We start from the raw sequence: 57671 nt of genomic DNA on the forward strand, positions 1-57671 counted from the left end.
CTGATTTTTCCATCATCTCCAAAATCTTTGAGAATTTTTGCAAGCACCTGCATTCGGGAAAGATGTTCGCTGAGAACTGTCGCGTCGCCCAGAAAAATTTCTCCGCGCTTTACCACTGATTGCAACGATGAGCGGAGTTCCTCCAGTTTTCCGATGCGGTCCGAGTGATAAGCAGCAATGTCATCAACCTGTTTGACAGCCTGTTCCATTTCCTCAGTACGGACAGCAGCTTCCTGGCGGAGTATCTCAGTTGTCTCAGGCGGTGAAATTGCTTCAATCTCCTCCTCTGCTCCAATCGCATTCTCCTGAGCCCTGATGAATCGGCTGTAAGACAGATTAAATGCCCCGCTGAACCATACCCGCTCTTCCTGTAATTCAGAAAGCCCGATGATGAGTCTTCTTGGTGACTGGCCTGAATATTCCTTTTCCAGGGTCTGACGGTTCAGTTCCCGGGCATATTTTTCTTCAGCAGAGGCATGACGCGCCTTGGCTTCGATCTGTTTTTTTTTTGCTTCCTCCAGATGTGAATTAATCGTTTTAAGGGAGTGTCCGATGAATACATTATCCATACTGACGCTCCTTGTTTTTTCAGAGGCAGAGGAATCTTTCCTGAGTTCTCCCTGAGCTGCTTCTGCTTTTCTTTTCAGTTTTCGTTGCCAGAGGATAAGTTCCTGCTTCTGCTTTTTCAGGTTCTGTTTGCTGAACGAATCCGGAACCTTGTCCGGCGATAAAGTTCCGTCTTCAACACGCAGTCTGATCTCAAACAAAAACAAATCCAGTCCGTTAATAACATTCATAAACGCGTCTGTGGCTGATTTCGCAGCTTCCAACTGGCTGATTCGTCTGTCTGCAAACGTTTTTTCCGCCTGAATCAGTTCAAGTTGATGATTGAACGCATCAAGCCGGACTTTGGCATGCTCCAAAGCCTTTTTGGCAGCTTCGAGAGTATCTGTATCGTCAACTGATGTCGGGGGAGTTTCTTCTGGTATGATGAGTGATGCTCTTTCCTGGCTGGCCTGCTGAAAAAGTTTTTCACTTTTCCTCAGACCGCGTAACTGGGCAAGAAAGGTGTCAGAAGCCTGATTAAAAATGCTCTGAGCCTGTCCGAGCAATTCCTCATTGCCCAGATTATGCAGTTCAGGCTTTTCTCCGGCTTTGTCTTTTTTTTTCGTTTCTGCCGCAGCCATTGACAAAGAACAGCAAAAAATAAGGACAATTGACAAAATTGATAATTGATAATTGATACGTTTCATTACTTACCTCATAACCTGTATCCGAGTCATGTCTGATATAGAACGGCCATGATCGGTCCGCTCACAACAAGACATGAAAGTCGCAACATTTTTCTTAACACCCGGCACTCAATGATCAGATTTTTTGACCCGGTTCGGACAAAAAGCTTGTCATTCCTGCGAAAGCAGGAATGACAGAAAAAAAATTTGATCATCGAGTGACATCTGACACTTTTTCATATATAAAGATACCCGATTAGTAACCAGGCTGTTAAGGTGAAAGAGATATGAATAATTCTCCCCGCGTGTCTGACGAGGAAACTGCTCTTTCCTGGAAAACTCCGTTTGTGCGCTATATGGGTTAATATGGATATAAAAGCTGACATTCCTGCCAGAAAATATCCTGAGAAAAGAGCGTGTTCAATTACTTTGTATGCCGGTGTCAGCTTCAGGTGCAAATAGTGAACCATGCCTGTTGCTGCCAGTGACGGTATGAATATCAGCGCACGAGTGGAAAGCTGATCATGCGGTATGAGATACACAACATACAAAAGGACTGTGATTACGATAATGAAGAAGAAGCTTTTTAAAAAGAGAAATATCCGCCCTTTTCTCTGTACGGAAATTTCAGCGTTTATCTGAGAATAGGAAAGCGTGCGCTGCTTATCCGGAACAGCAATATGTGCGGCATCCCGGAATAGCGACATATCCATGATATCCCATCCCGGAATCGGTTTGACGAGCCTTTTTCCAACATCTTCTTTTCGCGAGGATGTAAGTGACACCTCAGGTAATGCCGGAATATCAGGCACATAAATAAGCTTTGTTTCCGGCTGATCTTCGTGACGAAAACTTATCTGTATGGCCTGCTCATCAAAAGGGTATGCGTATGTATCAAAAAAGTTTTTGAAGTCAGCAATGACACGGTATGAACGGATGGTGATATTCCCCTCTGCGGTATCTTCCATAACCGGCTCCCCCAGTCTGACCGGGTTCACAGCATTTGTAAATGAGATACGGGTGTCGTCAAAATCCCCCTGGAAGCGGAACCAGAGATAAAAATCTGCGGTGCAGGTTCCTCTGTCTGTGTCGAGATTATAAATTCTGTTGATATCAATGCCCGCATAGACCAGCCGGATTTTGGTCAGAATTTGTTCATCAATGATGATGTCATCGTCTGATAATTTCTGATATGTTCTCTGTTGTTCGTCCCCCGCCTGAGTCGGATGAAAAGATACATCAGATGACGAGTTGTTGTTTCGCATATCCTGATATTGCCAAAATGCCGGAAAAAGCTTGTGCTTCTGCCAGATTCCCACAGCCAGAGAGCCAGAGGCATTACCGTGTTTATCAAAATAAATATTTCCGGTTACACCTTTTATTGCAATTTCGCTGCTGTCAAATCTGGTCAGAGCGTCTCTGATCTTTCTCCTGTCCTTTCTTATATCCTGCCCCTGAATTTCAGCGTTTTCAACAGCCCTGAGGGCAATGTTCATGGCATCATAATAGGAGGCCGCAATCCATGAAGGCTCGCTGTCATATTTCTCAATAAATTCCTGCCTGAAAGCAAGTCCTTCTTTATCGGCTATGTCAGAAAGAAAGGGTGATACCGTGTAAATTCCGTCTGAATAGTATCCGGGTGATTTCTGTTCCAGGGGATAATCATTGAACCTGCTGATAAACGAAGGCGTTGAAAACGAATTCGGTCCGATAAGCGGATAATCAGTGCCAGGATATCTTGATGAAGCAGAAAGTTCGGCACCCTCGGAAGCATGGACTGCACAGAAGAGCTTTCCGAGATTTTGAGAGGCTCTCAGCTGACCAATGATATTTTTCAATTCCTGGATCGAGGTTTCGCTTTTGCTATCAATTTTCCATTTGTTTTGAATACTGATTCCCAGTTCCCTGGCTTTTGTTTCAAAGTTCCGGACAAGAGAAGAGCCGTATGTGTCAGCCTCATGTATAATGCTTGCCGATGTCCTGTTCAGGGCTTTTTTCATATACTCTGCGATAAAGCCTGCAATAAAACGGTTATCCGGTATAATTCTGAAATACCAGTCATTTTTAAAAGTAACGGCTCCTTCCGTGGCCGAGGCTGTGATGGCGGGGATGCCGTTTTTTCTGTAAATTGCTCCTGCCGCAGCCGAATTGGTGCTGCCATAGTGTCCGAGTACAAGAAATACCTTATTTTCGTTCACAATCTCAGTGGCAATCTTTATGGCAGCACGTTTGTCTGTGTCATCAAAAACAAGCACTTCCACCTGTTTGTCTTTAAAGCCGGGGTGACTGCTTATTTTATCAAGATACAATCTGACTCCCCTGAGCATTTCCTCGCCGTTTTCCTTATTCTCACCGCTCATGGGGCCTGCCAGCGCAATATAAATAACCTCTTTTTTCAAAGGGGATGCCGGCATAAATAACAGAATAGCGACAACATTAACAAAAATGATGAGTGAGACTGTCAGAATCGCTTTTTTCATAAAATATTTCTTACAATCCTTTCAGAGCAGCGAGTAATACCAAATTTCAAATTTCAATGTCCAAATTTCAAATAAATTTCAATATCTGAATCTCAGTCACTGTGATTTGTGATTTATTTGTGATTTGTGGTTTATTTGTGATTTGTGATTTATCTGTTATCCGGCTTTTGTTTTCTGACAGAAAAAACACCTCGGCCGGACAGGGTTGCAAACCCCTTCCGGCACTTTCAGCCTGATGCGTATGGGTTTACGATCCCGTCCGAAATATTTACCGATCACCGGTGGCAGACCCCGTCCGGCAAACTCCCTCCGAGACTGTGAAGACATTATTTTGTGTAAAAGGTGGGATAATACATCCGTTTATTCTTCTCCGAAATACCAGTTACGAATATGCTGTCCGCCCGTGGCCATGTGATACCACCCCTTTACTCTGGGTTTTACCAGACAATGGTAGATCTCAAAATAAAGCGGAATCGCCACAGCTTCTTCTTCGCACAGAATCTGTTCTGCACGTTTGTAAAACATTTTTCTTTGTTCTCGGTCAAATTTTTCTCCGGCTTTGTCTATGAGGGTGGCAAACTCCTGATTTTTCCAGCCAACGTTGAAGAAAGGATTGGACGGATGAAAACGGTCCAGCCAGCCATTTGCATCAGGATACTCACTGCACATTTTTGCCCGGAACATATGCGGCGGATTTCCCTGAGTCACCAGGTTCGTATAGTTGTCATCATCCTCTCCCTGAAGTTTTATATTTATATTCAGATGATGTTTTAAAATCGCCTGAATTGCAGATGCAATTTTTTTATGAAATTCAGAATCATTATACAGAAGTGTAATATCGGGAAAGCCTTTCCCCCCGGGATATCCGGCCAGGGCCAGCCATTTCTGCGCCTGTGAAGGATCAAAACCGATTCCCACCCCCTCTTCAGGGGAAACAGCCCCGAAACCCGGAGGGCGTGCGCAGGTTGTCGCAGGTTCCCCGTTGCCTTCGTTCTCCGCGTCAATCAGAAGCTGACGATCAATTGCAGCGGAAATGGCTTTCCGAACAAGAGGATTGTCAACTGGCGGGCGTCTGGTATTAAATGCGTAAGTATAAGTACAGAAATGCGGAGACTCAGAATACTGATCTCTTAATACCGGATTTTTTTTGATGCGGTGAACCTCCGCGGGCGGAAGCCGCAAATAACTGCTCCCCATAATATCAAGTTCGTTATTCTCATACATTGCCAGCCCCAGAGAGCTTTGCGCTATCACATAATAACGAACCTCCGGAACAGAGACTTTTTCTGCGTCATAGTATTTTGGATTCTTTTTCAGGAACATGCCTCTGCTTTTTTCCCATAAAGCCAGCATGTAAGAACCATTTGTGCGGATATTTTCGGGTTCTGTCCATCCATGTCCGTATTTTTCAATAGCAGCTTTCGGCAAAGGGCGATAAACCTCTGAACTGACAAGAGCGGGAAAATAGGAAGCAGGATGTTCAAGCTTGAATACCACCGTAAAATCATCCGGAGAATATACCCCGAGTTCTGAAACGTCTTTGATTTCACCTTTGTTTATGGGCTTGGCATTTTTCAGGATATACAACATATGGGCATAAGACGATTTTGTGTCCGGGTGTATGTTACGCCGGACAGCCCATGCCACATCATGTGCTGTGACAGGGTCGCCGTTTGTCCAGGTGGCATCATAGCGCATATCAAAAATATAAGTATTGCCGCTTGCACTGACTCTCCATTTTTTAGCCAGTTCAGGAACCGCTTCATATGTTTCCGGATCAAAATCGGTCAGTCCCAGGAACAACTGTTCGGTAATCTCAGCAGAAACACTGTCTCCGCCAAGCCCAGGATCAATTGTCCGAACAGGTCTTTTCAGCGGAAGACGCAGCGTGTATTCTTCCATATAGTTGAACAGGTCTGACTCATACATCTGCTCCTGATCAGTAAATACAAATTCCCCGTCTTTCATCACCTTGAAGAAAATTTTCTTGCCCGTGATATCTCCCTCCGGTGTAAAATCATATGAGCCGGTAACTCCTTTCCAGTTCTCAAGGAACCTGAGGGTCGTGCTTATAACAATCGGTACGGCCGAACCGCCTTTTTCAATGGCAGAAGCCAGCACCGACATGGCATCATAGCCCTGGGCTGCCCATGTATCAGGAACAAATCCGTATCTGGATTCAAATCGTTTGACAAAATCCCGGGTCAGTTTGTCCGGAGCCAGAGCATTGAAGACCGTGGGAACAGCAATATTTTCGGCTGCCTTGCCTGCAATGACCCATAGGTCAGAAGTGTCCAGACCGTCTCCTCCCATAATCGGAACATTTGCCCCCATTTCGCGCAGTTGGCTGACAAGTACCGCAGCCGTGGGGGTGTCTCCGGCAATGAGTACTGAATCAAATTCATACTCCTTTTTCAGCAATGCAATGACACTTCTGAAATCGTTTTCCTCGGTAAAATAGGACCGGGTGGCAACAATTTCAATTCCCAGTTCCATGGCCCTTGCCTTGAAAATTTCTGCAAGACTCTTATGAACAGCCTTTCTTTCATAAAAAGTGATTACTTTTTTAAACTCGCTGCGGTGGGCGTATTCAGCCACCTGATATCCGAATTCTTTCTGAGTCGGGATGTTTCTGAACGTAAAATTTCCTCTGTACCGCGTCAGATCCGGATCTGTTGCCCCGTAGGAAAGATAGCATATTCCCGCCTCCTCATAGATAACAGATGCCGGAATTGCAACATTCGAACTCCTATGTCCCACGACAGCGACGACATCTTCGTTCTTTGCCAGTTCTGCCGCGATTCTCTCTCCCTTGTCAGCATCCTCCATGTCATCATACACGACGGGCTTTATCTTTCTTCCTGAAAGCCCTCCTCTCTGATTGATCTCTTCCACTGCCATAGTGACGCCTTCAAGAAAAAAATTGGAGTATGTCGAGGTTCTGACGACACCGATAAGAATATCTCCCCGGGCCCGGGCTGCCTTGTCAGATCTTTTTTCTGATGGCGTGCCTGTGTCGCAGGAAAAAACAACGAGAAGGGCAAAGAGAAAAAAGCAGCGAAGAACAATAGCTGACAACTGAGAAAGATTACAGTCCTCTTTGGATTTTATCGGATTTCTCCTTTTCAGCATTTGCTTCCTTTGTTCCGCCTGAGTCTTCAGATATCTGATTTGCAGATGATACATCAGAGGTTTCGGGTTCGGAAGTTTCTTCTTTACCGGAACTGTCTGTATCTCCGGATGGTTGCGGCTGCACGAAATCCGTAAAGCTCCCTATGGGAATCCCCCCGATAATTGGCAATCCGCCTTGTTTTCCGCCGCCGATAACCACGGTCTTTGCATTTTCAGACTCAGCAAGCTTTAATGTGGCATCAATCCCCATCCAGTGCAATACCTGCGGGGAAAGCGACTTGTTAAATATTTTCAGCCCTTCGGCCTCAATGCGCTTTCTTTCTTTTTCCTGTTCTTCCCTTTCAAGCCTGAATTTGTATGAATCAGCAATATGTTTCTGCTGGATTTTTTCCCGTATTGACTGCTCAACACTGGCAGGAAGCTGCATTTTTTTGATGATCACATCATCCACATTCACATAGCGTTGTGCAATCTGTTCCACGGCCTCACTGATAGATTTTTCAATAATTGCCTGTTCAGTTCTGTAAACTTCCTCAGCGTCAAGCTTGCCGATGAGTACACGTAAGACATTCTCAATTTCCGGAATGACAACGACATTCACATAGTCGGGTCCCACTTTTTTGTGGAGCAGCCCCAGCAGTTTATATTGAGGCTGATAACGAATTGAGATGAAAAGGTGAACTTTGAGACCATTTTTCGTTAACACATCAAACTCATGAAAAACTTCCTGTACCCTGACATTATAGTCATACATCTTATCCCAGGGATAAATAAAATGGACACCTTCGGCATATACATGATCTACCTGTGTTCCGCCGAAGAAAAGGCTCCAGAACACTCCTCCGTGACCTGCCGGGATAATAATGACAATATTCTGGAGAAAGTAAGCCGCCACAAACAAAGCAATAAGAAAGGGTACTGCCAACGAAACAGAAACTTTTCTTAATTTGGCTTTCAGTTTTTTATAAAATTCTCTCATTCTGTCCCATTCCGCCAGTTGGTCATTGAAGGAACAAACAGCAGTGCAAACGGGTTGTTCCTACCTGATGTTATGGCACTGCTGATGCAATCTTGCTGTTCCGGCAGAGGCATATGTCCCGTCTATGAAGACTGATCAAGGTTTCTACGCTGGATTTGCGAAACTGTAGTTGGGAAATTTTGACATCATTGCTGGTTCAAATGTATAATTTTTTTAAGTAATTCGGGCGAATGCCTGTAATTTCCGGACAGATATGTCCGTTTACTTTCAAAGAGTTACAGCAACGCTCATGCTGTCTCCTCTTTTTTTGTTTTTTCCGATACCAGAACCACCATCAGGCCGATCAGCGGCGAGAAAATTATCGAACAAAAAAGATATCCCCAGAACCCCATTTTTTTGTTCACCCCTGCCAAGGCAATCACCAGACATGATGCAAAATAAATGGCCTGAATAGCCACAGGAGAGGAAAGTATCACGGTCAGAGGCAGATAATTCATTGGTAAAAATTCCTCATAAAATGATGTTAAGTGTCAGATGTTAAATGCCAAAGGGTAACGGTCAGGAGTAAAAAAGCAAATATCTTTTATTCTTAACACCTGACACTTTCTTACTATTTTGCAGCAGCGGCAACCTTTTCCCCTTCTTTGAACATTTTCGTATAATACACTTTCACCTTATCAGGATCAAAGGTCAGAAAAGTTCCGCCCGAGGCGAAATGCTGGACAAACACTTTACCGACAGCGTAAGTGGAGGCACCCGCGATAATCGGCATGGTCACAACGCCGGCGGTCGTCCCTATGGCGGGAACGGATTTGGATATGCTTACAGCCAGCGGGCCGGATATCACCATAGGCACGGCACCTCCGACCAGGGAAGACAGGATACTTTTCACCACACCCTTGGAAAACGGGACATTGTATATCTGAGCAAGCTTTCTGAGCAGATTGAGCTGAACGACTGTCAGTCCTGCAAAATCCACCAAAGGCAAGGGAATGAGACCGACTGCCATTGAGCCATATACATGGTGTCTGATAAGCTTGTTCAGCTTCTCATTGGACACCTCCTTTACCATTGTCTCTTCCGCCTGTTTTTCCATTTTTTCGTCTTTCATTGTTTCCTCCATTTTGGTTGACTGGATTTCCGTTTTTTCAGTTTCCTTTGTTTCTTTTGTCAGATTTTCCGCCTTTGTCTCTGTCTTTTTTGACTGATCTTCCGTTTTTCCCTTGTCGGCTTTCATTTCTACCTCCTTATCAGAAATCAGGGTATTTAATTATATAAATATTCCTTTATTATAGGGGCATATTCTCTCAGATCATCTCCCAATTTCCCTTTGCATACTAAATATATTTCTTTTAAAGTATGGTAATGAATAAGTCAAGTAAATCCTTTAGTCTCTCAGAAAAAAAAATGGCATTTTTCATCATTGTTTCAGAGAATTTTGCAGTCCGTATCTCTCTTTAAAAAGATTCCTACGCTGTCCGTATATTTTCTCTTTTTTTCATATCAGCGGCGATATTTTTACCTTTCTGAAACATTTTTGCATAATAGTCTTTCACTTTTTCAGGATCAAAAGTCAGAAATGTTCCGCCTGAGGCAAAATGCTGAATAAAAACCTTGCCGATGGCATAGGTGGCTGCCCCGGCAAGAATTGGCATGGTCACAACACCGATTGTCTGTCCCATCCCGGGAATGAATTTTGCCAGACTTGCTGTGAGCGTTAATTTCTCCGTGCCTGCTGTCAGAAGAACCGATACTGGCACTGGCAGCGCACCGCCTGCCAGCGAAGACAGCAGATTTTTCACTATATCCTTTGAAAACGGAATATTGTATGCTTTGGCAAGCTTTCTGATCAACGTCAGTTGAACAAGCGTGAGCCCCGCAAAATCCATGAGAGGTAAGGGAATCAGCCCAACTCCCATTGAAACCCATACGTGGTGTCTGAGAATTCCTTCAACCTCTGCTTTAAAAACTTTTTCCTCCGCTTTCTTGGTCCCTTTGTCTTGAAATTCAGGCTTCATGCTGATTCCGTTGTGTTCTGATGTCCTGACGGCATTGTAAGTTTTCTTTACTTTTTCGATACCGTATTTTCTTTCCAGCCGGCGTATAATAAAATGGCCCCGTGCCTTGTCCTGAAAAAGATTGATAAAAATAATATTGATGAGTGCCCCGGCAGCCGCTCCTGCTATGGGGATTGCTCTGGCCATAATCTGTGCGGATATGATGGTCTGATATTTAGCGGCAATCTGTGCGATAAGCTGAACCGCAAAAGGGGATCCCATCCCTGCGATGCCTTTTTTGGCAATGTGTTTGGAAGATTCCTCCGGCGGTTTTTCAAGCGAGGTCCGAATCGCATAATACCCGGTTTCCCCGATATTCTCATCAGCAGGTTCTCCGCCCAGGGCGAAGACTTCCAGAGAGGCAATCTTTGTTTCAAACTGATTATAGTCCTCGCCTTCGTCCCTGGCGATATCCGCAACAGCTCGAAGCATGAGGACAGTGGTGACAGGCAGCTCGGCAAAAAGTGTCAGGATTCCCACACCTCCCACGGCCCCGGCCGTGGCCACATAAAGGATATTTTTTTCTTCGGACACCCGCGGGATATCCCGCTCGGACATGGTTGTCATGGCAAATTCCCATGATTTTTCAATTGCCACGAGATTGCACATTGCCGCCGACTCCCGGTAAGCAGGGGGCAGAAGTCTGCTTAGTGTTTCCGCGGCATCTCCGAAAAAATTTGCTGTTTTAGCTGCGATGCTGTCTTTTTCCAAAAGTGATTTTGCTCTTTTCAGGTCTGCGAGGTCTTTTCCCTGCATAAGAAAAATTGTCTCTTTCACGTTTTTTTCCTCTCTTTCCTGATTTCAACAGCGACCTTCTTGCCTTCCTCAAACATTTCCGCGTAGTAGTCTTTCACCTTCTCAGGATCAAAAGTCAGAAAAGTTCCGCCCGAGGCAAAATGCTGGATAAATACCTTGCCGATGGCATACGTGAATGCTCCGCTGATCATCGGCATGGTGATCACACCGGCAGTCTGCCCTATTCCCGGAACAAATTTTGCCACACTTGCCGACAGTGAGACTGAAACCGCCGGGAGAGCCGTTGTGCGAATCGCAGCAAAGGCAGCGTCGTCAGCAAATGAGGCCAAGACCGCGATCCAGGAAGACAGGGTATTTTTATCCGGTTTCCTGATAAACGGTATTCCATATGCTTTTGAAATTTTTCTCAGCATATTGAACTGAACAAGTGTCAGACCTGCGAAATCTGCAAGGGGCAGAGGAATAAGACTGACACCCATTGAAGCCCATACATGATATCTGAGGATGCTGTCAATATCCTCTTTTGATATGTGTTTTGTCATTGTTTCGACCTGTTCAGTTTCAGATTTTTTCAGCCTGAATTCACAAGCGGTTCTGCTTCCGATTTTTTAGTTTTGATAATGATCACGATATAACTTCGCGAATTTCCTGAGACGCTTATCTGCCCGTTCAAAAAAGAATTTATAGGACTCGCAAAAATGATTGTGTCCCTTGTCTTTCGGATCCCGGATCCGGTCTTTTATACATCCTCCGTAGCACAAATCCAGCCATTGGCATTCCTTACATTCGATCCCGAAATCGGATTTGCGTCTCCCAAAAGCCAGATGGTCCCGGGATCGGAATGCCTCTCCGATTGACATTTCGTGAATGTTGCCCACACGGGTGTCTTCCGATACCAGGTAGTCACAGGAGAACAGATCACCGTTATGCTCAACCACCAGCGCGTCGCCGCAGACTTTGTGGAAGATGCAATGATCCGGGACCATTCCCACATACTTCTGAATCAGCGCGTCAAAAAACCGGACAGATGTTTTTTGCCGGAGCCGTTTGAAATCAAAATCTTTGACCCACAGATTGAACAGACGATTGAGAAAAACGCCGTAATCTTTCGCGTCCACGGAATAGGGGGCGGCGGCATCCGGATTCCGGGGATCAGTTTCCACGACCGGCATGAACTGCATAAAGGTAAATCTGTTCTTCCTGAAGAATTTATAGATTTCTTCGGCATATTTCACCGAATACGCGTTCACTGTGGCCAATACGTTCACTTGCACGCCCTTGTCTGAAAGCATTTTCGCGTTTTCAAACACCTGCTGAAAAGTTCCGTTTCCCCGCAGATCCTTACGGTACTGATTATGAACATGTTCAGGGCCGTCAAGCGAAACCCCGACCAGAAAATTCTCGTTTTTCAGAAAACGGGCCCATTCTTCATCCAAGAGGGTTCCGTTAGTCTGAATCGCGTTTGAATACTCCCTGCCTTTGGCATAATAGCGTTGCAGGGCCACGGCCTTCACAAAAAAATCCAATCCCATCAGTGTCGGCTCGCCCCCGTGCCAGATAAACGTAGGGGTATCCGAACACGCGAACATATCCTCAATGACCTTTTCCATGGTAGCGTCATTCATGCGGTGGGTTGCGGGCAGCCCTTTGTAGAGCGCGTGTTTTTCAAGATAAAAACAATAATCACACCGCAAGTTGCAGAATGATCCGGTCGGTTTCACCAAAATACTTCTTCTTTGTAATGGTCTGCGAGGTATTATCATTTCTTTTTGTCTTTTCGTTTTTTTCATCCGAGGTCACAGGAACCGGAAATAAAGCCGGCTTTTCCCGGTAAAAGAAGACAGCAGGTTCGCAGGCTGTCACTCATATTATTCTCTCCGGTTGCACTGTCAGCCAAAGAGCAAGTTTGGCACTCCGGATGTTTTGCCAAAGTGTGACTTCGGCACATATAACGTTTTTTTAGAAACTGACTTTTATACCGAAACTGAGCGAAGTGTCTTTTTTTTCCATATCACCGATCCCCCTCTCTGTCTGACGCTTTTCATCAAGATAATCCTGAACCGCGTTGTTAAACGCGTTGTTCTCATACCTGATTGTATATGAGGTCAGGAAAGAAATTGCTTTTGTCAGCTTAAAATTCAGGGATAAGCCGAGTTTCCAATTATAATAATCCGAATTATCCAAATCAAAGACATAATTCGCGTTTTCCGAGAAGCTGATAGTCTCAGTGATGTCCCAGTGCAGCTTCTGCAAGAAGTAAAGCGTGTTATAATCATAATCCTCCACTGAAGGGAAATCAGCATACTTTCCCTTTTGGATGTTTTCGTTCATATATTCCATATCTGAAAAGCCATAGGATGCCGACATCCACACATTAAGATTCGGAGAATCAACCACCACACCCATCAGACCGCCAAAGTAACTCACACGATTTTCTATATACTGGGAGGCATTCCTCTCCCATGCCGCTCCGACACCAAGAGATAGCCGCTCCGTAAGCGCAAGGGTCATGATCTCACGCAAAAACTGATCGTTCAGTGAAGTGGATACGCCATTGAGAGACATGGTTGTGTCAGCTTTGGAGATTGTGTAGTTCGTATCGCTGGTTAAGATGCCTTTTCTCAATATCAGGGCGAAGTTCCCTTTATTTCCCGTCTGCTCGGTATTACCGGTCTTTTCCGAATAGGTATAGCTTGCCTCGACATGACACAGGAGGGGGCGGGGAATGGGTTCATATTTTTTCGGATTTTGGTTCCACCAGGGCCCAAGGTCTTTGCCGTTGGAAATCCATGAGCTTTCCTCCGATATCTCCGGACTTTTCTGAGGCACCTCGGCCTGGGCCAGAACTATCGGCAAATCCTGATCCGACTGAGCATCATGGGCTATGGATGTGAGGGGTGCCAAAACCAATGTGGACAGGAGCCAAATAACAAAATACTTCAAAAAAATTTTCATCTGTTTCTCCTTTATTTTTATTTGGGACTAAACAAATCAGTCCCATTTGTTGCCTCTTGATTTCAAGTGGGAATAAGAAACTCGGCTTTTTTTCGGAAAGCCAGCTTATTTATTTACCCTGCTGAAAAAGCCGAGTTTCTTCTTGTTACTGCTTCATCCTGACAAAGAACACTTGAAAATACTGTTTTATTCCTGCATGAAAATAAGTTCCTCCAAGCATATCTCGCTTTGAGCTGTAGTACAGCGTGTAGGTTGATCCCGGATAGCCTTTATCCCGGAGTTCGATAAATATTTTCATGGCTGCTTCTTCCTGAGAAACTTTTGCCTCAGCAATGTTAATCGGTTTGGGATTATAATAGGCCACATCCAGGGGGCCGTCGTCATTTGTTTTTCGGATTTCAATGACATAGGGGCCATCCCGCCGCTGCCACCTGCCAATGAGCTTCTCAGGACTGATCTGATTCTCAGCCAGAGTGCGAGCATCGGCATTTACAGCCGGCCCTTCTGACGGGGTGCCTTTATCCCCGCATCCTGTGATGAAGCATATACAGACCAGCAGAGTTGCCAGAAAAACTCGGTTTTTTTCAGAACACATTCCTAATTCCTAATTTATATAAATTTTGGCCTAATCGCCCTTTTTTGCTCAAAAATCATTGAACACCTGTTGTCTGACCAAATAAGTTTTGACAAGTGCGGCTGACCCGTCAGAACCAGTCCGGTCAGGTACTTACATAGATTTTGTCAGGGAATGAGAATTCATACACTGACACAGGCACAGAGGGTGCGCCATGTTAAGGGCAACTTGTCAAAAGTTATTTGGTCGGGTACTACTGCCCGACCGCACTGATTCTGACGGGTTCTTCGGATGTAAGACAATTTTTCAAATTATTTTTTCGGACAATTTGAAAAATTGTTTTACATGCTTTCGGATTTTCTGAATTTCTCTCACCCGTCATAATCATTGCGGTCATGCACTGCTTATTCATCGGAAATAAGCTTACCATACTCCATTTTCAAAACCCTGTCTCCCAAGTGAAAATACTGATCATGATGTGTTACCGTGATTACGGTTTTTCCCTGATCTCTGAATTCCGGCAGCAGGGTTTCGTAGAAATAGCCTCTGAACTGGGGATCCTGCTCTGCCGCCCATTCGTCAAACAGAAATATGGGCCGATCTTCCATGATAGCCGCTACCATGGCCAGTCGTTTTCTCTGACCGGTCGAGAGATTGGTGGTGGTGAACTTTCCGTCCGCGAATTTCACCTTCTCCTCCATTCCCATGAGTCGGACCAGTCTGTTCACTTTTTCCTCATCAGGGGCCGGAATCCCATACAGGCGGTCGAACAGGTGAAAGTCGCTGAAGATGACCGAAAAGAGGTACCGATGTCGGCGGATGTCCGTGACCTGTCCGTTCAGAAGAATCTGCCCGGATTCGGGGGGATAGAGTCCTGTGATCAGCTTTACCAGCGTGGATTTTCCGCTGCCGTTGCCGCCGACGACAAAGATGATCTGACCTGCCCGGAGACTCAGATTCAGCGGGCCCACGGAGAAATGAGGATGGCCCTTTTGATCCTTGTAACGGAACACGATATCCTGGCACCGGAGTTCCCTGAAGGTTTCCCGCGCGGACATGGACACCTGCGGCACGACATCCGGTTCTGCCCTCCTCAGATTACGCTCTGTCTTCCGGAGGTTCCCGAACGATGCGAGGGCAGTGAGAATGGGGGGGAGCAGGTTTACAAAAATATTGATCGGAATAAAGCAGAGAATCCCGATGCATCGGAACAGGACATCCTTGGAAATGCTGACAAACGGGAACAGGAGAGGAAGCATTCCCAGCAGCACGGTCCACATCGTATAAACAATAACGGTATTAGCCATCATATATTGAGCCGACCTCAGCCGCTGTGAACGCAGATCCGAACAAAGCCTCTTAAAAGACTGATGAAAGAACGCGTCGTTTTTCCGGTCGTTCAGCCGGAGTTCTTTGAATCCCTCAATCAGATGAGTCACCGCGTCGTAAAAAGCGGCTTCTTTCTGCCGGAGACCTTCCGTGACATCTGCAATGCGGTACTGGTTCAACACATAGAGCAGTCCGATTCCCCCGATGACGAGGACTTCGATCATAAACAGGGGAAAGGCCAGGAATGCGAAATATACGACCAGACTCAGCATCATCGCACTTAATTTCAGCATCATGGCCAGCTGGAGAGAGGCATTGCTCAGGGACGTGATATCCTCGGTCAGAACGGTGAAGATTGGTCCCGCGCCCAGGGCCTCGAAAAAGATCAGCCCGATCTTACGGATCCGGTTAATAATCGCGGTTCTGAAGTCCGCGTTCATGGCTTCGAGGGTTTCCCTTACCGTCAGATTGAACCGGCGCGGTACGATAACATCGCTCAACATCACAAGAGCAAACAGAAATATCCATCTGGCCCGGACATCTCCGGGAGAAAGGCCCGCGACTTCAAACAGAATATGTATTTTAAAGAAAGAATTCAGCCCGTCTATCAGAGCCAGCCCCCCCAGTTTCCCGATTACTGGTCTGATCCGCCGGACAGCGAGCGCGGGGATGTCCGGGTCCTGTCCCTGCTGATCATCTTCGTAATCCGAATCGGAGGACGCTGAGGGGTCGGACTTCGCGCGTTCCCCTCCATACGCCGGACGGGGCGGCCGGACCTGGCGCACGGGATCGGAAATCTCCCTTTCCGGTTCCCTTCCCGGGATCCGGTCATCCGCGATCTTTCCGTCTTTCATGGTGATCAGCCGGTCAGCCAAATGGTAGTATCGGTCGTCATGGCTCACGACAACCACGGCTTTGCCCTGGTCCTTCAGAGAGGGGAGCAGTTCCTCATAAAACCATCGCCGGAAATCCGGATCCTGGTCAGCGGCCCATTCGTCAAACGCATAAACGGGCTTCTCCTCCTGCAAGGCCACGACCAGGGCCAAACGTCTCCGTTGTCCCGCGGAGAGATCCGTCGTGGTGAACCGGCCGTCCGAATACCCGGTCTTGCTGGTGAGCCGCATCCGTTCCAAAAGTTCCCGGATATGCCCCTCATCAGGATTCTCGATCCCGTACAGCGCGTCAAACAGGTGAAAATCGGTGAAAACCGCTGAGAAGATATCCCGATGATCGGACAGAGATGCCCGGTTTCCGTCAATCATCACCTTTCCGGATGCTGGAGGATAAAGTCCGGTGAGCATCTTCACAAAGGTGGATTTGCCGCTGCCATTGCCGCCGGCAAGGAACATGATCTCCCCGGCGCGCAGGGTCAGGGAGAAGGGCCCCGCGGAAAAGCCCGGGGTCCCGTCGGGTTCGCGGTATGTAAATACAATATCCTCCAACGTAAGCGTGTGAAAAGCAGCCGGTTCTTGTTTCCATGGATCGCACACGCAGCTCTCGGACTGCCGGGTATGGCGTTCCTTGTCCCCGAACCGCTTCAGACGTTCCAGAGCGGCTTGGCCCCGGGTGATCAGAGGGATCGCTGCAAGGGCCACCATGGATGGCTTGAAAGCATACAAGGTGAAGACAAGCAGTTGTATAATGACCCCTGGCTGGCTCAGGGACGAGAGAAAAAACACATCTGTGCCAGTGAGAAGGGAGATCGAAATTAGCAGGCATATCATAAAATCGGTCTGGACATAAGCAAGCCGGTGTCTCAGCTCCTGTATGTTACAGATAATGGGTCTGAGATGATTGTCAAACAGATCATCGCTTTTTGCATGACTGATTCTGATTTCTCTGAACCCGTCCAAAAAATGGCGGATGATATCGAACAGACGTTTTTCGGCCTGGAAAATTTTGACAAACTGATCCCTGCTGATTTTCTGAAATACTTCGTTGATCATCAGAATCAGGGTGAACACCAGAAGGAAAAGCATCCCCGCCACTCTGGAGAGGCCGAAAAAGATGTATAGCCAGACGACGAACAGGGTGATGAAACTCTGAAGCGTTCTGACACTCTGGACCGCAGCCTCAGCCACGGCCCGGGCCTCTCCCATGCTCAGGCGGATCTCAGCATGGTTGCGCCGTTCGAACTCGGGGAGTTCCTCCCGGCGCAGAAAGTCGGCAATCCCGAGTACCATTTCTTCAAGGGCCTGTTCTGTCAGCATAGCGGTCTGGGATTCCGAGATATAATAAGTGCCAATCTGGATCAGGATGCATCCGATCAGCAGAAACAGCCAGAGGATGTAGCCCTGTCCCGCGGTGATATCCGCGGCCGCATGAATGACCACTATCGGAAACACTCCGGCCGCCACCCCCTGAAAAAGCGACATCATCAGGATGAATGTTGCTTTCTCCGGGGATTCTTTTATTAGAAATCTGATAAATTCCATGGCTTGTGCTTTGTCTGCCCGTTCAAAAAAGATTTACGGCTCGCGGAGATGACTATCAGCAGATCTGAAAGTTTTTTCCCATACGCTCCCGGGGATTGGCAGATCGCCGCGTCCGGCTATTTATCGGCTACATTCCCATTATCCATAAAGATAAGTACCTGACCATAAGTTTTCGATATTTGTCAGGGGAAGAAACCCGGCTTTTTTCCAGGAACGATCCGCCGCCTCTGAAGGAAAAAGCCGGGTTTCTCCGCTGTTCACAGAAAAAGAGATGTATAAAAAATTTTTGCAGGCATAAAATCTCACTTTTACCTGCTCCTGCTCCTGCTCCTGCTCCCTCCCGATGCCGTCCGAGTCATGCCAGGCAGGCATGGGAGTAGGAGCAGGTAAAAAAATAAGCGTGAGATTTTATGATTCTGTACACACTTCCCTTAGCTTCCTATGGACAAGGCGGCAACTGTATGACACCGTTGTCTTCAGCATATTGATCATACAGAAGCTTCAGTTCCTCGACGATATCCGGTTCTTCATCAGCGATATCCTCAAGTTCAAACGGATCTGTGGCAAGATTGTAAAGATGAAGCGGAAGATCGCAATCCCCATCGGACAATTGAGTCACTGGCAACGGCTGGACAAGCTTCCAGTCGCCGAGGCGCACAGCGTGTGCAATATGCAGTTCCAAAGTCAGTGAGCGTTCCGGGTCGTATTCCAGATCGCCTTCAAACATATCGGCCATGGAAATGCCAGCCATCGGCGTGATGGGGCTGCCGTCATAGGTATCGGGGTATTCTATTTCGGCCATCTCCAGGATGGTCGGTGCGATATCCATCACCGACACAATACGATCGGATATCTCACCAGATACCGCGGCCTTGGGATAATGGAAAATCGCGGGTGTGTGCCAGCCACCGTCGTAGAGAGAACCCTTGTTCCCATGAAGCGGCGTGTTTTTAGCATAAGACCATTCCGGACCGTGTGTGACGCGGGAATTCCAATTGCCCAGATTCTCATAGCTGTTGTCCTCATCATCGGGACCCAGGCCGTAATAAAGCTCTCCTGCGCCATTATCGGAAAAAAGGATGATCACCGTATTTTCATATTCTCCGATGTCTTTGAGATGACTGACCAGACGGCCGATATTCTCATCCAGAACATCAACCATGGCTGCGTAAATCGCCATTTTTTTGGCACTTATCATCTGCTCTTCCTCACTCAGCTCATCCCACGATCTCACATCGTCAGGCAGGGGAGGCAGTTCGGCATCTTCGGGCCAAAGTCCCAGTTCCTTCTGGCGTTCAAACCGCTCCTCACGAATGACATCCCAGCCTTTGGCATAGACATCCAGATATTTGGCAGTGACCTCCGCGGGTGCATGCAGGGGGGTATGCGGCGCGGTATAGCACAGGCTGAGATAAAAGGGTTTGTCTGTATCCCGTTCATCCAGCATTTCAATGGCCATGTCAGTGTAGTATTCGGTGGAATAGAACTGCTTGGGGAACTTTTCAATCACCTCTCCGTTGTTTACAAAGGTCCCTTCCTGCGCGGCCTGCAATGTTCCGTCCGGCCTGGAGTAATGGAGACCGCCCCCGGGCAGAAGCGTGCCGCGGGTTACATCGAACCCTCTGTTGCTCGGATAATATTCCGGTGTTTCCTTTCCCAAATCCCATTTGCCGGTATGCATCGTGTGATAGCCGGCTTGTTGGAGCAGTTCGGGAAATGGCAGCGCATCCAGGGCCAGACGCGATTCATAATTGGGCTGATTCAGCACCTCCTGCTGCAACACCTCTTCCATTTTCTCTGTGGTGGAGGTCATGAATCCAACACCTGCCGTATGATGATCCTTGCCGGTAAACAGCATGCCGCGGGTCGGCGTCGAGGTGGCACATGCATAAAAATTGTTCAGCATAACCCCATCTTCCGCGAGTTCATCAATATTCGGGGTCGGGATTTCTCCTCCGTAGCTCCCCAGATCGGAAAACCCCATATCATCAATGACCAAGGTGATAAAGTTGGGGGTACGGTCTTTTTCCGTATCGCCGTTTGGGGGTGAATCGCCGTCCTCATTCCTACATCCTCCGATGGCAATCGTCAACGCAACAAGCAATGCTCCTGCACATTTTCTGATGTCCATAATCTTCTCCTTGTTTTGAAGTTCGGATACAATTTTAAGGTAGAGACCTCTCAAGCTGATAATAATTTAACGCATCACCTCCTTCTTTGGTACTCAACAAATCGAAAAGTTCCTGTCAACGCTCGGTTCGGATTGACAAATCCGAACCACCCCTGCCGGATTTGCCAATCCGGCAGGAAGTATCACTCATCAGGTGTCAGTCATCAGGCACTGAACTGTCTTTTAATACATTCTTTCATCATCCGGACCAGGGCCGGGGTGTTGGCTGGCGAAACCATGTTGAAATGATTGCCCGGGGTGTCGTGAACCTCCATGCCTTGGAGCGCAAAGGGTTTCCATTCCTGTACCGGATTTCCCATCTGGATGTCAAAAGGAATTTTCTCAGAGGGTTTGAAGAAGACGATCTTACTGCTGACAGGACCTTCCGGCTTGTAAAGTCCCACAAGCCTGTTGTGGTGTTTGTAGAGATCAAACCAGTTCATGGCATAATCCTGATCAATATCCGGCCTGAACAGTCCGGCCATTTTGATCGCATTCAGCAGATATGAAAGCTGCGCTTCGCGTGAATCATGCAGATCCAGCTCATCCAGTGTCACCCCGTGGTAATGGGGCACACGATCCATCAGAAATTCGATATCATCTTCCTTATATACATTGGCCAGAGGCTCGGGCGCATCAATCATGATGAGAAGCGGCGCGGTTTCCCCTGTGCGTTCCAGGATGCGCGTCATTTCAAATGTGACGCTTGCGCCAAATGACCATCCGCCCAGAAGATAAGGCCCTTTTTCCTGAACACTGCGGATTGCGGCCACATAATCGGCAGCCATCTCCTCAATGCTGTCATGAAAGGACTCGCCCGGTTCGGCCCCTCTGGGATGGATGGCATAAAAAGGGCGTTCGTTTCCCATCAGCTCTGCTATTTTAACGGAATTGAACGCGGAACCGCCCGAGGCATGAACAAAGAAAAACGGCGCCTTTGATCCCAGGGATTGCAGACAGACCAGGGGCGACCATGGCACCGGGCCGGAATCCTCGCGCAGCATTCTGGCAAGCTCTTCCACGGTTTTGTGCTGAAACAGGGCATGAAGCGGAATGCTGACACCGAATTCCTCCCGGATATGCGACATCATCCGTATGGCAAGCAAAGAGTCCCCGCCGCTCTCAAAAAAGTCGTCTGTCACCCCCACAGGAGAAACACCAAACAATTTTTCCCACAGCCGGACAAGGCTCATCTCTGTTGTATCGCGCGGATACGCATAACTTTTTTTTCTGAGGGCCGGTTCCGGCAATGCGCTGCGATCAACTTTGCCGTTCGGACTTAACGGGAGGGCCTCCATAAACACAAAAAAGGCGGGGATCATATAATCCGGCAGGGTCTTTCTGAGGGCATCTTTCAGATTCCGGATAATATCCGCTTCCTGATCATCCTGTTTTTCTGTCACCAGGTATGCAAGCAGTTGCTTATGACCGGATTCGCTTTCCCGCATAACCACGACACTCTCTCTGACTTGGGGAATTTCTGACAAAGCAGATTCGATTTCACCCAGCTCGATGCGTAAGCCGTGCAGTTTGACCTGAAAATCAGCACGTCCCAGATATTCAATATTGCCATCAGGCAGCCATCTGGCCAGATCACCTGTTTTATAGACCCGCTCGGTTTTGCCGAACAATTCGACTTGGATAAAGGTTTCGGCCGTGAGTTCGGGACGATTGAGATAGCCGCGGCCCACCTGAATTCCGCCGATATATAATTCCCCGGGTACGCCAATAGGAACGGGCTGATGGTTTGCATCCAAAACATGGAGCTGCGTGTTGGTCACTGGTTTTCCGATGGGAACCGAGGTCTGAGCCTCCTCAGGCCGGCACTGCCAGTAACTTACATCCACGGCCGCTTCTGTGGGGCCGTAAAGATTGTGTAATTCAGTTTTCAGGTTCGCGAATCGGGCAAAAAATTGTCTCACGAGTTCTGGAGTCAATGCCTCACCGCTACAGATGACCCGTTTCAGACTGTGGCACTTCTCCACATCAGCATAAGCGACGAATGTCTGCAACATGGAAGGCACAAAATGCATCACCGTCACTTTATGCTCGGCAATCACCGAGGCCATATAAGCCGGGTCTTTGTGACCTTCGGGTTTGGCAACGACCAGGCCCGCGCCGGTGATCAGCGGCCAGAAAAATTCCCATACTGACACATCAAAACTGAAAGGGGTTTTTTGTAAAATACGATCCTGAGCCGTGAGCTGATAAGTCTCCTGCATCCACAGCAGACGGTTGACGATTCCGGTATGCTCGTTCATCGCACCTTTGGGCTTTCCGGTTGATCCCGAGGTGTAAATCACATAAGCCAGATCATCCGGGTGCCTGCTGATGTCCGGATTTTCAGCGGGCTGATCAGTGAAATCCGTTTCATCCGGACACACCACAACGCAGTCATGTTCCAAATCCTCCAGGGCCAGATTCGCTTTCACGCGGCCCTGAGTCAGCAGCACGGGCGTGGCGCTGTCAGCCAGCATGTAGGCGATACGATCCCTGGGATACCCGGGGTCAACAGGAACATACGCGCCCCCGGCTTTGAGAATGGCCAGCAGACCGATGACCATTTCCGATGAGCGGTCCGCGCAGATGGCGATCAGAGGATTGTCTGATAATAAAACCGTATCCTCACGGGTTCCGAGGCGGGTCAGATAATGGGCCAGCTGATTGACCTTTTTGTTGAGCTGGCGATATGTCAGTTTCTGATCCCCAAATATCAGAGCAGTGTTATTCGGTGTTTTTTCAACCTGCTGTTCAAACAGGTCAGCAATGGTGAGGTCTTTGGGATAATCCCTTGGCGTATCATTCCATGCCTGTAGCTGCCGAATCTCTTTTTCGGGCAGTATGGGCAGCCGGCTCACAGATTCTTCGGGATGATCGGCAATCGCGGTGAGCAGGATTTTAAAACGATCTGCCATGCGTCCCACGGTCTCAGGACTGAACAAATCCGGGTTGTAATTCAGCCGGGCTTTCATGGTCTCGCCTTCTTCAACAACAAGGGTCAGATCGAACTGTCCTTCCATCTGGGGCATGTCAAAAGGCGAAACGGTAAGATCTCTGACATGCGGAGGCGAAAACCCCGCGGGCTTGACATCAATCATGACCTGAAACAGAGGCGTGTAGCTCGGATCCCGCCGGGGTTGCAAGGTTCTGACCAGCAAAGGGAAGGGATAGGTCGAATGTTCAATGGCCTCCAAAACGCTTTGTCCGGTCCGGGACAGCAGCTCACGGAACGAGAGATCAGCACAAGGAGCAATGCTCGCTCGCAAAACAACCGGATTGACCAGATAGCCGATGATATTGGCGAACCGAGGTTGGCGGTTCGTCGAGGTGGGCGTGCCTATCCATATCTCGGTTTGTCCGGTGTGACGATGCAGAAGGATCTGAAAAGCGGTAAGTAAGAGACTAAAGCGGGTGCTTTTCTCCTGTCGGGCCAACTGGCTGAGTTTTTGGCTGAGTTCGGCTGACAGAGAAAACGGAACAGAGGCGCCCTTGTGAGTCTGCACAGCCGGACGCTGGTAATCCGTGGGCAGCTTGAGAACAGGACTTTCCCCCTCCAAGCGGCCCTGCCAGTATCGGAGTGATTCCTCTCCCGCGGAACTGTTCTTCATGGCGGTCTCGGTCCGCACAAAATCCGCATAACTGGCCTCCAGGGAGGGTAATACCGCGTTTTGCCCGCTCAGTTCGGCCTGGCAGAGCGTCAGCAGTTCATTGCCCAGAATATTCATGGACCCGGCATCCCCCAGGATGTGGTGCATGGTCAGAAGAAGAACATGCTCCCGGGGGGCGGTCTGAAATATGTCGGCCCGCAAGACCGGTCCCCGGGCCAGATCAAAGGGCTGCTGATATGCGGTTTTCACAGCCGACAGCAACTCCTGCTCGGACCATCCGAACCCCTGATGCACCTTCCAATGAGAGGTTCCGGAGGGATGTACGGTCTGGACCGGTTCTCCGTCTGCAATATCAATGGTGGTTCGCAGGGCCGGATGGCGGTCCACGATCTTTTGCAATGCCTTTTGCAAAACCGTCATATCCAGGCTGCCTTCCAGTTTCAAAGGAAAGGCCATGTTATAGGCAGGACTGTCCGGGGCATTCTGACAGATAAACCAGAGCGCCTGCTGGCCATAAGATAGCGGATAGTTGTACGCCTGTCTTTTTTCTTGCAGCAGGCGTGCCAACAATGCCCTTTTGTCTGTGATTGACGATTGTCGTGTCATGAAAATATAATCTTCTTTTTTTAAGGTTAGGGGCGCACGGCCGCGTTTTTTGTTAAGAAAGTTATTGAACACCTGCTACCTGACCAAAAAAGGCTGCCTTATATAATGCACCTGGCAAAATTTATTTGTCAGGCACTGCTTATTTTTTGGCAGTCCTCTTCATTGCTTATCCATGATTAACAATTTTTTCACCGAAGATCAGTTTTCTTAATCCCAGGGTTCTCCACTCTATAAAAGTAGCAGTATCATTCACACGGGGAAACGGTGTGTCTGGTACGGGCACATCCAAAAAACGGCACAGGGGTTCCCAGCCGTCTTTCACATCGAAAATCAGCAGACGGTCCGCAGGCACTTTGCGCTTCACCTCTTCAATATGTTTGGCAAAGACTTCGATAGCAAATTTTTTATCGTGAAACTTCCCTTTGTATGTATTCATCCACAGGGTTTCTTGTTGAAACTGCCACACATCATACACTTTTCTGATCCCCGGTCTGAACAAGCCCATCACGAGCATAAACACCCTTCTGGAGAAGGTCAGATGATTGAATTTATAAATGGTATCATACACACTTTTATACCATTTTTCAGTATCCCGGATAGTGAGCACCACCCTGACATCAGGATGCTCTTTCAAAAACTCGGTATAGTCGCAGCCCGGAGGCCAATAAACAGAAGCCTGACAGCCTTCAAAAGCCCTTTCCCAATCTATTTTTTCCCCCCGGGCCAAAGATTTCCATAGGCGGAGATGTTCAGGATTAGAAAACATATCGCTGAAATGGCAACATTTGTCAAACCCCAGCGATTCCAGTGCGTATTTCAGGGACATGGTGCCGGTACGGCCAAGAGCCACGTCAATTACTTTTATCATGGTTGTCTCCTGGTAACATTATTTTTCGGCATAGCTTGAGAAATTCATAGTCTTTGGCATACCATTTTTCAAGATTTTTTATGGCCTTTTCCTCCAAAAATTGTTCGGAATCGGAATATCCCCCTTTATGAGCTTCAACGTTATCTGTCGGGAGTGTGACCGTATCAGGCAGCCCCAGCTTCATTTTTAACCTTTCAAAGTCATGGTCCAGACTCTCCTGAAATCCTATAAAAAAGATGTCCGATATTCTGGAGAGAAAGTATTCCTTATTTTCAAACCAATCCCAGAAAGAAGTATTTACATGAAAAACAGATTTCATTGCTTTTACAGCCGCATCAGATGTTTTGCTGTCTTCTGACATGATGGAACAAGCCAGTTCATTTGCTGTTTCAAATTTTTGAAATGCTGCCTTTTCCTCAGGATGCCATTCAAAAAAATACCGCGGCATACCTTTTCGTTTCCTGCTGTAAAAGCTGCTGACAAATCTGCTAATCGGATCACGGAGAAAAAAGATGAGGTTCTCACCCTCCGGAATATCTTTTAATGTAATGCTATGACTATGCAGCTTTAAGATGTAAGGCATGTCCGGAAGGGAAACGATTGATGTCCCCCTGTTATTCCTGCCCCCATCTTCCAGGAGGATTAAATCTCTCATCAGCGTGTATTTGACAGCAGTTCCGCCTGTTTTTCCGATATGCAGAAAATGAAAAATTTCCTTCCCGCTGACATCTGTCTTTGGATTACAATTATCCGTCTTATATTTGGTAACTACTTCTGATGCTGACATAATTAAGTACCTGACCATAAATTTTTTTAATATATGCCCGGGGAAGAAACCCGGCTTTTTTTCCGGAATGACGCGTCTCTGACATGGGAAAAAGTCGGGTTTCTCCGCCGCATAAACCTGACCTCTGACTCCTCAGATTCTTTTATCTCTGTTCCTGTTCCAGTTCATTCATCAGCTGTTCCACCTCAGCTTCACTCAGGTTCTCCAAATTGGCTGAAAGCCGATCTATCTGTTCAGGGTTAAGATCAGAGGGTATGGCCGCATTGTCTGACGGCGCGGCTGTTTTTTTCCGGAGACTGGCTGAGAACTTTTGCCAGCATTTGCACTGTCGCATGGCTGAAAATATCCCGTATGCTTATTTCCCGTTGAAACTCCGCTTCAATGGCATTGTACAGCTGCACCATATTGAGAGAATTGGCTCCCATATCAAAGAAATCATCGGTCAGACTGACCGCGTCCAGTGCCAGAAGCTGTTGTACCAATTCAAGCAGGCGGCGTTCCAAATCCGTTTTCGGGGCCACGCACTCCGTGGTTTGTCTGCTCAGATCAGGACGAGGCAGTGCTTTGCGGTCAACTTTGCCATTGGCGGTCAGGGGCAGTTCGGACAACCGGACATAGATATTAGGAACCATATAACCGGGCAATTTCTGCAAGAGATGGCTTTTCAGGCGTTCTTCCAAGGATTCGGCCCGGGGATCAGTTTGGATGAGTTCTGTTTTCTGCCTGGCGGAAATGCCACCGCCCAGAAAGCTGTGGATCATCTCCTGACTGTCTGTGAGACCAAACTCGGGTCGTAACGGCTCAAAATCCATGCCTCCGATGGGACACAACCCCAAGTCATAAGCCGAAGCTTCCATCATCAGCAATTGACTCATGTAACCCGCCTCCAACAAACAGAAATCACGGGCGCTTGAACCATACATCGGTTCAATGGCCCGGTATTCCGCCACCAAAAAGAGGCTGAAGGCCGACTGGTCAAAGACAATCTGGTTTGTTCCGCCATGCAAATCCTGGTTTATGTCTGTGGCCGACGACAATAAGATCAGCCGGTGGTCTGAGGGATGATAATAGTAAAATCCGCCTTCCAAATCAGCTATATATCCGGGCTTTACATAGAGATAGGTTTGTACCGGATAAAGACTGCCGGCTGACCCATAGCGATATTTGGGCAAGGCCCCGCCCGGAAACACTCGGGGGCACAGACAACTGAGCATCTGACCGAGTTGTGACAAGCTGATCGGCTCATTTAAAAACTGGCGAAAACTTTGCCGCTCCAAATACGCCGCATCATTCACCACAGCCGATGGCAGCTCAGTTTCTGGCAGCCCGTTCTCAGGCTGGCGGATACCAGGCTGGCCCAGTTTGAACTCCAGGCGTTCCAGCGGATCGGTCAGGACGCCCTGCATCGCCTGCAAACCATAAGCGGCTTGGTCAACGGCTTGGTTTTCGCAGTTCTGATCGCTCAGTTCCTGCTTGTTTTCTGTGGGGACGATGTAGGCCACCAACTGCTTGTCGTGACGGTTTTCACCGATTGCGGAGACAATCACCTCTCTGAGAACCGGGAGTTTCAGCAGATGGCTTTCAATTTCACCCAACTCAATCCGATGCCCCCGTATCTTGACCTGAAAGTCCTCCCGTCCCAAAAACTCAATATTGCCATCCGGCAGATAACGGCCCAGATCACCGGTTTTGTACAGCCGTTCTCCGGTCCGGGGATGCGTAAAGAAACTGGCGTTGGTCTTCTCTTCATCTCGCCAATAGCCCAAAGCCAGACCTATGCCCCCGATATGAAGCTGCCCCGGAACCCAGACCGGACAAGGGTCCAGGCGATCATTCAGCACATGGAATGTCTGGTTGGTCAATGGTTTGCCATAAGGAATGCTGGTCCACCTTGGGTCCACGGTTTTAATCGGATAAAAGATTGACCATATGGATGCCTCGGTAGCCCCTCCCAGACTCATCAGCGCAGCCTCCGGCCAGATTTGGCGGATCTTGTCAGGCAAATCAAGGGGAATCCAGTCACCACTCATCATCACCAAACGTAAAGGGGCGTTTGCTGACTCTGCCGAACCTGACGCTGAACCAGAATCTGTCAGTGAGCCTGTCGAACTGCGGTATTCAGCCAACATCTGCATCAGGGCTGGCACGGTATCCCACAAGGTCACGCCATGCCTGGTCATCAGATCTGACCAGTGGGAAGGATCACGCCGTCCCTCTGGTGCAGGGATCACAATTGTTCCGCCAACAGCCAACAGTCCGAAGATGTCATAAACAGACAGATCAAAATTGAGGGCGGATAATGCCAGCGCACGATCTTTTTCGGTCACGCCAAAACGGCGGTTAATATCCAAAATCGTGTTAACCGCGCCCCGATGGTCAATGACCACGCCTTTGGGATTTCCGGTTGAACCGGATGTGTAAATGACATAGGCCAGATCCGTTGGCTTCAGGTTCACGCTATCTTGCCCGTCTTCAGATTTACGATCTGACGGGTCCGCAGCTTGTAACTCGCTGTCAACGGACAATCGCTGAATATCTTCGGGCCAGATCAGATTTTTATCAAGCTCTGGCTGGGTCAGGGCCAGGCTGATTTGTCCTTGTTCCAGCAGATAATGCTGACGCTCAGTTGGCATATCCGGGTCAATGGGCAGATATGCCGCACCCGACATCAGGATACCCATGACCGCCACCACCTGTTCCCAGCCTTTTTCCATGATCACTGCGACCAGTTGGTTTGGTCTGGCACCCCGCTCCCGCAGCCAATGTCCCACCTGATCTGCCTGTTGATACAATTCCTGATAGGTGAGACTTTTATCAATGCCAATCACCGCGATATTGTCCGGGGTCTTTTGGCACTGACGAATGAACAGGGTATGCAGCAACTCATCTGAGATTGGCGCGGATGTGTCATTGACCTCATTCCGCTGGGCCAATTGTCTTTCTGGCAAGGTCAGGGGATGGCTTTCATGCCAAATTGCTTCGTCTGTGGCCAATTGTTTCAAAAAACAAAGATGGCTGTCAAACATATCATTCAGCAGATCCTCTGGGAACAGCTGATCAATCATATTCCAGATCAGCACAAGTTCACCTCGGATTTCTCTCACGATATGATCCAGACAGACTTGCGAGGTCTGACTCACCTCATGTACCAAATCTCCCCACCCGATACGCGAAGTGGTGTTCACAGATAAGAGGTTGGTGAAGACAATGGGCATCAGGGCTGCATTTCTTTTTCTGCTTTGGCGGCTGATCTCTCGAATAAGCCGTACTCCGCCAAAGTAACGATGGTCTATGTCTTGGTCCTGCTGCTGTTGTATCTGTCTGGCTCGCTCAGTGAAACTGGTGGAATCGGTCTCATCCCGGTTATCAATTTCAATTAACGACAGTGTTGTGAAATCACCGACCACCTGATTCACCTGGGGATGAAGCGGCAGGCGGTGAAAAACGGGTTGGTTCAGCGTAAAATGGGGATCCCTGCTCCACATGCTCAGGACTTCGGCATAAACAGCCAACAATATTGTCGCAGGTCGGAGTTCATGCGCGGCTGCTTTTCTTTTCACGGCTTCCCATAACGAAGCTTCCAGTTGTTTGCAATATTCCTGAAACTGAGGTCTCTCAATGGTTTGGAAGTCTTTGGCAAAAGGCAGCTTGGGGGCCGCAGGCAAGGTGCCTGCGCGGCTGAACCAATAGCTTTTTGAAGCTTCATACAGAGCCGAAGTTTCCTCAAAGTCGCTGATGGCCACCATATAATCCCGAAAAGTCAGTTCAAGCGGAGGAAAAACCGCGTCCGGCCGGTGATATGACTGGTACCATTCATCCAACACCAATCCGATGCTCCACCCATCAACCACAATCATGTCTATGCAGAAGTGCAGGTGCGCTCCCTCGGATGTCAATGTTGCCCGAATGTCAAACAATGGCCATTCCTCGGCCTGAGAAATTCGGCTGATCACGCTTTGTCGGATATCGGCCAATTTCTCCGAAACCGTCTTGGTTTCTGCCAGACGCAGATCAAGCACTGAAATCTGATAATCCGGTATTTGGGCCAGCACCCGCTGCTGTCCGTCTGACTGTATCACGGTTTGCAGCATGGGATGACGGGCGATCACCCTTTGCCATGCCTCGCTCAGTCGAAGGATATCCAAATCCTCGGAGACCCGCCATTCCAGGTACACCTGGGTGGCCATGTTACCCAGCTCAACATGACTCTGACGGCCAATCCAATAGGCTTGCTGAATATCGCTCAGAGGAAACCGTTCATGCCGTGAATCCGGATCAGGACTGACCTGGGGCAGTCCGGCGGGTTTGACAGCAGAGTCACATGCCTTGTTCAAAAAATCAATAATATCAGTTTTGTAATTTCTGATTTCTTTTTTTAAGGAGTCTGTCAGAGCGCCCCTGGGGGCACTGTAACGCAGTTTATTGTCCTCCGTCCATAAACTGATATTTTGTTCATTCAATCGGTCTAACAAAGCTGCAACGTGATTCATATTTCTCCTTCTTCATAATCATCCGTCAGACCTTGCTTCGAGGCTCGCAGAACATATTTGTTCTCAGCGACAAGCATTTCTGACAAAACCTGACTCAGCTTGGAAATTGTCGGATGTTCTGAAATCATGTTCACAGATACCGAAAAACCAATGTCAGCAAGCACATGATTCGCCAACTGGATCGACATCAGTGAGTCCATGCCCATTTCAGAAAAGTTCTGATCATCATCTGCCCGCGTAATCCCCACAATTATCTTAACCTGAGTGCGGACATACTGTCTCAGAAGCTCATAGCGTTCCTCATCACTTGCCTGAGTCACTTGTTGGCGCAGGCCATTTCCGGCTTGGGCAGGTTCTGATTTTTCCAGGAATACGTCCAAGACGGGTGGTTTCACCCTGGCTGGCAACTGTCTGACAAACGCTTTCCAGCGGATCGGCATGACTCCCGCCTGTGCCATGTCCCGGTCCAGCAGTGCGCCGAACAGTGCCACGCCCTGTTTTGGCGAAATACCCCGGCTGTCTCCGAGCAGATCCCTTGCCATGCCCACCCCGGACCAGGCCCCCCAGTTGATACTCAGAGCAGGCAGCCCCTGGGCCTGACGATAGGCTGCCAGGCTATCCATAAACGCATTGGCAGCGGCATAGTTGGTCTGCCCCCCATTGCCCAGCAGTGATGACTGTGACGAAAAGCAAACAAAGAAGTCAAGGGGCATCTCCCGGGTATGCTGATGCAGATACCAGCTCCCCCGGACTTTCGGGGCAAAGACTTTGGTAAACCTTTCCCTGTTTTGCTGTGACAAGATACCATCATCCAACAGGCCCGCTGCATGGATAATCCCTCCTAACGGTGCAGACTGCCGGCATTCTGTCAGCAAACGGACCACATCTGCTTCCTGGGAAACATCGGCCCTGACCACCGATACCTGCGCGCCGGATTCTTCCATAAGACGAAGCGATTCCCGGGCAGTTTCTGTTTCCGCACCCCGGCGACTGCTCAGGATCAGATGACTGGCCCCGGATCGGGCCAGATACCGGGCCACTTCCAGGCCCAGCCCTCCCAGCCCGCCAGTTATCAGATAGCTTTTCCCGGGCCGGATTTTCTGTTGTTCGGTCTGTTCAGGAACGGACAGCACAATCTTGCCGATATGCCTGGCCCGGGACATGAACCGGAAGGCCTGGCTTACCTGCCCGATGGGGAAGCTGTGATAAGGATGGGGCTTCAGTTTTCCGTCGGAAAAAAGTTGTCCCAGTTTGGCCTGCATGGCACCGATCAGCCCCGGGGTTTCTGCTTCCTCGTCACCCAGGTCAAAGGCCGCATAGTAAACATCCGGACGATATGTCCGCGCGCGATGCTCATCCCAGATGTCAATCTTACCAATCTCTATGAAGCGGCCATTCCGGGCCAACACATCAAAGCTCTTCTCAATATGCTCCCCATTGATACTGTTCAGCACCAGGTCAGCCCCCTGACCACCGGTTATCTGTCTGATCTGATCGGCAAACTCAAAAGTGCGGGAGTCCATTACATTCTCAATTCCCTGTGATCTGAGGAAATTCCGTTTCGAGAGGCTGGCTGTGGCAAAAATTTCAGCCCCTGCATACTGAGCCAGCTGAACCGCTGCCTGACCCACTCCGCCGGCAGCCGCGTGGATCAGCACCCGATCCCCTTTTTTCATCCTGCCCAGCTCATGCAGCCCATAATAGGCAGTCAGAAAGTTTATGGGAATCGTGGCTGCCTCTTCAAAACTGAGATGCCGCGGTTTCCGGCTGACATGATCGCTGTCAGCCGTGACAAACTCGGCCAGGGATCCGGGACAGTGCCACACAATCACCTCATCACCGATTTCAAAATCGGTCACATCTGTCCCCATGTCCACCACCTTTCCTGAACATTCAAAGCCAAAGGGCTGATTTGCGGGGTCATCCCGTCCCAGCTCAGGCGGATAAAAATCTTTCAGCAGACCCAGGGCATGTAGCACATCTTTGAAATTCAGTCCCGCGGCTCTCACCTGAACTTCGACCTGACCGGGCCCGGGAGGGCGGCGGCTTGCCGGAACAAGATCCAGACTCTCCAACAGACCATATTCACCAACGCGTACCTGAAAAGGACAGATATTTTGCTGAGTTTCCTGCATTGGCAGATCATACCGTTCCAGGCGGGCAATATGCGGCCGTCCCTGGCGAATTGCAATCTGGTTCTCTTTGTCAGCAAACCAGATCGTCTCAAACAGGGTTTCGGCGGGGGTATCTGTTTCCAAATCCAGACAGCTGCATTGCAGTTCGGGATGTTCCCATGAGACTGTCCTTCCCAGCCCCCATAAAGTCGCCTGGTCCGGATGGGTCACACCATCCCCGACAGCCTCTTCCGTGACCAACCATATCCGAGGATGCCGCCTGCCCTGATGCTCAACAATTGTCTGAATCAGCTGCAACACCTGGATGGAAACCTCCAGCGCAGCTTGGGGCATTCCGTCATCACCGGACCGGGGAGCCAGATAGATTACTCCCCGATGATCTGTTAATTCATCAGAACAAAGTCCTCCCTGTAATTCATCATTCGTTATCAAGTCAGCCTGCTCTCCTTCAGCCTGCAACAGTTGAGCCAACTCATCGGCCTGATCCGTCTGATCGGATACAATCAGCCAGCGACCTGCCTGACTCTCATAAGGAGATTCCCGGGGCAGATTCATCGGCTGCCAATCCAGTTGATACAGCCAGTCGGTGCGGAGGCTTGAACCCGACATGGCCTGCTGACTGACCGGACGGAGGGTCAGGCCTGACAGCTCTGCCAGCAGTTCCCCTGTCTCTGATAACAAAGTAATGTCAATTGTTCGTGTCTCTGCCCCGGTTCCTTTTCTCAGGCAGGCATAACTCCACACAGCGTGCTGGTTGTCGGCACCATACAGACAGAGCTGGTCCAGGGCAAAGGGCAGCAGGGGATCATCTGATTCGGCAACACTGAGGCTCACCTGCAGACAGGCATCTGACAGGGCCGGATGGAGCTGATAAGTTCCGGACTCCGGCTGTAACGACCCTGACAGGCGAACCAAACCTAAGGATTCCCCCTCACCCTTATACATCTCCTCCAAACCTTGAAACCCAGGCCCGTAATCCAGCCCTGCTTCTGAACAGGCCATATAATGCGCTTTAACCGGGGTTTCAGTCTGACAGCGGCTTTGCAACTCGGATAACTTGTATTGACTGGCCGGTTTCAATCCGTCAGTTGCCTCAGCTGCCTCACCCGCGCTGTGCAATATCCACTCCTCACCGGCTGCGGACTGACTGAATATCTGCCAGCGCCAGCCTTCATCCGAGGGGCTGAACACAGTCTGCACGGTGGTTTCCTCATCTGTCAGTATCAATGGTCGCTGGAAGGTCACATTTCGGATGATGAAGGAAGCAGAACTTCCCGCAAGCTGCTGACTTGCCTCCAAAGCCATTTCCAAATAGGCCGCGCCCGGTAAGACAACCTGCCCAAAAACACGGTGGTCATCCAGATAGGCCGGAAAACTGGCTGACAGGTGGCTTTGGAAAACTGTCTCGGCTGAGTGGGATAGGGCAATCTTCTGACCGGTCAGCGGATGTCCGTCAGCATTCTGTGAGGTTCCCCGGGGTTTCTGGTCAGTCCAATACCGTTTTCGCTGAAAGGGATAGGTCGGCAAAGTGATTTTCTGACGAGGATAAGGTTCGTCAAATCTTTGCCAATCAATGTTGGCACCGTACACATACAACTGGGCCAGCGATTTGAGCATTTGTGACCAGTCCGTCTGCTGCCTGGGATACAGACTGGGCAGCCACAGGTGTTCATGGCTCCCTGTCAGACATTGCTGACCCAGACCCAGCAGAGTTGGTTTCGGCCCCACCTCGACAAAGATGTCTGTCCCCATCCCGGCCAGGGTCGAAATGCCCTCTGCAAAACGCACGGGCTGCCGGACATGCTCAACCCAGTAAGCGGGAGTAATTTCTGCCAACTGTTTACCAGTGAGATTTGAAATTAGTCCCAACCCGGGTTCGGCATATCTGATGGTCCGGGTGATCTCACCGAATTCCGCCAGCATCGGCTCCACCAACGCTGAGTGAAAGGCATGGGAGGTGTTCAGTAGCTTGCACTCCGTACCCTCCGCCTGCAACTGCTCGGTAATCCGGGTGACGGCCCCGCTCTCTCCGGACAGTACCAGGCTCCGGGGTGCGTTCAGGCCGGCGATGACCACCCTGCCACCATAGGAGGCCAGCTTCTCGCGCAGGCCCGCCTCATCCGCCCGGACCGCCACCATGAGACCCTTCCGGGGAAGGGCATGCATCAGCCGTCCCCGCTCGGCAACCAGTTTCAGGCCGTCTGCCGGGCCGAACACCCCCGCGAGGCACGCGGCCACATATTCCCCGACACTGTGGCCGATGACTGCCGCCGGCTCAATTCCCCATGACTGCCACAGTCTGGCCAGGGCATATTCAATGGCAAACAGGGCCGGCTGAGTGTGGCGGGTCTCGGTCAGCAACCGCTCATTATTCTCTTTGTCCTCACCATAGAGCAGTTCTGTCAGGGGGATATCCAAATAAGCCCGGAGTATCTCATCACATTCGGTCATAACCTCACGGAACAGGGGCTGGGTCTCATACAACTCCCGCCCCATGTCCGCATATTGTGACCCCTGTCCTGTGAACAAAAACGCGATTTTTGGGGGTTCGGATCCGATTCTGCCTTGTGCGAGGGCCTCAGCCCGCTCTCCCTGCTGATACGCTGCCAGTTTTCCCTGCAGCTCGGCCAGATCGTGCGCGACTATGCCCAGCCGATGTTCGAAATGCACCCGCCCGGTGTTGGCCGTGTAACAGACATCAGCCAGATTCAGGTCGGGGTGAGTGCTAAGATATTCGAGATAGCGGCTCACCTGGTCGGCCAATGCCTGCTCTGTTTTGCCGCTAATGGTCAGCACATGACAGGTGCGATCCGGAGCTTGTTGCCCGGTCGAATCCGCGAACACTTTCGGGAGAGCTTCGGCCAAAATGACATGGGCATTGGTGCCGCTGAGTCCGAATGCGCTGGTCCCGGCGATACGGGCTTTGTCGTTTGCCGCCCAGGTCATTCGTTCAAGGGGAACCTTAAACGGTAAGTTCGCCCAGTCAATGAGTGGGTTTGGTTCGCTGAAATTCAAATGGGGGGGGATTTCTTGGTGATGTAAAACCAGGGCTGTTTTGATAAGCCCGGCTATCCCCGCGCTGGCATCCAAATGCCCGATATTGGTCTTGACCGACCCAATCAGCAATGGGGTGTCCCGGTTTCCCAATGCGTCGGCCAGAGCGCGAACCTCTATGGGATCGCCCAACTTGGTCCCTGTGCCGTGGGCTTCGACATAACCAACTTCTTTTCCCTCAATATTTGCTTTTTCCAGGGCCTCACGGATAAGAGCGGTTTGAGCCGCCTTGCTGGGCACAGTCAGTCCGCTGCCAGGTCCGTTATGATTGACGGCTGATGCTCGGATGACAGCCCATATTCGGTCGCGATCCTCAAGCGCGCATGACAGCCGTTTGAGAACGACCATGCCGCAGCCTTCTCCCCGGCCAAACCCGTCGGCACTGGCATCAAAAGTTTTACAGCGGCCATCGGGCGACAACACCGTCATTCCGGAAAGCCCGATCATTAATTTGGGAAAGAGCAGCACATTGACCCCGCCGCACAGGGCGGCCTGACACTCACCCGCTCGCAAAGACTGACAGGCCAGATGTACGGCCAGCAGTGAGGAGGAACAGGCCGTATCAATGACCATATTTGGCCCTTGTGCGCCCAGCAGGTAGGCCAAACGGCCGGCTGCCATTGAGGTCAGTGTTCCGGTGGTCCCGTAAATATCATGGAGCCCGTTTGTCATGCCTTTCTCACTCTCCATCAGCCCCACGAATATGCCGGTACGAGTCGGTAATCTGTCGGCTGGCAATCCGGCATTTTCCAAGGCTTCCCAGGAGACTTCCAGAAGTAAGCGATGTCTGGGGTCGAGATATTGGCCTTCTGCCGAAGATATCCCGAAAAAATGGGGGTCAAATTCTTCTATGGGATGTTGCAAAAAACTGGCTTGTTTGGTGTACATCTTCCCTGGTGTGCCAGGGGCGGGGTCATAATAATCATCAACAGGCCAGCGTGAACGCGGAATATCACCCAGGGCATCCCGCCCTTCACGGAGCAGCTGCCAGAACTGCTCCGGTGTATGCGCCCCCCCTGGAAACCGACACCCCATGCCCACGATGGCTATCGGCTCCGGCTCCGGGTTCAGGCTATTGCCTGTCAAGGTTTCCGGCGGGTCTGTCACGGTTTGTTGTTTTCCAAAAAGCATTCCGGCCAGATAGTCGGCCAGACGGGCCACGGTAGGATATTCCAAGGTGATGGTCGCGGGTAAGGAAATATCCAAAGCCATGGACAGACGATTTCGCAATTGGATGGATGTCAATGAGTTCAGCCCCAGATCAAAAAAGCCCTGGTCATCAGCCGGGACAATTCCCACAATTCGTTTGATTTCGGATTTGACATGTTTTTTTAATATCTCATACCGTTCCTCGGACAAAGCCTGACCGAGCTGCTGACGCAAAACAGTCTCCTTTCCCGATTTTCTGAAGGGGTGTTGTATCTGATCAACAAGTTCCGGTATGGGTATGAGCAAACCATTTTCAAACTTGCGCCCGGGTGGTTTCAGAATCGGACTGGATCGTAAAAGGGGGATCGGTTGTCCAGGTTGGGCAATCATAGCTGTCAATATTGTCTGAAACCGCTCTGTCATTTTCTGAATAGTTGTTTGGGAAAACAGGTTGGTGTTATATTTCAAATACCCCTCTGTTCTTCCCTTTTGTTCCATCATCAGAAGAAAAAGATCAAAATCATTGGTGCCAAGCCCCAAATCCCATGGCTCAACAGCCATATTCGGCAGGGTCAGTGTTTCTTGCGGAATGTTCAAATATGAAAAACTGACCTGAGGCAGTTTCAGGGGAATGCTGGCTTTGATAAGTTGCAATGGCAAATCCTGGTGGGCAATGGCCCCGGAAACCACCTGTCCCGCTCGTTGCAACAGGTCTGTGATGGTGGGATTGCCCGACAGATCAGTTCTCAGAATCAACAGGTTGGAGAAATCCCCCATAAGATGTTGCAACTCCGGACGATGACGATTGGTGATGGGGCTGAAAACAGCAACATCGCTGGTTTTAAGATGTTCTGCCAGCACCAGGTTGAGCGCGGTTAGTAAAATGGTGAATGGCTGCACTTTTGTTCGACGAGCTAATTCCCTGATCTCCGTGACTTGGTCCGCTGAAATCATTATCTTTCGAAACTCGACTTGCCGTTGCGTTTCTCCTGATGAATGGTCTGCTGGCAAATCAGGTTGGGCCAGCCCCTGAAGTTGGGGGTGCCAATAATTTAGCAAAAACGCCAACATTCCTGGCTGGCTTAACCATTGCCTCTGCCACACCGCAAAATCAGCATAACGGATTGCTAAGGGTTTCAGGCTGGGTTCATTATTGTCTGAAAAAGCCTCATAGCAGGTGCTAAGTTCTTTAAAAAAAAGGTTTTCTGACCAATAATCAGAAATAATATGGTGAAAGGTGAAACCCAGAACATACTCATCATCTGCCAAACGATAGCGATGATAGCGGAAGGCAGGTGCATGTTTCAGATCAAAGGGTTGAGCAATATCAGCGAGAATCTGTTCTCTGGCTTGACAAAGGGGCATGTCAGACAAATCTGTCAGATCAGAATCAACAGGTTGGCTGGGCTGTATGATCTGTCCGGGCTGCCCTTCCACCGTCCCAAAGGTGGTTCGTAAAACCTCTTGCCGCTTCAGCACTGTTTCCAAACTGCGATTCAAGGCTGTCAGGTTCAGATCGCCCTTTAGGTGAAACGCATAAGACAAGTTATACAAATGCCCGGTCGTGGTCAGCTGCTCCAAGGCCAATAACCGTTCCTGGGATAGGGAAAGTGGGAAATGAGTCTCAGTTTGCTCTCCCCGGATCAAAGGAGGAGCTTCATTACGAAGTCTGATGAGGGTGCGGGTGGCTTCCCAGGCATCTGATTTTTGGGTCATTTTTACTTACTCCGATTAAGTGGGCATCGGGTGAGAGCCAGGACTGCCGGTAAGAATCTTACGCAAAAATTATGCCAAATCAGGAATGACAATTCCTGGCAGGACAATCGCAGTTCTTTTTACCGGCGGCAGCGAATCACACCCGTTAATATCTGCCGAATTTCTCTTTCAACAGATGTGCCCTTGGTCTGACAAGACTCCGAATTTTCGGATTTGACAGATTTTTAATGGTTCTTACAAAACTCGACAGTTCAAAGTTCAAAATGAATCCGCAACATCTTGAAATCATTGACTGCCCCCATTTGGTTCAAGGAATATCAGTGTGAATGATTTCAATGTGTTATGAGAATTTGCGACTGTCGAGTACAAAATTTTTTGGAAAAAACTGTGTGAAATCCGGTTTTTGGGACAAACTTTTCCTCTCTTGGGGATGCCTGCCCCCGGAACGGATCGGAAAGAAACCTGCGAAAGCCCTGTGAAATCAGCCAAGTCCGAGTATCACCATGGTTTCCTCGCCTATTTCATCAGCGAACCAAAGCTGAAGGAATTTTTTCAGATCATATGCTGTCTGACAGGGCGGGGACCAGATATTAAGTCAGATGAGTTTTTACCAAACCAGTAATGGCGGTAATCGTTTCAAACGATTCCAACACCACTTCTTCTGGCTTTATGGTAAAGCCAAACTGCTCCTCTAAAAATGTGATCAGGCGGAAGATGCCCATTGAGTCAATAATTCCCTCCTCAATGAGAAGAGTATCAATTGTCAAATCCGTTGCCACCCGGTCATACATAAACTCCTGAATTATGTAATTCTTTATAATTCTTGAAATATTGGCTGCTGTATAGGTTGTCTGGGTCATTTGATTATTCCATGGCCTCTCGGCGCAAACTGGTTTTATCGACTTTGCCAGTCGATGTTTTCGGCAAGTTCTCCCGAAATTCGATGGTATCGGGAATCATGTATTTGGGCAATGATTGGGCACAAAAGCCTTGCAGCTCACTTTGGCTGACGGTTTGTCCGGTCCGACAGACGACCATGGCTTGAATGATGTTGGTTACTTCCTCATCCGGCACGGCAATGACGGCCAAAGACTCAATGGCCGGATGATTATAAAGCACTGTCTCGATTTCGTCCAACTCAATCCGGTAGCCCCGGCTTTTGACCATGTTGTCTCGGCGGCCTAAGAAAATGTAATCCCCGTCGGGCGTTTCTCTCACCAAATCGCCAGTACGACATACAATTTCAGTACCAGGCAAGGCAGGGACAGGGCAGGGGGTCAGGACCGTCCCGGTTTTTTCGGGCAGTCCCCAGTAACCATTCATAATCCCCGGCCCGCGCACATACAGTTCGCCCACCTCCCCGGGAGAGACAATATGGCCGGTCTCATTGACCACAAACGTTTCGGTGTTGGCACAGGCTCGCCCAATGGACAAGGCTTGGTTTCGATCCGGCGATAAATCAGCAGGTCTGAGATGGTAATAGGTACACACGTTGGTCTCTGTCGGGCCATACAGGTTGTAATACTCAGCATGAGGCACAAAATCAACCAGCTGCCGCAGATATTTGATTGGAAAAACCTCACCCGCAAAAAGAATGGTTCGCAGGGCAGACAAATCCTGCTCTGCCAGATTGCCTCGTAAGACCAAACTGGTCAGAATTGATGGCACAGAGTACCAGATGGTTATTTTCTGCTCCGCGATAAATTTAGCCAAGTTGATGGGAAAAACAGACAGGGAGGGCGGCACCAGGACCATTGTTCCGCCTGCCCTGATCGTGGCGAAGATGTCGAAAATTGACAAATCAAAATGGAACGGGGCATGGCTGGAAACTCGGTCTGTTGGCCGTAATTGAAACTGGTCATAGGCCCAATTGACAAATGTCAGAGAAGCCCGGTGGCTGATCATGACACCTTTGGGTGTGCCAGTGGATCCCGAGGTGTAGAGGATATAGGCCAGGTCGTTCTCAATCGCCTGCGGAAAAGAGGGAGGGTCGGCAGACGCCGTTGCAAGCGATTGCGGGTCATCAACCAAAACAGATGCCGGGGTGTTTCTGGCCTGCGATGCCTTTTGGAATGCCGCCATTTTCCGCGTTGTACTCATCAGGGCCTTCATCTGACAATTCTCAATAATGTAGGCGATGCGCCGGATCGGTGCGGCCGGATCAAGCGGCACATAGGCTGCTCCGATTTTGAGTACCCCGAAAATTGCGGCCACGGCTTCCAATGATTTTTCCACATAGAGACCCACACGGTCCCCTCGTGTGACGCCAACCTGTTGTAACTGGTGCGCGAAACGGTTGCTCAATTCGTCCAAGTCGCCATAGGTAAGCTGGTCCTTCCTATTCACCACGGCCGGACGTTCGGCATGGGCCCGGGTGCTTTGGGTCAGCAATTGAGATAAGAGATAAGTCATTCCTATACTCCCAGATAACGAGCGATAGTGTTGCGTTGAATGTCTGATGTTCCCGAATAGAGCGTCCCTCCGATGGCATCACGCAGGTCGCGCTCCACTTCGAATTCAGTCGTGTAACCATAACCGCCATGAATGCGAATCGCGTCCAAGCCTGAGGCCATGAAGACTTCGCTCAGGTAGAGCTTGGCCATGGCAGCTTCCATATGGGCCGGCTTGCCCGCTTTCTTCAGCCAGGCCGTCTTGTAGAGCAGCAGGCGAGCCGTCTCCAGCCGTACCTTCATCTCGGCCAGCCGATTGGAAATGGCCTGAAATTTGCCGATGGGCTGGTCAAATTGCTTTCGCGTGCGGGAGTATGCCACGCATTCCTCCAATTGGCGTTCCATCGCGCCCACATGCCCGCCGAGGATGCAGGCCCGCTCCCACTCCATGGAACTGTTGAAGATGTGTGCGCCGATGTTTTCCGGGCCCAGGCGATTGGCTTCTGGCACAAAACAATCTTGCAGAATCAGTTCACCCATGGGCGCGGTGCGCAGCCCCATCTTTTTAATGTTTTTGCCCAGGGAAAACCCGGGTGTCCCTGTCTCAATCAGAAATGCGCTGACCCCCCAACTCTTTTTTTTCGGTGCAGTCATGGCAAAGACCAGGGCCAGATCAGCCACCGGGGCATTGGTGACAAGCGTTTTTGTGCCGTTAAGCACATAGCCACCGTCACATTTTTTCGCGCGGGTCCGCATGTTATAAGCATCGGAACCGGAATCAGGTTCGCTCATACCATGCGCGCCGATGATCTTGCCGGCAATCATGCCTGGCAAATACTGTTTCTGTTGCTCAGGTGTCCCAAATTTGCTGATGGGATGTTGCACTGCCCACATCTGCGCGTTGAGGGCAAAGAGCAAACCATTGTCCTTGCCGCCATAACCCAGCCCTTCCATGATCAGCATGGTGGTGAGGATATCCACTTCTGCCCCGCCGTAGTTTTTGGGGAAGGACAAACCCAGCACACCGAATTCGGCGCACTTTTGCCACCGTTCCTGGGAAAAGGTCTCGTGCCAATCATGATCTGCTATGCCTGAACTGAGTTCCTTTTGAGCAAAATGAACAGCCGCGTTTTTATATGACAGTTGTTCTTCACTCCATGCAAAATCCATTGACAATCTCCTGTGAAGGCAGTTCACCTGACCTTCAGTTTGTTTTTGCGTCGTTCTTTTGGTATTCCGGATTCCCGTCACACCCCGGCCACAGGCACAGACTACTTCCTTATAATGGGCGCAATCATGGTTTTGTTTTTCCAGTACAAGCAATCATCCGGAGGACTGATCTTACATATTTTTTTCTGGATATCGCTAAATCCCGCAGTTTGTAATGCCTGAAGATGAACAGGTGAAAACTCCGAAACCTCAGATGAATAATAAGTAAATATCCCCCCTGTCCTGAGAACACGGTAGGCGTGATCAAAAAATGGAAAATATTCATATGTGAATTGTTCAGCGTTTTTAAAATTTGTTATATAAGTATCATATAACTGGACAGTAGAAAGTTCTGTTAGCAATTCGGGAGTAAAATTGATTTAACAATCTGAAATCATTTAATATAAAGTTTGCTATCAGCTTTTAATCAATCAGAAACTAACTGACAGAATTTCCCGGTTTGGAGCCAAATAATTTCAATAGGTTAGAAAGGCTTACTCATGTATTACTCGAGAACTTTCTACTGTCCAGGATACCATCAACACTTTCATCCGGAATGGACGGAAGCACTTCTTCCCATAAACCCAATATGGGTTCCACCTTATGCGGTGCGTTTTTTGCGAATTCTTCCAGCTTCACAAAAACATCCTTGTTTGCCTCAATGATGATATGTTTGTCTATGGATTGCTGTTGGATATAATTAGCAGATAAGCCAAGACCGAATCCGAGTTCAAGCACAACACCGCTGTTGCCGGATGCTATGCGTGCTAATTCTTTCATGTAAGCATCTTCCCAATCTTCCATGACAGGATGGCCACCTATTTTCAATTTGCCTTTGGAAAACACCGCTGGCTTTTTCTTCCAGTCCGATGGGTCTATCGGATCTATTTTGAACAATGCATCATCATACTTTTTGTCAGACATGTTTTTACCTCATCTTCGCGGGCAGGGCATCCTGCCTGCTCGTTTGAAGTCACAGGATACCAGTTCCACATGGTCTAAAAATGGGAAAATTATTTAGTCAGCGTCATCCAAATAAGTATATCCATTCAACATGGTCTCCAATTCTCGCATACAGGCCAGTCGTTGTTCTGGATTTAACCGATTGAATTGTAAACGTTTTTGAAAGTTTTCTAATATGGATACTGTATTAAAGTTAACATAGTCAAGCATTTTTTGCACAGTATCACCTTTAAGCGTATCAGTGAATGTGTAATTATTATCTTTTGTAATATGCACATTCACGGAATGAGTCGTTCCGAACAGATTATGCATGTCGCCCAGAATTTCCTGATAAGCGCCTAATAAAAATATGCCAATCAGGTATGGTTCGTTTTCAACAGGAGAATGCACCGGCAAACTGGTGTCAGTTCCGAAGCCGTGAACATATTGCTTAAACCGCCCGTCAGAATCACAGGTCAGGTCATGCAGCGTGGCCCGGGTGTCAGGATATGCGTTCAGTCTGTGCAAAGGCACAATAGGAAATAATTGCCCCAGTGCCCAGGCATCCGGAGCTGATGCAAACAGAGAAAAATTAGCAAAATATTTATCGGCCAAGTTATCATTAAGTTTGTCAAGTGCCTCATAATGTGCGCTGGAATTGAGATTTTTTTTCAATAACTCACTAATTTTCAAACAAATACTGTAAAACAGATGTTCCGCATGAGCGCGTTGTCTGAGATTAATCACACCATAAGAAAACATTACATGCATTTCATTTAGCCAATACATCGCATTATGATAAACTTCCAAAGCCGAGGCCTGATTTATATTATTCAACTGACACCATAGGTCATGAATAATCTCAGGGTCTTCATCGGATGCGGGGCAGATGGCTGCCACAGCAGACACAGGTTCGATATCAACAATATTTGTTATTAATACAGAGCTATGAGCAGTTATGGCCCGTCCGGTTTCTGTGATGATATCAGGCTGGGGCAAATCCGACGCATTGCAAGTGTCTTTGAATTGGTAAATAATATTATTGGCATATTCTTCCATGGTATAGTTTTTTGAAAAAGGCCGACTTGACAGCATGCCTTCATAATCCACCCCCAATCCGCCTCCCACATCAACGATTCTGATGGGCGCGCCCAAAGCTCGCAATTCAGCATAAAAATAACCTGCCTCGGACAAAATCTTCTGAATGTCATATATGCTGGGGATCTGCGAACCCACATGAAAATGCATTAATTGCAAAGAATTTATCTGTCCGGCTTGTCTGAGAAGATTAACGACATCTATTATCTGAGCGGCATTAAGGCCGAACTTGGATTTTGCTCCGCCGCTGTCCTGCCATTTCCCATTAGCGACAGAAGCGAGTTTGACACGTATGCCCAAACGCGGCACCACGTTCAAATTATCCGCCTCTTGGACAATCAGCTTTAGTTCACTGGTTTTCTCAACAACGATATAAGGTTGCAAGCCCATTTTCTGAGCAATCAGAGCCATGCGCACATATTCACGATCCTTGTAACCATTACAAATCACCACAACGCCATTGGGGGGGGATAAGGCCAGAATCGCCATCATTTCCGATTTGCTGCCTGCCTCAAGTCCGGCCTGTCCGGTATTTACTATCGTCTCAATGACACTTCGCTGCTGATTCACTTTGATCGGATAAACAAGCGTATAATTTGCATGGTAATTCTCTTTTTCCATTGCCATTGCAAAAGCATTGCATAATCTTTTGACACGCTGACGCAAAATATCAGGAAAACGAAGCAGTATCGGCAAGGAGAATCCCCTGTCTGTCAGATCCTGTGCTATTTCATAAAGGCTTACCCCGGAGCCTTCCTGTCTTGGCGAAACCGTTAACTCACCGTCTTTGCTAATATCAAAAAAATTTTCGCCCCAGTTTTGGATATTATAAAGTTTTTTTGACTGAGAAATATTCCATTTTGGCATATTCATTCCTAAGTATCTGAACTTGCATTTAAACTTGCACCTGAATCTGATACCCTGGCTGAAAAAAATTGGGTGTGTCCCACTTTTTGCACAAAAGGGGTTCGGCCTAAAACGTGCGGGAGAACTTATTTTATAATATTTTCAATAAAATAAGTTCTGTCCCACTTTTTGCACAAAGTCGGAAATCATAATGGCCGTGATGCTTACGGGATCAGGCCTGATTTCAGTTAAAAGCTTGCTTATCATATATTTTCAATATAATAAGCTTTGCCTGATAAGACAATTGCCTGTTCTGTCACGGACAGCCATATATTTTTGTGCAAAAGGTGGGACACACCCAAAAAATTTCATTTTTTATTCAAGTGCAATTCGGTCCAGACTTCCTTTCCCGTTAGCATTTATAGATCAGAGGAGCCGAGCAATAATTCTAATTTTACCGGATTAAAGCCTAATGAAATGAGAATTTTCCAATCTATCTCTATTTCTTCCGGGGTCAGTTTGTTATATAAAAATTTAGATTTTTTGATAAAATCCGAAGACAGATGGGTACATGCCGGGCAGTCCGGATCAATCATCCACTCTGGTTTACCATTATCCCCGGGTTTTACAAGAATCGGATATGCCTCACAATCTATGGGTTTGCAATGCTGAATCGTGCATTTCTTATCCTTCCAAAACGGACAGGGTGTTCCCCTCAGAATGGAATAGCCATCATACTCCTCAAGGTATTTTTCGCCACCGGCGTCAATAATTGCCTGTCTTTCAAAAGGATAGATGACAGGCTGACCTATGGTGCAACAGCTCTTCTCGCATTTTTCACAGAATCCGTCCCAAAGCTCTAAACTCATTTTACCTCCTTTCAAACTTTAAGTGTCGGTTGCTTGTTGTGCCTTTTATAAATCCGATAACCGCCCGTAATCCAGTTTCAATAACCGGTCCGCAACATGAAAATATCGGTCATCATGGGTAACCGCAATGACACTTTTGCCCTGTGCCTTAAATGAGGGCAGCAATTTCTGATACTCGATGTTCAAGTTTTTTTCTGTCATTCCTGCGAAAGCAGGAATCCACAGCTTCCGGAACGCCGCATCGGCCAAAAACGGATTCCTGCTTTCGCAGGAATGACAGGCTTTTTGTCCGAACCGGGTCAAAAAGCTTGAACATCGAGTGATAAAAATATTCCCGAAAATGAGGCGACTTATCCGCTGCCCATTCGTCAAAAACATAAACAGGCTTATCCTCCATGATCGAGGAGGCAATTATGGCCAGCCGCTTCCGCTGGCCTGTTGAGAGATCAAGGGCCTGAGTCCTTCAAAAATTACGCTTTGCACTCCGGATCTGATAAGTGCAACTTTGGCACTCCGGAGCCTGATCAATCTGAAAATCAGACTTGAAAATTCATTAATGATGAGCTGTCAGCTATCAGCACGCTGCTTTTCTCTCCTATTCTGCCTTCTCAGCCATAATTCAGAAACCAATCCATTTCTTTTTCTTCCAGATTCATCCCCACAATCACCTCTGTCAGAGGTATTTCATCTGAACCGATGATATCTTCCGTATGCATTTCCATATTCAGCAGGAGTTTCGCAGCGTCGTTTTTCAACAGGTTCTCGTGTGCCTGCTCAAAGTCTTTACGGACTGCATTGCGAAAAGAGGCTTTGTTTTTTTTCAGAAATCGCCTCAGTCGTTGCTGCCATGCCCTGATTTCTTTCATCCAATGGGGCCCGATGTTCCGGATACCGGGGAAGGCTGAGGCGAGTTCCGCCAAACATATATGAATAATCAGAAGTTCCCATATCCCTTCAAAATCAGGTACCTGAGGCATATCCGACAGCTCCTTCACAGCACTTTGCAAACTGATTTTTCCCGATTTGAACCGAGTTAATATTTGTTCGACATGCGAGCGTGTCAAAAGATTCATAAGTCATCCGTCCGATTGATATTTTTACCACGAAACATACGAAAAAACGGCATTCATACTTTCTTTGGTAATCATGAAAAATAATTTTCGTACTCCTGTTACAAATCCGATAACCGTCCGTAATCCAGTTTCAATACCCGGTCCGCAACATGGAAATATCGGTCATCGTGAGTGACCGCGATGACACTTTTGCCCTGAGCCTTGAATGACGGCACCAGTTCATGATAGAAATACTCCCGAAAATGGGGCGACTGATCCGCTGCCCATTCGTCAAAAACATAAACAGGCTTGTCCTCCATGATCGAGGCAATCATGGCCAGCCGCTTCCGCTGGCCTGTTGACAGATCAAGTGTGCTGAATCTGTTCTCCTCGACAAATTCAAGTTTGTGATCCAGGTCCATGAGTCTGAGAAGCTCATCCACTCTTCCCTTGTCAATATGGCTCAGTCCGTATAACCGGTCAAAGAGGTGAAAATCCGAGAAAATTGTGGAAAACAGGTACCGGTGCTTTGCCATTTCCACTTGGGAACCGTCAATTTCAATGGCCCCGGAAAGCGGAAAATAGAGACCCGTGATTATTTTCAGCAAAGTGGATTTGCCGCTGCCGTTTCCGCCGATGATAAACAGAATTTCATTCGGACAGAGTGAGAAACTGATATCCTCAATTGAAAACAATGGTTTACCTTGTCTGTCCCGGTATGTGAAACAGATATTGTCATATCTGATCTCTTTAAAGCGATGTATCTTTTCCTCAGAAACCGGATAAGAAACTTCGGTTTTTATGGTTTCAAGTTCCTGTTCCAGTTTCAGGATTCTTTCAATGGAAACGCCTGCCCATACAAGATATGGCACTGTGTCCTTCAGGGCAAAAAAAGGAATAAACAATATCATTGTCACTGATACAACCACCTCGTGTGTGGAAACATGGATTACGGTCGGTAAAATGAATACCATCGGGATAAATACAATAAACTGTATAAATGCGGATAAGACATTGCTCTGAGCAAACGCATTTTCTGCTTTGGTTCTGTATTGCCGGTTTTCAGATGTTTTTTTCCTGAAGTTATGGTGAAAAAATTCGTCGTTTTTTCGGTCATTGACCTTCAGTTCCTTAAATCCGTAAATCACATCGCTTATGGAATCGAATAATCCCTTTTCCGTATCTCTTGCCTGCGAAATCCATTTTTTTATCCGGGCCATCTGATGGGCATATATGAGAATTCCTGACCCCAAAATGGCAACGATGAATAAAGAGCCAGGCAAATACACCAGTGACAAGTAGATAAGCACGGTCACTGACAGGAACGCGCTCTCGGTCGCGTTCATAAACATATTTATCGCTTCAGATACGATCTGGGTATCCCTTGTAATCACATTATATATCTCGGATTTTCCCAATCTTTCATAAGATTCCAGGTCTGCCTTCCGAACCTTTTCAATAATTCTTTCACGCGTACTGCCTACGACTGCTTCGATCAACTGAACAGCGTTTTTCTGATATCGGACATAAAAGATCGCAGTTAACAATAACATGATTATGAAAAGCATCAGATACCGGAAATGGGACAGAACTTTGCCCAACACGCTAGTCAAAATGACCAAGATAATGGTATCAGATATCACATAACATATACAATAAATCAGATATTTCCTGAATTTCTCCGGTTCTCTTTTTAATAATTCTTTTAGCATAGTGGTTCTTGATGTTTTTCAACGATAACCCGTTCATCACCTGACATCAACACGTTAATGCAGTTCCATTTATTCAGAATGCCTGATCCGTTTGAAAACAACTTAGGAACAGTCACAAAATAACTTAGAAACCAAGTTTCTTGAATTCGAGGTTCAAGTTTTGAAAAAAATTAAGACCTCGAAACTATTCCTTAAAATAAGTACCTGTGCAACAGTTTTTTATATATCTTTTTTCTGCGAACTGCGGAGAAACCCGGCTTTTTCCTTCACGGGCGGCGGGTCATTCCGGGAAAAAAGCCGGGTTTCTTCCCGGGTAAATATAAAAAACTTTTGTTCAGGTACTTATCTCAACTTTTCAATTAGCTTTTTTGGCGTGCAAAGCAATTATCCCTGGTGAACCAAAATCAAAATCCATTTCTTCAAATATTTGAATACAGACATTGCTATATCCTATATTTTCTAACAGTTGAGTAAGATAATTTTCATCAACATGGAAACACTCAAAATGTAAGGAACCTATTTGGTAAATTGAGGTGTTTTTTAATAACGTCATAACTAGGGTACCATTGGATTTCAACAATGAGGAAATGTTTCTCAGAGCTGAAATAAAAGATTTTTTTTCTGTTGCAACAGCTTCGATACAGAAACTAACAGAAATAATATCAAAATCAGATTCCGTGTGTGGTGCTAAGGGAGCATCTTGGAGAATGTCACAGTAAATAATTTGCCTGATCTTTGAACGGAGTTGTTTTTTTAGTTGTTCCAGTGACTCAGGAGCAGAATTCCCATTTAATTTGAGAACGTATTCAAAGTAACTATCCCAATTAAAAGCATTCGGTTGGTTTTGAATCCATCTCAGAACCTCTTGGCGATTCGCTTCCAAGTATTCTGAAAACACAATGTCATTGGCACAGAAACTTGCACTAATTAACTGGTAAATAGTGGGGCCTCCCCCTATTTCAAGAAATTGACGGGAGGGTGGCATTTGACTATATAATTGGTGGTAGAAATCAAGCAAAAAGGCATTTTCCTTGCCAATTCAAAGATAGAAGGTATTCAGATAAGTCGTTGGGTTCAAACGACTATAATCCGTTGCAAATTCCATGCTAATTGTTATCCTTTGATTCTTAATCTTAATAAACTGATCACGCAAATCTTGAAGCTTTGCGTGAGATAAAATTTAAGTTTGCCAAAAAAAATGGGAGCTTGAAGCTTGAAAGTTGATTTCTTCTTACGCATCACGCGTCACTCCTCACTTGTCCGTATTCCATCTTTATTACCTGATCAGCAACATGGAAATAGTGTTCATCATGTGTTGCGGCAATAATGGTTTTTCCCCTGGCTTTTAATTCCGGCAGTAATTTTTCATAAAAGGACTTTCTGAACTCCGGGTCCTGTTCGGCTGCCCACTCATCAAACACATAAATCGGCTTGTCTTCCAGAAGCGCTGTAATAAAGGACAGTCTTTTCCTCTGGCCTGTTGAAAGCTCTGAATAACGGAACTGTCCCTCCTGCCATCGGACCTTGTGGAAAATTCCCATCATATTGAGGAGTTCGTTCACTTTTTCATCAGAGGGCGATTCAATGCCGTATAATCCGTCAAACAGATGACAGTCCGTATAAACCACGGAAAATAAATGACGATGCTCGGCCATGTTTATCTCTGTCCCATCCATGACAAACGCGCCTGAACGGGGGGGATACAAACCCGTCAGCATTTTGAGCAGCGTGGATTTTCCGCTGCCGTTTCCGCCTTTGAGAAACAAAATTTCACCCGCTTTAAGGGTCAGGTTGAGAGGGCCTATGAAAAAAGTGGTATTCCCCTCTTTATCTGTATAATCAAACCGAAGGTTCTCTATCCGGATTTCATTGAAATCATACAATGGGTCTTCTGGCCTGGTAGAAGCAGCAAACTCCCCCAGATCGGATGAGACCTGCAACTGTTGTTCCAACTGGTCCAATCTTTCCCCTGACACATAAGCCTGAAGAATTTCAGGCATTGATACAGATAATATATTTATCGGATCCCATAAAAACGCGGAGGCAGCAATCACTTTGAACCGCACTGACACGGGAACATAAGAAGGCAGCAGAAACACGACACAGCCCAGAGACAAATAAAACATAAATACAAAAGAAAATACATTTACCCGGGCATATTTGTCCCCGACCCTGATTCTGAGTCTTTTCACCGTATCCGAAAGGGGCCTCAGATAGTTGTGAAAAAAATCCTCATTTTTTTCATGGCTGATCTTCAGTTCCTTGAAACCGTCGAGTACATGACCGAAATCGTCAAACAACTCCGTCTCCTTGGAAACAGCTCCGTGAATTGCCTCGTGCAGGGAGTGCCGGTACGACTGATAGTATAACAGACTTATCATAAACAATCCCAGAAAAATAAAACCTGACAGGGGCGAGGTCACGAAAATATAAGCCACGACAAAGAGAATGGTAAAGACAGACTGAATGACATTGATACCGGCCGCTGCTGTTCTGGATATCTTTTTGGTGTCCATTGTCATTTTCACATATATTTCGCCTTTGTCCAGGTTTTCAATCTGCATCAGTTCGGCCTGCCGCAACTGGTTTCCGACTTTGTTGAGATATTTTTCCAATGTCTGCTCGACAAAATCAATTCCGGTCCGAAGCGCTATCCGCTTGGTAATCACAAAGAATACCAATGCTGCCAGAAAAGGCGGCAGATGCGTCAGATGGACTCTTCCTTCAAGAATTTCTCCCGCGGCCTCGTTGACAATGATGGCCATGGATGAACATCCTATTGCAGCCATGAAAGTCATCATCAAAACGAACACCGGGGTGAAACTGAGCTTATTTTCTGGAAAAAATAATAGTTTGAACATGTGAATTAATTAGGAATCAGCGTCTCGGCCCCTTGTTTCTGTCCGAAGCTTAAAAACAACTATGCAATGAATAATATTTCAGGCATGCAATCACACTCATTTTCATTTCTGCGCAGAAGGAATCATATCTTTAATATAGGTAGTGCATTGTCAACTTTGATTTTATGAGTTGCCACCTCTCCTCCCCCCTTTTGTAAAGGGGGCGGGGGATTTTTCAACCCCGTTTTTCAAACGTGAAAATGCAGTAGTAATAGTTTTTTGTCTGTTATTATAGACATTAAAGCGTTCTGTCAAGGCTTATGTACAGTGCTGAAAGCATGAATTTTTACCAAACAGTGAACTCAGTCGAACGGAAAGACAGAAAAAAAGTGTGTGCCCCATCTGTTACACATCCGAAAAAATTAGCCACAAAGACACAAATACACAAAGGAACCACGGAGAGACTTCGTGAAACTTTGTGCCTTCGTGGCAAAAAAAAACGGCCGGTTCCGCTTTTCACATATCCTGAAAAATCAGACACAAATACACAAAGGAACCACGGAGAGACTTCGTGAAACTTTGTGCCTTCGTGGCAAAAAAAGAGACTTAGTGAAACTTCGTGCCTTCGCGACTTCGTGGCAAAAAAACGGGTGTGTCCCGCCTTTCACACATAAAACCTGCCCTTGTGTAAAAGGCAGGACACACCCGAAAAAAAGTCTGAATCCGTGTCAGTCCGTGTCAATCTGTGGTTCAAAGGATGGGGGAGGAACTGTTTCATAAAGAATTATATAATTTTATATAACTTCCTGTTTTTTAAAGATTTATTGATTTTCACACTTTAAAAAATAATTTCTTTAATTTCAATCAGTTATATTTTAAACAAATTTCTGATTTTCAAAAAGTGTTCAAACTGCTGATACTGCATGTGCGATAAAAAATTAGGTTTTTAAAAATCAGACAGTTAGAAATTATTCCCCGTCCCCCGTGCTTGATTTTATTTTTATAACACACTTATTTTAAAAGAAAAAAAATTATATGAATTTTTCATAAATTTACCTGCCTGTAAATGAATAATTGTTGACAAAATAAATTCGATGATGATATTTGTCCTTTTCTATATTGCGAGTTAATAAGGACAAGTAATATGGAACTATTGATAATATCTTATTATAACTAATTAATTTTATCCATAAACAGACATCTGCAAAAACTCGGAATCTGAAAAACATTTTTCAGATTCCGAATCAGTGTGAATTTTGCCTTCGAAATCTGACCGATTTTGTAATTGACTTATTTAACTCTCAGTTTTTAATTAATAAAAAGGGATACAACGGGGTTGTTAACAACAGATGCTTTGCCATGAGACTGCACCACTTGAAAAGCTAAGTTTTTTTTAAAAAACTTAGCTTTTCATTGTCAATGGTTCGGATAGTTTTTATAACCTATTGTTTTTACAAAATTTAAAAATTTCAAGGTTGAAAATTCGAATCCTTTAATTTCAATAGGTTACAGCTTTACACACGTCTGATTTGTGAAAACTGTCCGAACTATTGATTGTCAGGAGTTTATTTTTTTCATATCGCTTTTAAGAACTGCCGGAGTGCCGGACTTACAGTCTGGCGCTTCGGATAATCGTCGTAGCTGCCCTTTATGGAACAGGTGACGTTGAAACAAACCTGTCTATGAGATAGTAAAATAGAAAAAGCTATATTGGTATGTAAGAAAAAAAAAGGTTTTGTGTATTATTAAAATCAAGGATTAAATAAAAGAACAGATAAGGGGAAGTAAACGTCGGATATTTTTTCGATATAATGCTTGCAGTATGAAATTGAAACGAAAGAGATATTGGCGGTTATAAATTTTTCATATGATGAAAAAGATGTATGCGGAGTGGGTAATTTTAATGTGGGTTTCTCTTTTCATGCTTAATGGGTGTGTGAGTTTTTACCAGATGGATCTGAAAGGTCAGCGCCAGGTGAATTTGGCAAAAGACCTGGAACTGCTTCATCCCAAAGCAGAGGTTGCTGTGCCTGACCCGCTGACACTTGATCACGCAATAAAAATCGGGTTGCAAAACAACCTTGAGATGCGGATCAGCAGAATCATGGCGGAAATTTCAGATGACAATGCGCTGGCTGAAAAACTCAAAATGTTTCCCCAGCTTGACTTCCAGGGAAATGTTTCAGGAAGCAGTGCTTACAGTGCTGCTGATGAAGACAAAACCCGAATCACCGCAAGCCTTTCCCTGACATGGAATATCCTTGATTTTGGTCTTTCCTATATCCGCTCCCGCCAGGCAGCCGTCCAAACGGAAATCCAGCGCATGGAACGTCTGCGACAGGCCCAGCTCCTGGCATTGGAGATTTCCTCAGCATATTGGCAGGCTGTTCTGGCTGAACAGTCCCTCGAACAGATCAGAACCCTTGAAGCTGAGGTGATGGATTACAAGAAAAAAGCGGAAGCATTGGTGTCTCAGAAACGCCTTGACCCCATTTCTTCCAAGGCGATTGAGAAAAAGATCGTGGAACTAGCCATCACCGCCAGCGATCTCCAGGCGGAAATTTCCGGCGCGAAAATAACATTGTGTGAGCTGATGGGACTGGGACCCGCGACCGAGTTTCATTTGGCAAAGGAAAAATTCGAGACATATCTTGAAAAAATGCCTGGGCCGGATTCCCTTGATCCCCGTAAGCTGGAAATGATTTCTCTGAACAACCGGCCTGAATTTTTCGCCGCGGACCTTGAGATGCAGGTTCAGCAGGACGAAGCGTTGGCCGCATTGGTTTCCATGTTTCCCGGGATCCAATTTTATTTTTCGAATTATTACAACGCAGACAGTCACTATGTGAACAATTTCTGGGCCGCATGGGGATCGAGTCTGACAAGCAGTCTGCTTTCCCTGCCGTCGCGTTATGTGCAGTGGCAGAGTCAGGGAAAATCCGTGGACAAGGTGAAACTCCAACGTCTGCTGCTGACAGCCGGTGTCATTGTCCAGGCGCATCTGGCATTGCATGAATATAAGGTCAAAGAGCGGCAGTTCAGGTTACACGAAGATTCTTTTTTAATTGCCGAAGACCTTCTTTTTATGAGCCGGGAACGCCATGAACTGGGGCTGCTTTCCAGCTGGGCCATGACCCAGCGGATGCTTGAAGATGTGGTGGCAAGACTGGCACGGGATCGGAAGATTATTGATCTGATCAATGCTTACAATACCCTGCTTGTGACCATGGGGCTGGATTACAACCGCTGGGGAGAGAATGTTCTTGAAATAGATGAGAACGGGCAGCCGGCAGATATTGAAGAAAGAGATATTGATATCCCGGGAGAAGAGAAAGATATGTTTACACCGCTCCCGGATTTGGTAAGTTCAATTTTAATTTCTTAATTACAAACAAAAAAAACAAATCACAAATTACAATACCAAATTATTTGGAAATTGGAAATTGGAGTTTGGAATTTATTTGAAATTTGGAAGTTGAAATATAGAACTTGAAATTGCGATTTCTTATAATTTTTTTTTATTTAAGGGAATTTTGGGAAGTCATTAATTGGATATTGAGAGTTGAGAAGCCATGAGGAAAATGTTTCTCAATTGTCAATATTCAATTAATGAGTAAACAGTTTAAAACTTTTTATATATATATTTAAGGTGAAGGAGGCGACAATGTTTAATTTACGGAGACTTGAAGACAGAATCGTTCTTGATGGCGCGGGAGCCCTCGAAGCCATTGACGAGATGCATGAACAAGAGGAACATGAGCTGCAAATGCGTTTTCACGCAATGCAGGATCATAATGTGGATGATTGGGATTATGGCTTGGATATGGACGATCATCTGTATTTAACCGACGGACTCGATGTTGATGACGCGGCCGACGGCGGGGTTCATGTGCTGGTGATTTCTTCGGACATCGGCGATGCAGATGATTTGGCTGACGCTGCAAAAGACGATGTGCTTGTCGTCCGTTATGACGCCTCTGCCACGAGTATGGAAGAATTGTCAGAAAAGATTCAGGAAAAACTGGGAGGGCAGAAAGCAGACAGTATTGCTTTTGCCGCGCATAACAGCGGGAGCGCCCAGATGAATCTGATTGAGGGAGAAGCGGTTACTGCCGATTCTCTGGAAAACAGCGAGGATCAGCAGGCATTCTGGAAGGCTGTGGGGGAGTCACTTTCCGAGAACGGACGGATTGATCTGCTGGCCTGTAATGTGTTGGAGAATCCTGATGACGGACTCGCACTTGTGTCCCGAATTGAGGATATTGCCGGAGCTAACGTGGCCGCCTCCGCGGACGCTACCGGAAACGATGCTTACGGCGGAGACTGGGTCCTTGAGAGTGACAATATTGATATTCGCGGTGATTATTTTGATGAGGGGAAGCTGGAGAAGTTTGACGGTGTGATGTCTGATCTGCCTCCGGAAGCAGGACCGAATTTCAGTCAGCTTTCTGTTATGCAGTATGCCACTGAGGGCGAAGAATTTGTCTTCACCATTCCCAAAGATGCCATTGTTGATCCTGAAGGAGATATGTGGGGATATTGGAGCTATGATTACCAGATGCCCGACTGGATGACTTTTGAGCAGGAAGGAATGACCTATAAGGGCACCCCGGAGGGTTACGATGATGTAAACAACGGGGACCCGAGTACGGTGACAATCATCGCATTGGATGGTGAGTTCAACGCGTTTACCGCGGAGTTTCAGGTCACCGTAAATAACGTGAATGACTATCCGGTCGTGGATAACGCGATTGTCTCCCCCACCGATCCGATCCCCCAGGATGCCGAAACCTGGGAATTTACCGTGTCTGCGGACACATTCAGTGATCCTGATAATAATCCTCTGACGCCCCAGGCAGGTCTGACTTATTCTCTTCAGGATAATCCGTCATGGATGAGGGTTTCCACAAATGCGGATGGTTCCATAAAAATAGACAAAGATCCCAATGCGTCTATTCCCCAGGAAGATGTGAAAACCTGGGAGGTGAAGCTGGTTGCCACGGACAGCAGCGGGGCAGGAACTGCTGCTCTTTTTACGGTGACTGTGGAGGATGCAAATGAAGCGCCAGAAGCAAATCCTAATGTACTCCTTGATCCCCCGGACGCTGTCGAAGGCCAGTCATGGTCTTATCAAATCCCTGAAGATGCATTTCTGGATCCCGAAGGTAAGGACTTGTGGGGATACTGGAGTTATGATTATCAGATGCCCGATGGGATGACTTTTGACCATGCAAGCAGCACTTACACATGGGATGACCCCAAGCTGCCGGCCGCTGGTGATTCCCATACGATAACCGTCATTGCACTGGATGACGGGTTTAAAGCTGCCACGGCTGAATTCTATCTCACGGTAAACGATATAAACAATCCGCCTGAAGTGGTCTCCCCTATTGCTGATATAATTGTTCCCCAGTTGGAGGAAACCACATTTGATATCACAGATAATTTCTTTGATCCGGATGGGGATGACCTTTCTTATTATGCGGAACTGACAGACCCTGATGGTAAGGTCACACATTTGGATAATGAAAATTACTGGATATATCTGGATCCTGCGGGAACATTTACCATTGATCCGGATAAGGTTCCTGACTACACCGAGACAACCATTACTGAAAGTCCCTGGACCGTTGAGGTGTGGGCTTATGATGAGAGTGAGTATGCCGAAAGTGATCGAATCTCCTTTGAAGTTACAGTAGAAGATCATAATGATGCACCGGAAGTGGGGGATGTTCCTCTTGAGACATGGTATATTACTCAGGGAGAGACTCTCCGATATACGATCCCTGACGGGGCATTTGTGGATCCCGAGGGCAGGCCGCTGTGGGGATACTGGAGCTATGATTACCAGATGCCCGAAGGCATGACGCTTATAGATAGTACTAATGGTATCTATGAGTTCACTCCTTCTCTGGATGATGATACCGGTATCATTGGCACCCATACGGTGACGGTGATTGCCTTGGATGATGAGTTTCAGGCTGTGACCGGAGAGTTTCAGGTGGTGGTGGCTGACAAACCTGACTTTGCGCCTGAAATCCATGAGATTGACGGGGATCACCTGACGTACACAGAACGGGCAGACACAGCCCAGTTTGTTGACAGCGCGGGCGGGGATCCCATTGCTTATAATGTCCTTGACAGTGATTACAAAGTCCTGCTTACAGATGACAGCGCATCTGTGACGGATGTTGACAGCGA

The 57671-nt window shown here is 47.5% G+C and carries 31 protein-coding genes (2 of these 31 cut by a window edge); 2 read left to right on the top strand and 29 right to left on the bottom strand.

Annotation, left to right across the window (positions count from 1 at the left end; all coding sequences use genetic code 11):
* From dnm_RS11760 to dnm_RS11895, 29 genes are all read right to left on the bottom strand, one after another.
* Positions 1-1253: the beginning of a mechanosensitive ion channel domain-containing protein gene (locus tag dnm_RS11760; RefSeq protein ID WP_207682837.1), read on the bottom strand. 2653 nt of this gene lie to the left of the window's left edge; the window shows 1253 of its 3906 coding nt (coding positions 1-1253); its start codon is at positions 1251-1253; the stop codon falls past the left edge of the window.
* A gap of 215 nt (positions 1254-1468) precedes the next feature.
* Entirely contained in the window at positions 1469-3712 is a 2244-nt protein-coding gene (locus dnm_RS11765; RefSeq protein WP_207682838.1) for an ABC transporter substrate-binding protein, read from the bottom strand.
* Positions 3713-4072: 360 nt separating this feature from the next.
* Positions 4073-6844, bottom strand: coding sequence for an ABC transporter substrate-binding protein (locus dnm_RS11770; RefSeq protein ID WP_207682839.1), 2772 nt, complete (start codon positions 6842-6844; stop codon positions 4073-4075).
* On the bottom strand, positions 6801-7823 hold the full coding sequence (locus dnm_RS11775; protein WP_207682840.1) for a prohibitin family protein: 1023 nt from the start codon (positions 7821-7823) through the stop codon (positions 6801-6803). The genes dnm_RS11770 and dnm_RS11775 overlap by 44 nt, the downstream gene beginning before the upstream one ends.
* Positions 7824-8110: 287 nt before the next feature.
* Positions 8111-8320, bottom strand: a complete 210-nt coding sequence (locus dnm_RS11780; RefSeq protein ID WP_207682841.1) for a hypothetical protein — start codon at positions 8318-8320, stop codon at positions 8111-8113.
* A 113-nt stretch (positions 8321-8433) separates the two neighbouring features.
* Complete coding sequence (locus dnm_RS11785; RefSeq protein ID WP_207682842.1) at positions 8434-9060, bottom strand: YcjF family protein; 627 nt, start codon at positions 9058-9060, stop codon at positions 8434-8436.
* A 232-nt stretch (positions 9061-9292) separates the two neighbouring features.
* On the bottom strand, positions 9293-10657 hold the full coding sequence (locus dnm_RS11790; protein ID WP_207682843.1) for an EcsC family protein: 1365 nt from the start codon (positions 10655-10657) through the stop codon (positions 9293-9295).
* A complete protein-coding gene (locus dnm_RS11795) occupies positions 10654-11178 on the bottom strand; it encodes a YcjF family protein (RefSeq protein ID WP_207682844.1) in 525 nt (174 codons plus the stop codon). Before dnm_RS11795 ends, dnm_RS11790 begins: the two co-directional genes overlap by 4 nt.
* 66 nt (positions 11179-11244) lie before the next feature.
* On the bottom strand, positions 11245-12357 hold the full coding sequence (locus tag dnm_RS11800; RefSeq protein ID WP_246556364.1) for an anaerobic sulfatase maturase: 1113 nt from the start codon (positions 12355-12357) through the stop codon (positions 11245-11247).
* Positions 12358-12595: 238 nt separating this feature from the next.
* Complete coding sequence (locus tag dnm_RS11805) at positions 12596-13591, bottom strand: DUF481 domain-containing protein (RefSeq protein WP_207682846.1); 996 nt, start codon at positions 13589-13591, stop codon at positions 12596-12598.
* A 145-nt stretch (positions 13592-13736) separates the two neighbouring features.
* Positions 13737-14186 (bottom strand): hypothetical protein, encoded by a 450-nt coding sequence (locus dnm_RS11810; RefSeq protein WP_207682847.1) that lies wholly within the window; start codon positions 14184-14186, stop codon positions 13737-13739.
* 383 nt (positions 14187-14569) lie between these two features.
* A complete protein-coding gene (locus tag dnm_RS11815; protein WP_207682848.1) occupies positions 14570-17929 on the bottom strand; it encodes a cyclic peptide export ABC transporter in 3360 nt (1119 codons plus the stop codon).
* 439 nt (positions 17930-18368) lie between these two features.
* The gene (locus dnm_RS11820) at positions 18369-20060 is read right to left on the bottom strand and encodes an arylsulfatase (RefSeq protein WP_207682849.1); all 1692 of its coding nucleotides are present in this window, start codon (positions 20058-20060) and stop codon (positions 18369-18371) included.
* 203 nt (positions 20061-20263) lie between these two features.
* The gene (locus dnm_RS11825; RefSeq protein ID WP_207682850.1) at positions 20264-24313 is read right to left on the bottom strand and encodes a non-ribosomal peptide synthetase; all 4050 of its coding nucleotides are present in this window, start codon (positions 24311-24313) and stop codon (positions 20264-20266) included.
* A 166-nt stretch (positions 24314-24479) separates the two neighbouring features.
* Entirely contained in the window at positions 24480-25181 is a 702-nt protein-coding gene (locus dnm_RS11830) for a sulfotransferase family protein (RefSeq protein ID WP_207682851.1), read from the bottom strand.
* The gene (locus dnm_RS11835; RefSeq protein WP_207682852.1) at positions 25165-25968 is read right to left on the bottom strand and encodes a sulfotransferase family 2 domain-containing protein; all 804 of its coding nucleotides are present in this window, start codon (positions 25966-25968) and stop codon (positions 25165-25167) included. Before dnm_RS11835 ends, dnm_RS11830 begins: the two co-directional genes overlap by 17 nt.
* Before the next feature lie 245 nt (positions 25969-26213).
* Positions 26214-30458, bottom strand: coding sequence for a non-ribosomal peptide synthetase (locus dnm_RS11840; RefSeq protein WP_207682853.1), 4245 nt, complete (start codon positions 30456-30458; stop codon positions 26214-26216).
* Positions 30455-38512, bottom strand: a complete 8058-nt coding sequence (locus dnm_RS11845; protein ID WP_207682854.1) for a type I polyketide synthase — start codon at positions 38510-38512, stop codon at positions 30455-30457. Before dnm_RS11845 ends, dnm_RS11840 begins: the two co-directional genes overlap by 4 nt.
* Before the next feature lie 590 nt (positions 38513-39102).
* Positions 39103-39372: an acyl carrier protein gene (locus dnm_RS11850; RefSeq protein ID WP_207682855.1), complete on the bottom strand. Its 270-nt coding sequence runs from the start codon at positions 39370-39372 to the stop codon at positions 39103-39105.
* A 4-nt stretch (positions 39373-39376) separates the two neighbouring features.
* Positions 39377-40924: an amino acid adenylation domain-containing protein gene (locus tag dnm_RS11855; protein WP_276571878.1), complete on the bottom strand. Its 1548-nt coding sequence runs from the start codon at positions 40922-40924 to the stop codon at positions 39377-39379.
* A gap of 2 nt (positions 40925-40926) precedes the next feature.
* Complete coding sequence (locus tag dnm_RS11860; protein ID WP_207682857.1) at positions 40927-42072, bottom strand: acyl-CoA dehydrogenase family protein; 1146 nt, start codon at positions 42070-42072, stop codon at positions 40927-40929.
* A 101-nt stretch (positions 42073-42173) separates the two neighbouring features.
* Complete coding sequence (locus dnm_RS31845; protein WP_492208004.1) at positions 42174-42473, bottom strand: class I SAM-dependent methyltransferase; 300 nt, start codon at positions 42471-42473, stop codon at positions 42174-42176.
* Positions 42474-42609: 136 nt separating this feature from the next.
* Entirely contained in the window at positions 42610-43035 is a 426-nt protein-coding gene (locus dnm_RS11865) for a class I SAM-dependent methyltransferase (RefSeq protein WP_207682858.1), read from the bottom strand.
* A 93-nt stretch (positions 43036-43128) separates the two neighbouring features.
* A complete protein-coding gene (gene speA, locus dnm_RS11870) occupies positions 43129-45018 on the bottom strand; it encodes a biosynthetic arginine decarboxylase (protein WP_207682859.1) in 1890 nt (629 codons plus the stop codon).
* Positions 45019-45416: 398 nt separating this feature from the next.
* The gene (locus tag dnm_RS11875) at positions 45417-45866 is read right to left on the bottom strand and encodes a YkgJ family cysteine cluster protein (RefSeq protein WP_207682860.1); all 450 of its coding nucleotides are present in this window, start codon (positions 45864-45866) and stop codon (positions 45417-45419) included.
* 608 nt (positions 45867-46474) lie between these two features.
* Entirely contained in the window at positions 46475-46843 is a 369-nt protein-coding gene (locus tag dnm_RS11880; protein WP_207682861.1) for a hypothetical protein, read from the bottom strand.
* 194 nt (positions 46844-47037) lie between these two features.
* The gene (locus dnm_RS11885; RefSeq protein ID WP_207682862.1) at positions 47038-48630 is read right to left on the bottom strand and encodes an ATP-binding cassette domain-containing protein; all 1593 of its coding nucleotides are present in this window, start codon (positions 48628-48630) and stop codon (positions 47038-47040) included.
* A 355-nt stretch (positions 48631-48985) separates the two neighbouring features.
* Positions 48986-49669, bottom strand: coding sequence for a guanitoxin biosynthesis pre-guanitoxin forming N-methyltransferase GntF (gene gntF / locus dnm_RS11890; protein ID WP_337833613.1), 684 nt, complete (start codon positions 49667-49669; stop codon positions 48986-48988).
* A 199-nt stretch (positions 49670-49868) separates the two neighbouring features.
* Positions 49869-51419 (bottom strand): ATP-binding cassette domain-containing protein, encoded by a 1551-nt coding sequence (locus tag dnm_RS11895; protein WP_207682864.1) that lies wholly within the window; start codon positions 51417-51419, stop codon positions 49869-49871.
* 1918 nt (positions 51420-53337) lie between these two features.
* On the opposite strand from dnm_RS11895, the gene dnm_RS11900 reads away from it, so the two are divergent.
* Positions 53338-54855: a TolC family protein gene (locus dnm_RS11900; RefSeq protein ID WP_207682865.1), complete on the top strand. Its 1518-nt coding sequence runs from the start codon at positions 53338-53340 to the stop codon at positions 54853-54855.
* A 279-nt stretch (positions 54856-55134) separates the two neighbouring features.
* Positions 55135-57671 carry the 5' portion of a DUF4347 domain-containing protein gene (locus dnm_RS11905; RefSeq protein WP_207682866.1) on the top strand. The gene runs 17848 nt beyond the window's last position, so the window shows 2537 of its 20385 coding nt (coding positions 1-2537); it begins with the start codon at positions 55135-55137; its stop codon lies beyond the right edge, outside the window.

This window comes from Desulfonema magnum, assembly GCF_017377395.1.
Lineage (GTDB): Bacteria > Desulfobacterota > Desulfobacteria > Desulfobacterales > 4be13 > Desulfonema_C > Desulfonema_C magnum.

Excerpts from the sequence above, each read along its gene's own strand:
- dnm_RS11765 (WP_207682838.1), bottom strand. The coding sequence starts at position 3,712 with ATGAAAAAAGCGATTCTGACAGTCTCACTCATCATTTTTGTTAATGTT.
- dnm_RS11770 (WP_207682839.1), bottom strand. The coding sequence starts at position 6,844 with ATGCTGAAAAGGAGAAATCCGATAAAATCCAAAGAGGACTGTAATCTT.
- dnm_RS11775 (WP_207682840.1), bottom strand. The coding sequence starts at position 7,823 with ATGAGAGAATTTTATAAAAAACTGAAAGCCAAATTAAGAAAAGTTTCT.
- dnm_RS11780 (WP_207682841.1), bottom strand. The coding sequence starts at position 8,320 with ATGAATTATCTGCCTCTGACCGTGATACTTTCCTCTCCTGTGGCTATT.
- dnm_RS11785 (WP_207682842.1), bottom strand. The coding sequence starts at position 9,060 with ATGAAAGCCGACAAGGGAAAAACGGAAGATCAGTCAAAAAAGACAGAG.
- dnm_RS11795 (WP_207682844.1), bottom strand. The coding sequence starts at position 11,178 with ATGACAAAACACATATCAAAAGAGGATATTGACAGCATCCTCAGATAT.
- dnm_RS11805 (WP_207682846.1), bottom strand. The coding sequence starts at position 13,591 with ATGAAAATTTTTTTGAAGTATTTTGTTATTTGGCTCCTGTCCACATTG.
- dnm_RS11810 (WP_207682847.1), bottom strand. The coding sequence starts at position 14,186 with ATGTGTTCTGAAAAAAACCGAGTTTTTCTGGCAACTCTGCTGGTCTGT.
- dnm_RS11815 (WP_207682848.1), bottom strand. The coding sequence starts at position 17,929 with ATGGAATTTATCAGATTTCTAATAAAAGAATCCCCGGAGAAAGCAACA.
- dnm_RS11820 (WP_207682849.1), bottom strand. The coding sequence starts at position 20,060 with ATGGACATCAGAAAATGTGCAGGAGCATTGCTTGTTGCGTTGACGATT.
- dnm_RS11825 (WP_207682850.1), bottom strand. The coding sequence starts at position 24,313 with ATGACACGACAATCGTCAATCACAGACAAAAGGGCATTGTTGGCACGC.
- dnm_RS11830 (WP_207682851.1), bottom strand. The coding sequence starts at position 25,181 with ATGATAAAAGTAATTGACGTGGCTCTTGGCCGTACCGGCACCATGTCC.
- dnm_RS11835 (WP_207682852.1), bottom strand. The coding sequence starts at position 25,968 with ATGTCAGCATCAGAAGTAGTTACCAAATATAAGACGGATAATTGTAAT.
- dnm_RS11840 (WP_207682853.1), bottom strand. The coding sequence starts at position 30,458 with ATGAATCACGTTGCAGCTTTGTTAGACCGATTGAATGAACAAAATATC.
- dnm_RS11845 (WP_207682854.1), bottom strand. The coding sequence starts at position 38,512 with ATGACCCAAAAATCAGATGCCTGGGAAGCCACCCGCACCCTCATCAGA.
- dnm_RS11850 (WP_207682855.1), bottom strand. The coding sequence starts at position 39,372 with ATGACCCAGACAACCTATACAGCAGCCAATATTTCAAGAATTATAAAG.
- dnm_RS11855 (WP_276571878.1), bottom strand. The coding sequence starts at position 40,924 with ATGACTTATCTCTTATCTCAATTGCTGACCCAAAGCACCCGGGCCCAT.
- dnm_RS11860 (WP_207682857.1), bottom strand. The coding sequence starts at position 42,072 with ATGGATTTTGCATGGAGTGAAGAACAACTGTCATATAAAAACGCGGCT.
- dnm_RS11865 (WP_207682858.1), bottom strand. The coding sequence starts at position 43,035 with ATGTCTGACAAAAAGTATGATGATGCATTGTTCAAAATAGATCCGATA.
- speA (WP_207682859.1), bottom strand. The coding sequence starts at position 45,018 with ATGCCAAAATGGAATATTTCTCAGTCAAAAAAACTTTATAATATCCAA.
- dnm_RS11875 (WP_207682860.1), bottom strand. The coding sequence starts at position 45,866 with ATGAGTTTAGAGCTTTGGGACGGATTCTGTGAAAAATGCGAGAAGAGC.
- dnm_RS11880 (WP_207682861.1), bottom strand. The coding sequence starts at position 46,843 with ATGCCTCAGGTACCTGATTTTGAAGGGATATGGGAACTTCTGATTATT.
- dnm_RS11885 (WP_207682862.1), bottom strand. The coding sequence starts at position 48,630 with ATGCTAAAAGAATTATTAAAAAGAGAACCGGAGAAATTCAGGAAATAT.
- dnm_RS11895 (WP_207682864.1), bottom strand. The coding sequence starts at position 51,419 with ATGGCTGCAATAGGATGTTCATCCATGGCCATCATTGTCAACGAGGCC.
- dnm_RS11900 (WP_207682865.1), top strand. The coding sequence starts at position 53,338 with ATGATGAAAAAGATGTATGCGGAGTGGGTAATTTTAATGTGGGTTTCT.